The 56,026-nt window shown below is 61.6% G+C and carries 51 protein-coding genes, 5 tRNA genes and 1 pseudogene (1 of these 57 cut by a window edge); 33 read left to right on the top strand and 24 right to left on the bottom strand.

Annotated elements, in window-relative coordinates:
* Positions 1-67: 67 nt before the first annotated feature.
* A complete protein-coding gene (gene ispH / locus ACO77H_RS23815; RefSeq protein ID WP_432754641.1) occupies positions 68-1,015 on the top strand; it encodes a 4-hydroxy-3-methylbut-2-enyl diphosphate reductase in 948 nt (315 codons plus the stop codon).
* Here the strand turns inward: ispH and ACO77H_RS23810 are convergent.
* Positions 969-1,547 carry a GspH/FimT family pseudopilin gene (locus ACO77H_RS23810; protein ID WP_169951051.1) on the bottom strand — a complete coding sequence of 193 codons (579 nt, stop codon included), beginning with the start codon at positions 1,545-1,547 and terminating at the stop codon, positions 969-971. The genes ispH and ACO77H_RS23810 overlap by 47 nt on opposite strands.
* 192 nt (positions 1,548-1,739) lie before the next feature.
* Here ACO77H_RS23810 and pilV point away from each other — a divergent pair, with 192 nt between their 5' ends.
* Genes pilV through thiO form a run of 5 tightly spaced genes read left to right on the top strand, consistent with a single transcriptional unit; the run spans position 1,740 to position 5,023 of the window.
* Positions 1,740-2,225, top strand: a complete 486-nt coding sequence (gene pilV, locus ACO77H_RS23805; RefSeq protein ID WP_432755784.1) for a type IV pilus modification protein PilV — start codon at positions 1,740-1,742, stop codon at positions 2,223-2,225.
* Positions 2,222-2,929, top strand: coding sequence for a pilus assembly protein PilW (locus ACO77H_RS23800; RefSeq protein ID WP_170041710.1), 708 nt, complete (start codon positions 2,222-2,224; stop codon positions 2,927-2,929). The genes pilV and ACO77H_RS23800 overlap by 4 nt, the downstream gene beginning before the upstream one ends.
* Positions 2,930-2,963: 34 nt before the next feature.
* A complete protein-coding gene (locus tag ACO77H_RS23795; protein WP_432754640.1) occupies positions 2,964-3,455 on the top strand; it encodes a pilus assembly PilX family protein in 492 nt (163 codons plus the stop codon).
* A gap of 12 nt (positions 3,456-3,467) precedes the next feature.
* Positions 3,468-3,866, top strand: a complete 399-nt coding sequence (locus ACO77H_RS23790) for a type IV pilin protein (protein ID WP_169951045.1) — start codon at positions 3,468-3,470, stop codon at positions 3,864-3,866.
* A 59-nt stretch (positions 3,867-3,925) separates the two neighbouring features.
* The gene (gene thiO, locus ACO77H_RS23785) at positions 3,926-5,023 is read left to right on the top strand and encodes a glycine oxidase ThiO (RefSeq protein WP_432754639.1); all 1,098 of its coding nucleotides are present in this window, start codon (positions 3,926-3,928) and stop codon (positions 5,021-5,023) included.
* A gap of 27 nt (positions 5,024-5,050) precedes the next feature.
* On the opposite strand, the gene ACO77H_RS23780 is transcribed toward thiO, so the two are convergent.
* Together ACO77H_RS23780 and ACO77H_RS23775 are read right to left on the bottom strand one after the other, a co-directional pair.
* Positions 5,051-5,284 (bottom strand): PP0621 family protein, encoded by a 234-nt coding sequence (locus ACO77H_RS23780; RefSeq protein ID WP_169951040.1) that lies wholly within the window; start codon positions 5,282-5,284, stop codon positions 5,051-5,053.
* Positions 5,285-5,411: 127 nt separating this feature from the next.
* The gene (locus ACO77H_RS23775) at positions 5,412-6,437 is read right to left on the bottom strand and encodes an outer membrane protein assembly factor BamD (protein ID WP_169951038.1); all 1,026 of its coding nucleotides are present in this window, start codon (positions 6,435-6,437) and stop codon (positions 5,412-5,414) included.
* Positions 6,438-6,586: 149 nt separating this feature from the next.
* On the opposite strand from ACO77H_RS23775, the gene rluD reads away from it, so the two are divergent.
* From rluD to ACO77H_RS23740, 7 genes are all read left to right on the top strand, one after another.
* Complete coding sequence (rluD, locus tag ACO77H_RS23770; RefSeq protein ID WP_029292014.1) at positions 6,587-7,549, top strand: 23S rRNA pseudouridine(1911/1915/1917) synthase RluD; 963 nt, start codon at positions 6,587-6,589, stop codon at positions 7,547-7,549.
* A complete protein-coding gene (gene pgeF / locus ACO77H_RS23765; RefSeq protein ID WP_432754638.1) occupies positions 7,546-8,271 on the top strand; it encodes a peptidoglycan editing factor PgeF in 726 nt (241 codons plus the stop codon). Before rluD ends, pgeF begins: the two co-directional genes overlap by 4 nt.
* A 154-nt stretch (positions 8,272-8,425) precedes the next feature.
* Entirely contained in the window at positions 8,426-10,990 is a 2,565-nt protein-coding gene (clpB, locus tag ACO77H_RS23760; protein ID WP_092230488.1) for an ATP-dependent chaperone ClpB, read from the top strand.
* Positions 10,991-11,290: 300 nt separating this feature from the next.
* Positions 11,291-11,366 (top strand) — tRNA-Asn (locus ACO77H_RS23755).
* A gap of 9 nt (positions 11,367-11,375) precedes the next feature.
* A tRNA-Pro gene (locus ACO77H_RS23750) sits at positions 11,376-11,452 on the top strand.
* Positions 11,453-11,457: 5 nt separating this feature from the next.
* A tRNA-Lys gene (locus tag ACO77H_RS23745) sits at positions 11,458-11,533 on the top strand.
* Positions 11,534-11,629: 96 nt separating this feature from the next.
* A tRNA-Pro gene (locus ACO77H_RS23740) sits at positions 11,630-11,706 on the top strand.
* Positions 11,707-11,837: 131 nt separating this feature from the next.
* On the opposite strand, the gene ACO77H_RS23735 is transcribed toward ACO77H_RS23740, so the two are convergent.
* Genes ACO77H_RS23735 through ACO77H_RS23725 form a run of 3 tightly spaced genes read right to left on the bottom strand, consistent with a single transcriptional unit; the run spans position 11,838 to position 14,039 of the window.
* On the bottom strand, positions 11,838-13,136 hold the full coding sequence (locus ACO77H_RS23735) for an NAD(P)/FAD-dependent oxidoreductase (RefSeq protein WP_432754637.1): 1,299 nt from the start codon (positions 13,134-13,136) through the stop codon (positions 11,838-11,840).
* A gap of 60 nt (positions 13,137-13,196) precedes the next feature.
* Positions 13,197-13,370, bottom strand: coding sequence for a DUF3094 family protein (locus ACO77H_RS23730; protein ID WP_169951032.1), 174 nt, complete (start codon positions 13,368-13,370; stop codon positions 13,197-13,199).
* Between the two features lie 39 nt (positions 13,371-13,409).
* Positions 13,410-14,039, bottom strand: a complete 630-nt coding sequence (locus tag ACO77H_RS23725; protein WP_029292005.1) for a DUF1780 domain-containing protein — start codon at positions 14,037-14,039, stop codon at positions 13,410-13,412.
* Positions 14,040-14,141: 102 nt separating this feature from the next.
* Here ACO77H_RS23725 and ACO77H_RS23720 point away from each other — a divergent pair, with 102 nt between their 5' ends.
* The 3 genes from ACO77H_RS23720 (at position 14,142) to ACO77H_RS23710 (ending at position 15,574) form a co-directional block, all read left to right on the top strand.
* Positions 14,142-14,609 carry an FAD/FMN-containing dehydrogenase gene (locus tag ACO77H_RS23720; RefSeq protein ID WP_432754636.1) on the top strand — a complete coding sequence of 156 codons (468 nt, stop codon included), beginning with the start codon at positions 14,142-14,144 and terminating at the stop codon, positions 14,607-14,609.
* Positions 14,606-15,295 carry an energy-coupling factor ABC transporter permease gene (locus ACO77H_RS23715; protein ID WP_169951027.1) on the top strand — a complete coding sequence of 230 codons (690 nt, stop codon included), beginning with the start codon at positions 14,606-14,608 and terminating at the stop codon, positions 15,293-15,295. Before ACO77H_RS23720 ends, ACO77H_RS23715 begins: the two co-directional genes overlap by 4 nt.
* A 63-nt stretch (positions 15,296-15,358) precedes the next feature.
* On the top strand, positions 15,359-15,574 hold the full coding sequence (locus ACO77H_RS23710; protein ID WP_057441062.1) for a hypothetical protein: 216 nt from the start codon (positions 15,359-15,361) through the stop codon (positions 15,572-15,574).
* Here ACO77H_RS23710 and yacG read toward each other — a convergent pair.
* The 4 genes from yacG to ACO77H_RS23690 are packed head-to-tail and all read right to left on the bottom strand — an operon-like array spanning position 15,571 to position 18,486.
* Complete coding sequence (gene yacG / locus ACO77H_RS23705) at positions 15,571-15,774, bottom strand: DNA gyrase inhibitor YacG (RefSeq protein WP_092238375.1); 204 nt, start codon at positions 15,772-15,774, stop codon at positions 15,571-15,573. The genes ACO77H_RS23710 and yacG overlap by 4 nt on opposite strands.
* Complete coding sequence (gene coaE / locus ACO77H_RS23700) at positions 15,771-16,394, bottom strand: dephospho-CoA kinase (protein ID WP_169951024.1); 624 nt, start codon at positions 16,392-16,394, stop codon at positions 15,771-15,773. Before coaE ends, yacG begins: the two co-directional genes overlap by 4 nt.
* Positions 16,391-17,263, bottom strand: coding sequence for a prepilin peptidase (locus tag ACO77H_RS23695; protein ID WP_432755783.1), 873 nt, complete (start codon positions 17,261-17,263; stop codon positions 16,391-16,393). The genes coaE and ACO77H_RS23695 overlap by 4 nt, the downstream gene beginning before the upstream one ends.
* 2 nt (positions 17,264-17,265) lie before the next feature.
* On the bottom strand, positions 17,266-18,486 hold the full coding sequence (locus ACO77H_RS23690) for a type II secretion system F family protein (RefSeq protein WP_172312243.1): 1,221 nt from the start codon (positions 18,484-18,486) through the stop codon (positions 17,266-17,268).
* Positions 18,487-18,689: 203 nt separating this feature from the next.
* Here ACO77H_RS23690 and ACO77H_RS23685 point away from each other — a divergent pair, with 203 nt between their 5' ends.
* The 4 genes from ACO77H_RS23685 (at position 18,690) to ACO77H_RS23670 (ending at position 21,124) form a co-directional block, all read left to right on the top strand.
* Complete coding sequence (locus ACO77H_RS23685) at positions 18,690-19,100, top strand: pilin (protein ID WP_170041950.1); 411 nt, start codon at positions 18,690-18,692, stop codon at positions 19,098-19,100.
* A gap of 63 nt (positions 19,101-19,163) precedes the next feature.
* Positions 19,164-20,570 (top strand): O-antigen ligase family protein, encoded by a 1,407-nt coding sequence (locus tag ACO77H_RS23680; RefSeq protein WP_172312241.1) that lies wholly within the window; start codon positions 19,164-19,166, stop codon positions 20,568-20,570.
* Positions 20,571-20,609: 39 nt separating this feature from the next.
* Positions 20,610-20,682, top strand: a tRNA-Thr gene (locus tag ACO77H_RS23675).
* Between the two features lie 136 nt (positions 20,683-20,818).
* Positions 20,819-21,124: a DUF6388 family protein gene (locus ACO77H_RS23670; protein WP_169951014.1), complete on the top strand. Its 306-nt coding sequence runs from the start codon at positions 20,819-20,821 to the stop codon at positions 21,122-21,124.
* Positions 21,125-21,202: 78 nt separating this feature from the next.
* Here the strand turns inward: ACO77H_RS23670 and nadC are convergent, their stop codons facing one another.
* Positions 21,203-22,051 (bottom strand): carboxylating nicotinate-nucleotide diphosphorylase, encoded by an 849-nt coding sequence (nadC, locus tag ACO77H_RS23665; RefSeq protein ID WP_169951010.1) that lies wholly within the window; start codon positions 22,049-22,051, stop codon positions 21,203-21,205.
* Between the two features lie 269 nt (positions 22,052-22,320).
* Here nadC and ACO77H_RS23660 point away from each other — a divergent pair, with 269 nt between their 5' ends.
* From ACO77H_RS23660 to ACO77H_RS23635, 6 genes and pseudogenes are all read left to right on the top strand, one after another.
* Positions 22,321-24,480, top strand: coding sequence for a DUF1631 domain-containing protein (locus ACO77H_RS23660; RefSeq protein WP_432754635.1), 2,160 nt, complete (start codon positions 22,321-22,323; stop codon positions 24,478-24,480).
* 62 nt (positions 24,481-24,542) lie between these two features.
* Entirely contained in the window at positions 24,543-25,106 is a 564-nt protein-coding gene (gene ampD / locus ACO77H_RS23655; RefSeq protein ID WP_169951005.1) for a 1,6-anhydro-N-acetylmuramyl-L-alanine amidase AmpD, read from the top strand.
* Positions 25,103-25,939 carry a regulatory signaling modulator protein AmpE gene (ampE, locus tag ACO77H_RS23650; RefSeq protein WP_169951001.1) on the top strand — a complete coding sequence of 279 codons (837 nt, stop codon included), beginning with the start codon at positions 25,103-25,105 and terminating at the stop codon, positions 25,937-25,939. Before ampD ends, ampE begins: the two co-directional genes overlap by 4 nt.
* A 332-nt stretch (positions 25,940-26,271) precedes the next feature.
* Positions 26,272-27,363, top strand: a pseudogene (locus ACO77H_RS23645) (methyl-accepting chemotaxis protein); the annotation flags it as partial.
* Positions 27,340-28,269, top strand: coding sequence for a methyl-accepting chemotaxis protein (locus ACO77H_RS23640; RefSeq protein WP_407073403.1), 930 nt, complete (start codon positions 27,340-27,342; stop codon positions 28,267-28,269). The pseudogene ACO77H_RS23645 and the gene ACO77H_RS23640, both read left to right, overlap by 24 nt.
* A gap of 129 nt (positions 28,270-28,398) precedes the next feature.
* Positions 28,399-28,839 carry a hypothetical protein gene (locus tag ACO77H_RS23635; RefSeq protein ID WP_169950995.1) on the top strand — a complete coding sequence of 147 codons (441 nt, stop codon included), beginning with the start codon at positions 28,399-28,401 and terminating at the stop codon, positions 28,837-28,839.
* Here the strand turns inward: ACO77H_RS23635 and ACO77H_RS23630 are convergent.
* The gene (locus ACO77H_RS23630) at positions 28,759-29,562 is read right to left on the bottom strand and encodes a TatD family hydrolase (RefSeq protein WP_172312149.1); all 804 of its coding nucleotides are present in this window, start codon (positions 29,560-29,562) and stop codon (positions 28,759-28,761) included. The two genes, ACO77H_RS23635 and ACO77H_RS23630, sit on opposite strands and share 81 nt — an antisense overlap.
* A gap of 2 nt (positions 29,563-29,564) precedes the next feature.
* Positions 29,565-30,560, bottom strand: a complete 996-nt coding sequence (gene cra / locus ACO77H_RS23625) for a catabolite repressor/activator (RefSeq protein WP_169950992.1) — start codon at positions 30,558-30,560, stop codon at positions 29,565-29,567.
* A 283-nt stretch (positions 30,561-30,843) separates the two neighbouring features.
* Here cra and ptsP point away from each other — a divergent pair, with 283 nt between their 5' ends.
* The 4 genes from ptsP (at position 30,844) to ACO77H_RS23605 (ending at position 37,982) form a co-directional block, all read left to right on the top strand.
* Positions 30,844-33,702 carry a phosphoenolpyruvate--protein phosphotransferase gene (ptsP, locus tag ACO77H_RS23620; protein ID WP_432754634.1) on the top strand — a complete coding sequence of 953 codons (2,859 nt, stop codon included), beginning with the start codon at positions 30,844-30,846 and terminating at the stop codon, positions 33,700-33,702.
* On the top strand, positions 33,703-34,644 hold the full coding sequence (pfkB, locus tag ACO77H_RS23615) for a 1-phosphofructokinase (protein ID WP_170041722.1): 942 nt from the start codon (positions 33,703-33,705) through the stop codon (positions 34,642-34,644).
* Between the two features lie 11 nt (positions 34,645-34,655).
* A complete protein-coding gene (locus ACO77H_RS23610; RefSeq protein WP_432754633.1) occupies positions 34,656-36,362 on the top strand; it encodes a PTS fructose-like transporter subunit IIB in 1,707 nt (568 codons plus the stop codon).
* A 78-nt stretch (positions 36,363-36,440) separates the two neighbouring features.
* Positions 36,441-37,982: an alkaline phosphatase D family protein gene (locus ACO77H_RS23605; RefSeq protein WP_170041724.1), complete on the top strand. Its 1,542-nt coding sequence runs from the start codon at positions 36,441-36,443 to the stop codon at positions 37,980-37,982.
* 103 nt (positions 37,983-38,085) lie between these two features.
* On the opposite strand, the gene ACO77H_RS23600 is transcribed toward ACO77H_RS23605, so the two are convergent.
* Positions 38,086-40,608 carry a PepSY domain-containing protein gene (locus ACO77H_RS23600; protein ID WP_432754632.1) on the bottom strand — a complete coding sequence of 841 codons (2,523 nt, stop codon included), beginning with the start codon at positions 40,606-40,608 and terminating at the stop codon, positions 38,086-38,088.
* A gap of 136 nt (positions 40,609-40,744) precedes the next feature.
* A complete protein-coding gene (locus ACO77H_RS23595) occupies positions 40,745-43,048 on the bottom strand; it encodes a TonB-dependent receptor (RefSeq protein WP_432754631.1) in 2,304 nt (767 codons plus the stop codon).
* Positions 43,049-43,264: 216 nt separating this feature from the next.
* On the opposite strand from ACO77H_RS23595, the gene ACO77H_RS23590 reads away from it, so the two are divergent.
* Together ACO77H_RS23590 and ACO77H_RS23585 are read left to right on the top strand one after the other, a co-directional pair.
* Positions 43,265-43,945 carry a Fe2+-dependent dioxygenase gene (locus ACO77H_RS23590; protein ID WP_169950977.1) on the top strand — a complete coding sequence of 227 codons (681 nt, stop codon included), beginning with the start codon at positions 43,265-43,267 and terminating at the stop codon, positions 43,943-43,945.
* Between the two features lie 2 nt (positions 43,946-43,947).
* Positions 43,948-44,694 (top strand): tetratricopeptide repeat protein, encoded by a 747-nt coding sequence (locus tag ACO77H_RS23585; protein WP_432754630.1) that lies wholly within the window; start codon positions 43,948-43,950, stop codon positions 44,692-44,694.
* 26 nt (positions 44,695-44,720) lie between these two features.
* On the opposite strand, the gene ACO77H_RS23580 is transcribed toward ACO77H_RS23585, so the two are convergent.
* The 5 genes from ACO77H_RS23580 to ACO77H_RS23560 all read right to left on the bottom strand — a co-directional run bounded on the left by ACO77H_RS23580 (position 44,721) and on the right by ACO77H_RS23560 (position 49,797).
* Positions 44,721-45,884 (bottom strand): type III PLP-dependent enzyme, encoded by a 1,164-nt coding sequence (locus ACO77H_RS23580; RefSeq protein WP_032861941.1) that lies wholly within the window; start codon positions 45,882-45,884, stop codon positions 44,721-44,723.
* A gap of 425 nt (positions 45,885-46,309) precedes the next feature.
* Positions 46,310-47,467 (bottom strand): osmoprotectant ABC transporter ATP-binding protein OsmV, encoded by a 1,158-nt coding sequence (locus ACO77H_RS23575; RefSeq protein WP_029291958.1) that lies wholly within the window; start codon positions 47,465-47,467, stop codon positions 46,310-46,312.
* A complete protein-coding gene (locus ACO77H_RS23570) occupies positions 47,464-48,117 on the bottom strand; it encodes an ABC transporter permease (RefSeq protein WP_027604864.1) in 654 nt (217 codons plus the stop codon). The genes ACO77H_RS23575 and ACO77H_RS23570 overlap by 4 nt, the downstream gene beginning before the upstream one ends.
* 13 nt (positions 48,118-48,130) lie before the next feature.
* Complete coding sequence (locus ACO77H_RS23565) at positions 48,131-49,024, bottom strand: glycine betaine ABC transporter substrate-binding protein (protein WP_169950973.1); 894 nt, start codon at positions 49,022-49,024, stop codon at positions 48,131-48,133.
* 20 nt (positions 49,025-49,044) lie between these two features.
* Entirely contained in the window at positions 49,045-49,797 is a 753-nt protein-coding gene (locus ACO77H_RS23560) for an ABC transporter permease (protein ID WP_262381389.1), read from the bottom strand.
* A 295-nt stretch (positions 49,798-50,092) separates the two neighbouring features.
* On the opposite strand from ACO77H_RS23560, the gene ACO77H_RS23555 reads away from it, so the two are divergent.
* A complete protein-coding gene (locus ACO77H_RS23555) occupies positions 50,093-51,676 on the top strand; it encodes a peptide chain release factor 3 (protein ID WP_169950969.1) in 1,584 nt (527 codons plus the stop codon).
* 64 nt (positions 51,677-51,740) lie between these two features.
* On the opposite strand, the gene ACO77H_RS23550 is transcribed toward ACO77H_RS23555, so the two are convergent.
* From ACO77H_RS23550 to ACO77H_RS23535, 4 genes are all read right to left on the bottom strand, one after another.
* Positions 51,741-52,079 carry a hypothetical protein gene (locus ACO77H_RS23550; protein ID WP_432754629.1) on the bottom strand — a complete coding sequence of 113 codons (339 nt, stop codon included), beginning with the start codon at positions 52,077-52,079 and terminating at the stop codon, positions 51,741-51,743.
* Positions 52,080-52,339: 260 nt separating this feature from the next.
* Positions 52,340-54,598 (bottom strand): TonB-dependent siderophore receptor, encoded by a 2,259-nt coding sequence (locus ACO77H_RS23545; protein ID WP_169950965.1) that lies wholly within the window; start codon positions 54,596-54,598, stop codon positions 52,340-52,342.
* Between the two features lie 341 nt (positions 54,599-54,939).
* On the bottom strand, positions 54,940-55,911 hold the full coding sequence (locus ACO77H_RS23540; protein WP_057958423.1) for a peptide ABC transporter ATP-binding protein: 972 nt from the start codon (positions 55,909-55,911) through the stop codon (positions 54,940-54,942).
* Positions 55,911-56,026, bottom strand: the 3' portion of a protein-coding gene (locus tag ACO77H_RS23535; protein WP_169950963.1) for an ABC transporter ATP-binding protein. Its footprint extends 853 nt past the window's final position; the window shows 116 of its 969 coding nt (coding positions 854-969); its start codon lies off the right edge, out of view; it ends in the stop codon at positions 55,911-55,913. Before ACO77H_RS23535 ends, ACO77H_RS23540 begins: the two co-directional genes overlap by 1 nt.

Genomic DNA, 56,026 nt, shown 5'->3' with positions numbered 1-56,026 from the left:
TCTACCCGTTACTCCGAGGCGTTGCCATCGCCAGCAAGCCAGCTCCCACAAAGACACGAGGCACAGCATGCAAATCAAACTCGCCAACCCCCGTGGCTTCTGCGCCGGGGTGGACCGGGCGATCGAAATCGTCAATCGCGCCCTGGAAGTCTTCGGGCCGCCGATCTACGTGCGCCATGAAGTGGTGCACAACAAGTTCGTGGTCGAAGACCTGCGGGCCCGTGGCGCGATTTTTGTCGAAGAACTGGATCAGGTGCCGGATGACGTTATCGTCATCTTCAGCGCCCATGGCGTTTCCCAGGCCGTGCGCACCGAAGCAGCAGGCCGCGGCCTGAAAGTCTTCGACGCAACCTGCCCGCTGGTAACCAAGGTGCATATCGAAGTGGCGCGCTACAGCCGCGACGGCCGTGAGTGCATCCTGATCGGCCATGCCGGCCACCCCGAAGTCGAAGGCACCATGGGCCAGTACGACGCCAGTAACGGCGGCGCGATCTACCTGGTGGAAGACGAAAAAGACGTCGCCGAGTTGCAAGTGCATAACCCTGAGAAGTTGGCATTCGTGACCCAGACTACCTTGTCTATGGATGACACCAGTCGTGTCATCGACGCCCTGCGTACCCGTTTCCCCGCCATTGGTGGGCCACGCAAGGACGATATCTGCTACGCCACGCAAAACCGCCAGGATGCCGTCAAGCAACTGGCCGACGAGTGCGACGTGGTGCTGGTTGTGGGTAGCCCCAACAGTTCCAACTCCAACCGCCTGCGCGAGTTGGCCGAGCGCATGGCCACCCCGGCGTACCTGATCGATGGCGCCGAAGACCTGAAGCGCAGTTGGTTCGACGGTGTAGAGCGCATCGGTATCACGGCGGGCGCCTCGGCGCCGGAAGTCCTGGTGCGCGGCGTGATCCAGCAGTTGCAGGCGTGGGGTGCGACAGGCGCCGACGAGCTGGCAGGACGTGAAGAAAACATCACTTTTTCCATGCCCAAGGAGCTGCGGGTTCGTTCGCTGCTCTGAGCCCCAACTCGTCGTACCCGCGGCACAAGGCCTGCTCGGCCTTGTCGCTGCGCAGGCTGATCCGGCCGGTGGGCGCCAACACTACCTGATGCAGGCTCAGCGGCTGGTCCGTTGAGCACACATGCACAGTGCCGGCGCGAAACCCTCCCGCGGACAGCAGGGGTTCGCCCAATCCGCTGAAACGAATTTGCGTGCGCACCGGGGTATTGCCCACGATCGGGATCCGCCCATTGTCCTGGCGCTCCAGCAGGACCGGATTGTCGTCGTCCAGATGACCGCGCCCATTCATGTCCACCACCACTCTCCAGCCTCGGCTCCAGTCATCATCCAGCGCATGGATGATCACCGTTCGATTACGTGCAATGGCTTGGGTGCGCGCGTAGCGCAGGCCGGACGCTAGCGTTTGTGCGGCGCTCAGTCGCGTTTGTGAGTCCAGCAGGCTCTTGAAGCCGGGTACCGCCAATTGCGCCAGGATGCCGCTGACGATCAAGCCGAGCAGCAGTTCGATCAATGTAAAACCTCGTTGTTTCATACCTCGTCCCTCCATGGACCGTGTGGCTGAACTAGTTATAGCGGCACTGCGGGCAGGGCGGTGATGGCCTTTCTGTCCAAAGTATTTCCCTTTATTCCGAGAGGCAGCGCGGTTACGGGAGCGGCGCTAGTCTTGGGCAACACACGGCTCTCTCGGTCGTTTTGATGACCTTCGACAAGGATGACGATGGCTATGCGAACCTGCCCGGCAACCTCTTGTGCCCCCCCTGCTACCGCCCGACAGGCCGGCATGAGCCTGATCGAAGTGCTCGTCTCGCTGCTGATTCTCGGTGTTGGCCTGCTGGGGGCCGGGCTGATCCAGCTGAATGCGCTCAAATACACCGACAGTTCCAGGATGATCAGCCAGGTGAGTTTCATCGCCTACGACATGCTCGACCGGATCCGCGCCAACGCTGGTGCCGACTATTCCTGGGGAAGCGACGATATCTCGCCTGCCAGCACCTTGGCCGCGAGTGTCCGCGACCAGGACTTGCATGACTTCGAGGCCAATATCAGCCACCTTGCCGGCGATTCCGCCAAAGGTTCGATTGCGATCAATCAGCGTGAGGTGACCATCAGCATCAGTTGGGATGACTCCCGTGCGGCCAAGGCCAGCAATACCCGTGAAACATTTACCCTGACCAGTCGCGTCGCTGTCGATCCGAGGCCTGTGCGATGAGGCGCTCCAGCCTGGGTTTGGGCCTGGTCGAAGCATTGCTGGCGGCGGCCCTGGGGTTGCTCGTGGTCCTGGCGGCCGTCCAGGTAACCCTGGCCGCCCGAAGCAGCGCCGCCAGCCAGCACGCGTCAGCATTGTTGCAGGATGACGGGCGATTCATCCTGGGCAAGATGATCCAGGAGATTCGCCTGGCGGGGATGTTCGGGTGCCTGTCCCTGCCTCTGATAGCTCAGGCGCCTGCTGATTTTTCCAGGCCGGTCAGCGTGGTGGTCAATGGTGCCTCGACCAGCCTGACACTGGTCACCGGCGATGTTGGTGGCCAAGGCAGTCGGCCTGACTGGACTGTGCTCAGCAATTGTGTCGACAACGCCCAGGCTTATTCGGATGTGCCGCCCAAGCCGGGGCCCGGGCAGATCGCCTTTCCCGTGCGCAAACTGACCTACACCTTTGAGTCGGGGCAGCTAAAACTCAGCACGCCAGCAACGCCGGCCAAGGCGGTGCTGGTGGATAACGTAGGGGCGTTCGAGTTGAGTTTCGGGATGGCCAGCCAGCCTGGCTCCAGTGTTGTAAACCGGTATGACAGCCATCCTGGCGACGAATCGCTGATCCGCAGTGTGCGCGTGCTATTGACGCTTCGCGACCCGGCAGGCCGTGTGCGGGACCAGGTCTACAGCGCCGTCGCCGCCGTGCGTAATCGCCTTGAATAGCGGGTGGCGGATCACGGCTCCCAGGCAGCGCGGCGTGGTGCTGTTGATCAGCCTGGTATTGCTGCTGTTGTTGACGGTTCTCGGTCTGTCATCGATGCAGGGCTCTACGTCGCAGGAACAGCTCGCCGGCAGCCTCAGGCATCGCAACCAATCGTTTCAAACCGCCGAAAGTGGGCTCCGGCTCGGTGAGTCGGCAGTGCAAGCACACGGATTTGGTTTGCCGCCCTGCCAGTCCCAAGTTACCTGCGCACCGCCTAACGAGGCATATGCCATCAGCCAGCCGGGCGTCGATCCAATTTCGGCTATCACCTGGGTCGGCATACAGGGAGGCGTCTATGGCATTCAAAACCTGGGGCCCGCTGTCGGGTTGGCACATTTGCCGCCCGATACCCCGGCGACCTTGTATCGGGTCACTGCAGTGGGGATCAGCGGCCAGTTGCGCACGGTTCTGGAGAGCGTCTATGCGCGGGTAGACCCGGAGGCCGATGGGCGATTTCGACGAATTCTCTGGCGACAACTTCAGTAGGTGAACATCACGATGAGCGGCAACTGCAAAGGATTCACCTTGTTAGAGTTACTGATTGCACTGGCGATCATCGGCACATTGGTCGCGGTGACTTATCCGGTGTATACCGCCCAGGTGAAAAAGGCCTATCGCACAGAAATCGTCGGGCTGCTCACGGAGCAAGCTCAGCACCTTGAGCGCTATCACGTGAGAAATGGCACTTTTATTGATGCAAGCGGCGTCAGTACCGGCAATGATCGCTATAGAATCACCGTGATACTGGACCCGCAGGACTTCACCTTGATCGCGACGCCTTTTGCCGGCGCGATGCTGGGTGATCCTTGTGGTGTGTTCAGTTTGACCAGCACGGGCGCGCGGACCAATCCCGGCGCAGTGCCCGGCACTACGCGTCAAGAGTGCTGGGGGCGATGAGGCGGGTGGGCGACGGGGCGCCAGCGGCGCTCCTTTCTTTTTATCGGCTGGATCGAACAATGACTAAGCAGCAAGTCGTGGTTGTGGGTGGTGGTGTTATCGGGTTGTTGACGGCGTTCAACCTGGCAACTCAGGGGGTGGCGGTTGCCGTGCTTGACCGTTCGTCGGTCGGCCAGGAGTCTTCCTGGGCCGGAGGCGGGATTGTTTCGCCGTTATACCCATGGCGCTACAGCCCGGCCGTCACGGCGCTGGCCCATTGGTCCCAGGATTTTTACCCGCAATTGGCCCAGCGCCTGTTTGCGGCCACCGGCGTGGATCCCGAGGTTCATACCACTGGTCTGTATTGGCTGGACCTCGATGATGAGACCGACGCCCTGGCCTGGGCTGCGCGGGAAGGCCGGCCCTTGAGCAAGGTGGATGTGTCGGCCGCCCGTGACGCGGTTCCAGTGTTGGGACCGGGGTTTGCACAGGCTATTTATATGGCAGATGTGGCCAACGTGCGTAATCCACGCCTGGTCAAATCCCTCAAGGCTGCACTGTTGGCGTTGCCTGGCGTGACCCTCCATGAACATTGCGCGGTACAGGGGTTTATCCAGGAGGGCGGCAGCATCGTTGGGGTCAATACGGCGCACGGTGAGGTGCGGGGTGATCAGGTCGTGCTTGCCGCCGGTGCCTGGAGTGGTGAATTGCTGGGTAGCCTGGGGCTGACGCTGCCGGTGGAGCCGGTCAAGGGCCAGATGATTTTGTACAAGTGTGCTTCGGACTTTCTGTCCTGCATGGTCCTGGCGAAGGGGCGCTATGCGATTCCCCGCCGGGACGGACATATCCTGATTGGCAGTACGCTGGAGCATGAAGGCTTCGACAAGACACCGACCAAATCGGCTCTGGACAGCCTCAAAGCCTCGGCTGTGGAACTGATTCCTGCCCTGGTGGATGCCGAGGTGGTGGGGCATTGGGCGGGTTTGCGGCCTGGTTCGCCCGAGGGCATCCCCTATATAGGCAAGGTGCCAGGGTTTGAAGGGTTGTGGCTCAACTGTGGGCATTACCGCAACGGGCTGGTATTGGCGCCTGCGTCTTGCCAGTTGTTTGCTGACTTGCTGCTGGGGCATGAGCCGGTGATCGACCCGGCCCCTTATGCGCCCACTGGTCGAATATAAACCGGGGCTCCTACCGTTCCAGAGTACTCAGCGCTCGATAGATTTCGGTCCCTGCTCCAGGTGCGCCTGGGTGCAGTACCAGTCCTGGCGTTGGCTCAATGCCCGGTCTTGAGGCAGATGCACGCCGCAGTGCGCACAGCGAACCATGGGCGCGGCACTTTGTTCGCCGGGCTGTTGCTGGGTCGAAGCGGGGCGCTTGAATTTGCGCCAGAACCATACCGCAGCAGCAATCAGGGCAATCCAGAACAGTAAACGAACCATGGCAGGCAGCTTCTCGACAGGGAATCCTGCAGTTTAGCCAGGGATGTTAGCGGCGCACAGGGTAATAAAGTCGCGCCATAAAAAAAGGAGCCCCGAGGGGCTCCTTCTTGCGCTGCCAGACTGGTTTTCAGTCAAAGACACCGAACGTCATGTAGCTGAACCACGAGCGATCCTGGTTGTTGCCCAGGGCCTCTGGTGCTTCTTCCTCGATCACGTCGCCGTTCTCGTCGTGCGGCTTGAGCTCGGACGGAATGGCGTCCTTGGCGTCCTGGTACTGCTTGAGGATGTCCTGGTTGGCGCGGGTTTCGCCCGGCGGCAACGGTGGACGGGACTCGATCAGGCCCAGGGTGTACTTGCTCAACCACGAGCGGTTGTCCGCTTCGGCAACCTGCGGCACAAACTGGCCGTCTTGCAGGCTAGGGTGGTCCGGGTAGTTGAGTTTCAGGGTTTCCAGGCTGGTAGCCGCCAGGGTGTCGAGGTGCAGGCGCTGGTAAGCCTCGGTCATCACTGCCAGGCCATCACCCACGGAAGGGGTTTCCTGGAAGTTTTCCACTACATAGCGACCGCGGTTGGCGGCAGCAACATAAGCCTGGCGCGTCAGGTAGTAGTGGGCTACGTGGATTTCGTAGGAAGCCAGCAGGTTGCGCAGGTAGATCATGCGCTGCTTGGCGTCCGGCGCGTAGCGGCTGTTGGGGAAGCGGCTGGTCAGTTGGGCGAACTCGTTATAGGAGTCGCGCGCAGCACCTGGGTCACGCTTGGTCATGTCCAGCGGCAGGAAGCGCGCCAGCAGGCCAACGTCCTGGTCAAACGAGGTCAGGCCCTTGAGGTAGTAGGCGTAGTCCACGTTCGGATGCTGCGGGTGCAGGCGGATAAAACGCTCGGCAGCGGACTTGGCAGCTTCCGGCTCGGCGTTCTTGTAGTTCGCATAGATCAGTTCGAGCTGGGCCTGGTCGGCATAGCGGCCAAACGGATAGCGCGACTCCAAGGCCTTGAGCTTGGCCGTGGCGCTTGTGTAGCTATTGTTGTCCAGGTCGGCCTGAGCCTGCTGGTACAGCTCGACTTCACTGAGGTTTTCGTCGACGACGTCCTTTGTTGACGAGCAAGCAGCAGTCATGGCGAGGATGGCGATCAGCAGCAGGTGTTTCACTTGCATGGCGGCTTGCGTCCCTATGACGGCCGCTGTCTTGGGCGGGGCCGTCCTGTTATGATGAGCGCCCCGATGAAAGCCTCGGGGCAAAAGACGCCGTATTTAACCACAAGCGCGCAGCCGAAACCAAAGGCTGTGCCTCGCCTAGTCTGAGCATGTCCGATAAAATTGAACTTCGCGCAGAGGTGCCGTCCGAATTGGGCGGCCAACGCCTCGATCAAGTCGCCGCACAACTATTCGCTGAGCACTCGCGCTCGCGCCTTTCCGCCTGGATCAAAGACGGCCGCCTGACTGTGGATGGAGCGGTTATCCGCCCGCGAGACATAGTTCATGGCGGTTCGGTTCTTGAGCTGACTGCCGAGCAGGAAGCCCAGGGAGAATGGATCGCCCAGGACATCGAGCTGGATATCGTCTATGAAGACGACGACATCCTCGTGATCAACAAACCCGCAGGCCTGGTGGTTCACCCGGCGGCCGGGCACGCTGATGGCACCTTGCTCAATGCCTTGTTGCACCATGTGCCGGACATCATCAATGTCCCGCGCTGCGGCATCGTCCACCGCCTGGACAAGGACACCACCGGTCTGATGGTAGTGGCCAAGACCATCCAGGCGCAGACGCAGTTGGTCACACAATTGCAGAGTCGCAGTGTCAGCCGCATCTATGAGTGCATCGTGATTGGTGTGGTCGTGGCCGGTGGCAAGATCAACGCGCCTATCGGTCGTCACGGCCAGCAGCGCCAGCGCATGGCGGTGATGGAGGGCGGCAAGCAGGCCGTCAGCCACTATCGCGTGCTGGAGCGCTTCCGTTCACACACCCATGTGCGGGTCAAGCTGGAAACCGGCCGTACCCACCAGATCCGGGTACATATGGCGCATATCAACTTCCCGTTGGTCGGCGATCCGGCCTACGGTGGTCGCTTCCGTATTCCGCCGGCCGCCAGCGTGACCATGGTTGAGTCATTGAAGTCGTTCCCGCGCCAGGCGCTGCATGCACGCTTCCTGGAACTGGATCATCCGACGAGCGGTGAGCGGATGAGCTGGGAATCGCCACTGCCCGACGACTTTGTCTGGTTGCTGTCGTTGCTCAAGCAGGACCGCGAGGCCTTTGTCGGATGAATGACTGGCTGATTCCTGACTGGCCTGCGCCGGCCGGGGTGAAAGCCTGCGTCACCACCCGTGCGGGCGGCGTCAGTCTGGCGCCGTTCGACAGCCTCAACCTAGGTGATCACGTCGAGGACAGCCCTGTAGCTGTGCTTGAAAATCGTCGTCGCCTCACTGCCGCGTTCGATATCCAGCCCGCCTGGCTGCGCCAGGTGCATGGCGTGGTCGTGGTTAAGGCCGACCCGGGACAGATTGCCGAGGCTGATGGCAGTTGGACCGAGACGCCGGGCGTCGCCTGCACGGCGATGACCGCCGATTGCCTGCCGGCCCTGTTTTGCAACAAGGCCGGTACCCGGGTTGCTGCGGCCCATGCCGGCTGGCGTGGCCTGGCGGCGGGTGTACTGGAAGCTGCCGCCGACAGCCTGGGGGCTGTGCCGACCGACGTACTGGTGTGGTTGGGCCCGGCGATTGGCCCCAAGGCCTTTGAAGTCGGCCCTGAAGTGCGTGAAGCGTTTATGCAGCAACACCCGCAAACCGCGCAGGCCTTCGTTCCCAGCCACAACCCCGGCAAGTTCCTGGCCGACATCTACCAGTTGGCGCGCCTGCGCCTGGCTGCGCGTGGAATCACCGCCGTCTACGGTGGCGGCTTGTGCACCGTGACCGATCCGCGCTTCTTTTCTTACCGGCGCAGCCCGCGCACCGGTCGATTTGCCTCCCTGATCTGGCTCGAACGCTAGACTCTGCTGATCCATATCAAGCAGTGCCGGCTTGAATCTTCCAGAATCCACCCCATCTATAGGGGTATCTGGCAGGTTTCTTCATTCAGGATGCGTTAATCGCGGGCAAGCTCGCTCGCACATAGCTCCGGCCTGCTCAAAAGGAAGGTGACTAATGCGTATTGATCGTTTAACCAGCAAATTACAATTGGCGTTATCGGATTCCCAATCCCTGGCGGTTGGCCTCGACCATCCGGCCATCGAGCCCGCGCACTTGATGCAGGCACTCCTCGAACAGCAGGGTGGTTCTATCAAGCCCCTGTTGATGCAGGTGGGCTTCGACGTCAACAGCCTGCGCAAAGAGTTGAGCAAAGAGCTCGACCAACTGCCGAAAATCCAGAATCCGACGGGCGACGTGAATATGTCCCAGGATTTGGCGCGCCTGCTCAACCAGGCAGATCGCCTGGCCCAGCAGAAGGGTGACCAGTTCATCTCCAGCGAACTGGTGTTGCTCGCCGCCATGGATGACAACAGCAAGCTCGGCAAGTTGTTGCTGGGCCAGGGCGTGAGCAAAAAGGCCCTGGAAAATGCCATCAACAACCTGCGCGGCGGCGAGGCGGTGAATGACCCCAATCATGAGGAGTCACGCCAGGCCCTGGACAAATACACCGTCGACCTGACCAAGCGCGCCGAAGACGGCAAGCTGGATCCGGTGATCGGGCGTGATGACGAGATTCGTCGCACCATCCAGGTCCTGCAGCGTCGTACCAAGAACAACCCGGTGCTGATCGGTGAACCTGGGGTGGGTAAAACTGCCATCGCCGAAGGCCTGGCCCAGCGCATCATTAATGGTGAGGTGCCGGACGGCCTCAAGGGCAAGCGCTTGCTGTCCCTGGACATGGGGGCGTTGATCGCCGGTGCCAAGTTCCGTGGCGAGTTCGAAGAACGCCTCAAATCCCTGCTTAACGAGCTGTCGAAGCAGGAAGGGCAGATCATTCTGTTTATCGACGAACTGCACACCATGGTCGGCGCTGGTAAAGGCGAAGGCTCGATGGACGCAGGCAACATGCTCAAGCCAGCACTGGCCCGGGGTGAGTTGCATTGTGTGGGGGCGACCACGCTCAACGAATACCGCCAGTACATTGAAAAGGACGCGGCCCTTGAGCGTCGCTTCCAGAAAGTCCTGGTGGAAGAACCGAGCGAAGAAGACACCATCGCGATCCTGCGTGGCCTGAAAGAGCGTTATGAGGTCCACCACCGCGTGGCAATCACTGACGGTGCGATCATCGCGGCGGCCAAGTTGAGCCATCGCTATATCACTGATCGTCAGCTGCCGGACAAGGCCATTGACCTGATCGACGAAGCGGCCAGCCGGATTCGCATGGAGATCGACTCCAAGCCTGAGGTGCTGGACCGCTTGGAGCGCCGCCTGATTCAACTGAAAGTGGAATCCCAGGCGCTGAAAAAAGAGGACGATGACGCGGCGAAGAAACGCCTGGAAAAACTCCAGGAAGAAATCGTCCGCCTGGAGCGCGAGTATTCGGACCTGGAAGAAATCTGGACCTCGGAAAAAGCCGAAGTACAGGGTTCCGCACAGATCCAGCAAAAAATAGAGCAGTCGCGCCAGGAACTGGAAGCTGCCCGCCGTAAAGGCGACCTGAACCGCATGGCCGAGTTGCAGTACGGGGTGATCCCGGATCTGGAACGCAGCCTGCAAATGGTCGACCAGCATGGCCACAGCGAAAACCAGTTGCTGCGCAGCAAGGTGACCGAGGAAGAAATTGCCGAGGTTGTGTCCAAGTGGACCGGCATTCCGGTGTCGAAGATGCTGGAAGGCGAGCGTGACAAACTGTTGCGTATGGAAAGCCTGTTGCACCAGCGCGTGATTGGCCAGGAAGAGGCCGTGGTGGCAGTGTCCAATGCGGTGCGGCGTTCACGGGCCGGTTTGTCCGACCCGAATCGCCCGAGTGGCTCGTTCATGTTCCTCGGCCCGACCGGTGTGGGCAAGACCGAGCTGTGCAAGGCCCTGGCCGAGTTCCTCTTTGATACTGAAGAGGCGATGGTGCGTATTGATATGTCCGAGTTCATGGAGAAACACTCCGTGGCTCGTTTGATCGGAGCGCCACCAGGCTATGTGGGCTACGAGGAAGGCGGCTACCTGACCGAAGCGGTACGGCGCAAGCCTTACTCGGTGATCCTTCTGGATGAGGTCGAGAAGGCCCACCCGGATGTGTTCAACGTGTTGCTGCAAGTGCTGGAAGATGGCCGGCTGACAGACAGCCACGGGCGTACCGTGGACTTCCGTAATACGGTGATCGTGATGACCTCCAACCTGGGCTCGGTACAGATCCAGGAGATGGTCGGGGATCGTGAAGGCCAGCGTGCTGCGGTAATGGACGCGCTGACCAGCCACTTCCGCCCGGAATTTATCAACCGGGTCGACGAAGTGGTGATCTTCGAGCCTTTGGCGCGGGATCAGATCGCTGGCATTACCGAGATCCAACTGGGTCGCCTGCGCAGCCGTCTGGCAGAGCGCGAGCTGATGCTGGAACTGAGCAGCGAGGCCTTGGACAAGTTGATCGCGGTTGGCTACGACCCGGTGTATGGCGCACGGCCTTTGAAACGTGCGATCCAGCGCTGGATCGAGAACCCGCTGGCGCAACTGATCCTCTCGGGCAGCTTTATGCCGGGGACCAGCGTCAAGGCCACCGTGGAAAACGACGAAATCGTCTTCCACTAAGCCTGCAACTGGTGGTTATAAGCAGAGGCCCCGCATTGCGGGGCCTTTTTTTTCGATAGGGCGTTGAACTGTAAGGCAAAGGCTTGTAAAGTGCGCCCCGCAGCAACGTCAGCCCACGGGTTTCTTCTCCCCAAGGAGAAATCAGAAAGAAGCGCAAATCATTGTCTTAAAAGCAATTTAAAGGGTTGACAGGGGTTTTTAAGATTGTAGAATAGCGCGCCTCAGACACACGAACGTAGCGATACGGACGGGTCGAAGAGAAGGTAGTAAGCAGCATCGTAGTACTTTGAAATATGTAGTTCCGTGATAGCTCAGTCGGTAGAGCAAATGACTGTTAATCATTGGGTCCCAGGTTCGAGTCCTGGTCACGGAGCCAATTTCAAACCGGGGTATAGCGCAGTCCGGTAGCGCGCCTGCTTTGGGAGCAGGATGTCAGGAGTTCGAATCCCCTTACCCCGACCATTTTTGGGTCGTTAGCTCAGTTGGTAGAGCAGTTGGCTTTTAACCAATTGGTCGTAGGTTCGAATCCCACACGACCCACCATTTTTGAGACCAGTTAACGCTGGAATCGAATCTTAAGATCAGAGGCCAAAAGTCCTGATCGAAGAAGGCGACTTGAAAAGGTCGCCTTTTTTTTACCGGGGTATAGCGCAGTCCGGTAGCGCGCCTGCTTTGGGAGCAGGATGTCAGGAGTTCGAATCCCCTTACCCCGACCATATTAAAAATCCTCGTATCGAAAGATACGGGGATTTTTTTTTGCCTGTGCAAAAGCTGAAGTTACCTCGATCAAATGTGGGAAGAGGCAAGCCCCCTCCCACATTGAGCAGCCCCACACTGGGCCGTGTTGTTAGTGGAGCTTGAGCCGCGGCTCGGTGCCTCGGCCAATCTTGCTGCCCAGCATCAACATCATCGTGCGGAAGAACCCGTACAACGCCATCTGGTGCATGCGGTACAGCGACACATAAAACATCCGCGCCAGCCAGCCTTCGAGCATCACACTGCCGGTCAGGTTGCCCATCAAGTTACCCACAGCCGAAAAACGCGACAGCGAGATCAGGGAGCCATAGTCGGTGTACTTGTAGCTGGGCAGTGCCTTGCCTTCGATGCGCAATTTCAGGGACTTGGCCAGCAGTGACGCCTGCTGGTGGGCTGCTTGCGCCCGTGGTGGAACGTTGCGGTCGGTGCCTGGCTGCGGGCAGGCGGCGCAGTCACCGAAGGCGAAGATATTCTCGTCACGGGTGGTCTGCAGGGTTGGCAGCACCTGCAATTGGTTGATGCGGTTGGTCTCCAGGCCGTCGATGTCCTTGAGGAACCCTGGCGCGCGAATCCCGGCGGCCCACACCTTGAGGCTGGCGGGGATCACTTGGCCGCTGCTGGTAATCAGGCTGTCGGCAGTGACTTCGCTCACGGCCGAGTTGGTCATGACCGTCACGCCAAGCTTTTCCAGGGTTTTATGCACAGGCCCGCTAATCCGCTCTGGCAGGGCTGGCAATACCCGAGGGCCGGCTTCGATCAGGGTGATGTGCATGTTTTCCGGCTTGATCCGGTCCAGGCCATAGGCCGCCAGTTCATGGGCGGCGTTGTGCAGTTCGGCGGCCAGTTCGACGCCGGTAGCGCCAGCGCCAACGATTGCCACGCTGATTTGTTCCACCACATCGGTTTGCCCGGCATGGGCGCGCAGGTAGTGGTTGAGCAATTGCTGATGGAAACGTTCGGCCTGCTTGCGGGTATCGAGGAACAGGCAGTGCTGTGCCGCGCCTTCGGTGCCGAAGTCATTGGTGGTGCTGCCGACGGCAATCACCAGGGTGTCATACCCCAGCACGCGTGCAGGCACCAGCTCGCGGCCTTCTTCATCAAGGGTTGCGGCCAGTTGGATTTTCTTCTGTTCACGATCGAGCCCGCTCATGCGCCCTAGCTGGAACTCGAAGTGGTTCCATTTTGCCTGGGCAACATAATTGAGTTCGTCTTCAGAAGAGTTCAGCGAGCCGGCCGCCACCTCGTGCAGCAGGGGCTTCCAGATATGGGTCAGGTTGGTATCGACCAGCGTAATGCTGGCGGTACCGCGCTTGCCCAGAGTCTTACCCAGGCGGGTAGCCAACTCCAGGCCGCCGGCGCCGCCGCCGACGATAATAATACGATGGGTCATGGGGGTATCTCGCAAGGCTAAAAGAAATCGGTGCAGTTACCCGAGCGAGCGCCAGGCAGCTCATAGCGTCAGGTAACTCAAAAGACGGCTCAGAATGCCCAGGCCAATCACCACAACCAGTACCACCCCAAGGAGCAGCCACGGCCGGAAAGGCTTGCGCTCAACCTGGTGCTGGGACAGTTGCAGGTACTCTTCGACATGTTGTTGGTCGTCAGGGTTCAGGCGGCTGGTCATAAAGGCCTCGTCAGGTAGATGTTGCAGAAGGGCACCACGTTACAGGCTGATACCCACATCGAACACTATGCTGCGCCCCAGGTTGTTGCGCAAGAAATCCGGCGCGTCCGGATGGGCGAACAGCACCCGCGCAAAGGTCGGACCGACCAATGACAGCGAGCGCCAGCCCTGGCGCAGGTACTCGGTGGGCGGCGGGAAATGGCTGTTGAGGTCCAGCACTTCGCGCTTGAGGCTGGCGAAGGCGATGATATCCAGCTCGCCCAGGTCCATGCCGCGCTCTTTGTAGTTATGGGCTTTCTTGCGCAGGGTCGGCGCCAGGCGCAGGAGGAATTCATGGGCGGGAATGCGCCTGGGCTTGGCCTCGCGCCGCACCAATTGGCTCAGGGAAAAGGCACTGCGCCGGCGCAGCAGTTCGTCGCGCCATTCGTCATTCAGGCGCCGGCCTTCGTCGAGGACAAAAAACACCTCGAAACTGGCATCGCGAAACAGCACATCGGGCGGTTCTTGACCCGCGGCATGAAACTCTTCGGCGCGGTAGGGCACATTCAGGCCTTGCAGCAGGCGCTGGCAGACCCAACGCTCACGCTCCCATTTGCGGGCATTGGACAGGAACGCGTTGGCTTGTTCGGCCGCTATGGTGAGCAGGCGCAAATAATCTGAGTCATCCATGGTTCCAGCTTAGCGTTCAAATGATGACCGCAGGAAGTCCCGTGTGAAAAGGCTCGGTGTAGACTGGCGGTTCGGTTGACGGTTTTGCACAAGGAGTTTGCGGTGAGGTTTTTGCTTGCGGTATTTCTGAGCGTTCTGCCCCTGTGGGCCCAGGCGGTTGAACTCGGGGAGCGGTTGGCGCCGTGGACCCTGCTCGATCAATTCGACCAGGCCTACACCCTGGATAACCAGGCGCAGGTCCTACTGGTGGCGCGCAGCATGGACGCGGCCAAACTGGTGGATACGGCATTGCAGGGCCAGCCCAAGGGGTATCTGGAGGCGCGCCATGGGGTGTTTGTCGCCGATATCCAGCGCATGCCGAGGCTGATCGCCAAGCTCTTTGCGGTCCCGGCGATGCAGGCCTACAACTACCGGGTGATGCTCGATCGTGATGCGCGGATCGCTCCGCGCTATCCGGCACCTGTGGATAAAGTGCTGTGGCTGCAACTGGAAGACGGCAAGCTGGTGGCGCGCCATGAGTACGCCTCTGCCGCCGAACTGCGCCACGCCCTGGAGCAGGTGCAGCCGTGATCAGCGCCGCCGTGCTGGCACCGCACACCCTGTGGCTGGGCTGGCTGCTGTATGCGCCGGTGATTGTATGGGCGATCCTGCGCTCGTCCTGGGTCGAACTGTTTGCCGACCGGCGGCGTCAGCACCTGTTATTTGGCACGGTGTTCGCGCTGTTCATGCTGTGGTTGGTGCGCCGGGACTTCGACACCGGGGTGTCCTACCACTTTATCGGCATGACCGCCGTGACCCTGCTGCTCGACTGGCCATTGGCAATCGTCGGCGGGCTCGCGGCGCAACTGGGCCTGGTGCTGCTCGGGCGCCAGGACTTGGCGGCAGTCGGGGTCAACGGCGCGCTGCTGGTCCTCTTGCCGGTATTGGTGACTGAGACGTGCGCGTTGCTGGTGGAACGGGCGCAGCCGCGCAATCCCTTCGTGTATATCTTCTGTTCCGGCTTTTTTGCCGCCGCATTGTCGGCGTTGCTGTGCCTGTTGGCCGGCCTGGGCCTGTTGTGGCTGGACGGGCGCTTTGCCATGCCCGAGTGGATCGAGGACTTCATCGGTTACCTGTGGCTGATCATCTTTCCCGAAGCGTTTATCAACGGCATGGTGATCAGTGCGCTGGTGGTGTTTTGCCCGGAATGGCTTGAGACTTTCAACCGCACGCGCTACCTCTCGGCGCCCTGGAAAGATGACAATTCACGCCCTTGATCCAAATCAAAGGCGTGACGCAAAAGTGGTCGCATGCTCTGCGAAACTTCCAGGAGCACGATCATGAGTGTGTACGAGTGGGCACGGCAGGAGTTGCGCAGAAGCCAGGATGCGGCACAGGAAATCGGTTTTGACCCGGGCTTGAGCCTGCGCGCCTTGCTCAGTGCAGTGGTGCAGCAGAGCAAGGGCGTGCGTAGTGCCGAAGACCTGGCCGACGAGTTGCAGTTTTTAGCGGAAAACCTCGACGACCAACAGGACTACGGCTTTATGCGGCCTTAGTGGGCGCGCGGTGGCAGGTCTTCGGAGAACAGTTCGTCTTCGGCGTCCGGGCTGACCGGAATCTTGTGTTCCTCTGAGGCCCAGGCACCCAGGTCGATCAGTTTGCAGCGATCCGAGCAGAATGGCCGGTTGAGGTTGGTCGCTTTCCATTCCACGGGGGCGCCGCAGGTTGGGCATTCGACGGTCAAGGGTTGGCTCATGTTCGGCCTCCACGCAAAGTAAGGTAAAAGTGGTGCAGTCGCTCGACCTCGGCCTGTAGCCAGGCCAGGTCCTGGTCATTGACCAGTACATCGTCGGCATGGCGCAGGCGATCTTCCCGTGAGGCCTGGGCCTTGAGAATTGCCTGCACCTGTCCTTCGCTGATGCCATCGCGCAGCAGGGTACGCTGAATCTGTGTTGATTGCGGCACATCGATCACCAGGATGCGCTGGGTCATGGTGTGCTGGCCCGACTCGATCAACAACGGCGACACCAGGATCGCATAGGGCGAGCGGGCGCGGGCCAGATGGCTGCGGATCTCGTCGGCAATCAGTGGGTGCAGCAGGGCCTCAAGCCACAGGCGTTCTTGCGGCGCCTCGAAAATACGCTTGCGCAAGGCAGCGCGATCCAACTGGCCATCGGGCAGCAGGATTGCGCTGCCAAAGTGCTCGGCAATCTTTGCCAACGCCGGCCGACCGGGCTCCACCACCCAGCGCGAGGCATGGTCGGCGTCGATAAGGTCTACGCCAAGGTCGATAAAGTGCTGGGCGGCAGCGCTTTTGCCGCTGCCGATACCGCCCGTCAAGCCAAGAATCCAGGGTGTTGCGACAGAAGTGGTCATCTGAAACCGACAGACTGCAAATAGAAGTCGGTTATTTGACCACCCCAGAGCAATGCAATCCAGCCGGCAATCGCCAGATAGGGACCAAACGGTAGGGGCACCGATGTCTGCGCGTTACGCATGCGCAACAGAATCACCCCTGCTATCGCGCCCACCAGCGATGCCAGCAGCAGCGTCAGCGGCAGGATCTGCCAGCCACCCCAGGCGCCGAGCAGGGCCAGTAGCTTGAAGTCGCCATAGCCCATGCCGTCCTTGCCAGTGCACAGCTTGAACAGCCAGAACACCGACCACAGGCTCAAGTAACCGGCAACCGCGCCCAACAGGGCATCGGGCAGGGTCACGTACAACTCGAAATAATTGAGGATCAACCCCAGCCACAGCAGTGGCAGCACCAGCACATCCGGCAGCAGTTGGTGATCGGCGTCGATAAGGCTCATAGCCAGCAGGCCCCAACTCAAGAACAGCACTCCCGCGGCCGGCCAGCCGAAGCCGTAGTGCCAGGCAATAAATGCCGAGAGCAGCCCGCAGGCCAGTTCGGTCAGCGGGTAGCGTGGGTTGATGCAGGCGTGGCATTGCGCGCAACGTCCCCTGAGCAGCAGATAACTGAGCACCGGAACATTTTCCCACGGGCGAATCGGCTGGGAGCAGTGTGGGCAGCACGAGTTGGGGTGCAGCAGGTTATAGGTCGGGCCGCTGGGCTCCGGGGGCAGGCCGAGTATTTCATGGGCCTGGGCGCGCCAGTCCCGCTCGAGCATTTTCGGCAGGCGCCAGACCAGCACGTTGAGGAAGCTGCCAACGATCAGTCCCAGCACCAGTGCAGCCCAGACGAACAGCCAGGGGTGGAGGATCAGGAGTTGCTCCAGGGAAATGTTCAAAACGCCGTGCCAAGCTGGAAGATCGGTAGGTACATGGCGATCACCAGCGCCCCGACAATGCTGCCGAGCACCACCATGATCAGCGGCTCCATCAGGCTGGTCAGGTTGTCCACCAGGTTGTCGACGTCCGTTTCATAATGCTCGGCGACCTTCTCCAGCATGCTGTCCAGCGTGCCCGACTCTTCGCCGATGGCTGTCATCTGGATCGCCATGCCAGGGAACAGGCCGCTGGCGCTCATGGATTGATTCAATTGCATTCCTATTGCCACGTCCTGGCGCATGCGCGTGATTGCCTGGGTGAACCGCTCGTTGCCGGTGGCTGCGGCCACTGAATCCAACGCCTGTGCCAGCGGCACGCCGGCGGCGAAGGTAGTGGCGAGTGTGCGAGCGTAGCGGGCGACAGCGGTTTTTTTCAGCAGTGTGCCTGCCAACGGCAGTTTCAACAAACCAGTGTCCAGCCACAGGCGCAAGCCGTTGTGTCGACGGTAGCCACGGCGTATCCCCCAGGCAGTCGCGGCCACGGCCAGCAACAGCATCCACCATGCGCTCTGCATGAATTCGGACAGCAGGATAACCAGTTGGGTAAAGCGCGGCAGCGGTGTGTCGATGCCGGCGAACAGGCTTTCGAATTGGGGTACGACGTGGATCAGCAAGATGCTGCTGACCAGCGCCGCCACGAGCAGGACCACCAGTGGATAGGTCATGGCCTTCCTGATCCGGGCCTTGAGGCGTTGGCTCTTTTCCAGGTGGGTGGCTACTCGTTCCAGAAGGGTTTCCAGGGTGCCAGCCTGTTCGCCGGCCGCGATCAGGCTGCAATACAGTGGGGTGAAACACTGCGGCTGTTTCAATAATGCGCCGGTCAGGCTGTTGCCTGCGGCAATCTCCTGCTTCAATCCCTGGACCATCGTGCGCATGGCGCGGCTGTCAAAGCCTTCGCCAATCATGTCGAAGGCTTGCAGCAGGGGGATTCCCGCCCTCAGCAGAGTGGCCAGTTGGCGAGTGAACAGCGCAATATCGGCCGGGGTGATGGGGTTGCCCAGGCCCGAAAGGAGGCTGGAGCGCATCTGTACCCGAAGCGGGTTGATACCTTGCCGGCGTAATTGGGCCTTGATCACGGCGGGGCTATGACCACGGGTTTCGCCAGAGACCTTGCGGCCATTGCGCAACGTGCCTTCCCAGGCGTAGGTGGTGGCGGGGTTCGCGGTGACATCATTCATTGGCGGCGACAGCTCATCGGCAGGTGACGATCTACAGCTTAGTCAGGCCTCTGTGTCCGTCAGGCTATTGGACAAGGGGAAAATGTCAGATTGTGCGTCTTGTGAGGGCCTTGCCCGGCGCGGATGAGTACACTGGCGCGGTTGTTGAGGGCAGGGCGCAGGACGTGCCTTGCGATGGGGTTTTATTCTGGAGAGTGAGTGTGATGCGTCAGAACGGCTTTACTTTGATCGAGTTGTTGATCGTCGTGGCGATCATCGGCATCTTGGCCACCATTGGCCTGCCCATGTACACCAAGCACCAGGCCAAGGCCAAGTTCACGGCTGGGCTGGCGGAAATCTCGGCGTTGAAGGCGGGCTTCGAAGACACCTTCAACCAAGGCACGGTGCCCACGCTGGCGCTGATCGGTGGCACCAGCCCGACCGCCAACTGCGTGATCAGCGTGGTGGGTGATGTGGCTGCGGGGACGGGCTCGATTGCCTGCGAAATCCTTGATGCGCCTGCGCCGATCCAGGGCAAGCTCATTACCCTGGCGCGCAGTGCCAGTGAGGGTTGGAAGTGCACCACCAGCGCTGACGAGCAGTACGTTGCAAAGGGGTGTGCGGCTGGCAACTGAGGCCGGGCTGCCTTAATCAGTGATAGGAGCCCGGCGTGACGGGCTCCCAAGTAAAGGTTGCCCATGACGTTATCCGTGCAACAGCGAGGAAGCGTGTTCCTGGTGCTGGCGCTGAGCCTTTTGCTACTGGGTATTACCCTGTCCTTCAGTGGCCATGACTGGCAGCGTGTCATGCAGGTCGGCGTGGGTGTCTGTGCGTTGCTCTATTGCCTGGTGACTCCCGCCATGCGCCTGGTCGACAAGCCCACCGCTATCGGCCTGGCGCTGGTATTCGGCCTGGGCCTGATCTCTTCGTCGTTGGCCCACCAGCCACTCTGGGCGCTGACCGAGTGGGCGCTGATGATCACCTGCGGGGTGATTGCCGCAGCTTTTGCCCGGTTGCGGCGCAATGGCGATCCAACCCTGGATCAGGTGCTGATCCTGTTTGTGTTGTTGCTGTGCCTGATCAAGGTTGTGCAATACGGGTACGCGGGCGTGCTGGCGTTTACCAGTGGCGCACCGACACTGGACACTGACCTCCTGCTTTCCGGGTTCTCCAACAAGCGCTTCTACGGCCAGTTCCAGACATTTACCTTGCCTTTGCTGGCATTGCCGCTGTTGCTCGCGAGCACCTCGCGGTTGGCGCGTGGGCTGGTATTTGCCCTGTTGTGTGCCTGGTGGTTGATTGCAATCAGTGGCGGCACCCGTGGCACCTGGCTGGGCATCGGCGTGGCTGCAATCGTCGTGGCTTTCCTGGGGGCTGCGGGGCGCCGCTGGTTGACCTGGCAGTTGGCTGCACTGTGTGGCGGGCTGTTTTTGTACTGGTTGTTGTTCACGGTCCTGGCGCGTTACCTGGGGCTGGAAATTGCCAGTCTTTCCAATGACCGGCTCACCACCAGCCTTTCGGGCCGTGAAGTGATCTGGTGGCAAGCCTGGGACATGATCCGCGAACGGCCGTGGCTGGGTTTCGGGCCGATGCACTTTGCCGATATCCCTAACCCGATTGCCGCCCACCCGCACCAGGCGATCCTGCAATGGGCCAGTGAGTGGGGCGTGCCATCGGCCTTGTGTGTGGCGCTGCTGGCGTTGCGCGGCGGCTGGGCCACGTTGGTGGTCATTCATCGGCAAGGGGCGGCAGGGTCCGCGCAAGACCTGCTGCGCCTGTGCCTATTTGCCGCGCTGCTGGGCGCGACGGTGCAGGCCATGGTCGATGGGGTGATTGTGATGCCCTATTCGCAACTCTGGTTGGCGCTGGTGGTGGGTTGGCTGATGGCCTTGCATCCGTGGCGCACGCCGGTTGTCGCGCCGATGCCGCTGTTGTACCGGGCCTGGCAAGCGTCGGCAGTGCTCGCGGTGGTGTGGCTGGTATTTGTCGTGTATCGCGACTTGCCTGGTGCCACTGAGCGCAGCCAACACTACATTGACGTTGCCAAAAGCCATCTGCAGCCACGGTTCTGGGTCCAGGGAGTCATTGCGCCGCACATTCGGTAAGTTGCCGGGCGCCCAATGCAGTGCTAGCTTTAGCCCACCGCCCGTGTAGCTCAGTTGGTAGAGCAGCGCACTCGTAACGCGAAGGTCGCAGGTTCGACTCCTGTCTCGGGCAAAAAGGCACCACAGTTTTCAGATGATCCCAGAATGGTTCTGAAGGCCAGATGAACCGGTATTCGTGCCCGTTCTTTTGTATCTGCGCAACCTTGATGACCCAGATGCATCCCCATTCCTCGATCTAAGAGAACGACATGACCACGACAGCAATGACCCAGGAAGTGCGGCACGCAGAAGCCCTCAAGAAATATCTCGAGGAATCGCCGCAGCTTAAGGAAGAGATCAAGGAACTGAACGCTGATGACCAGCGCGACCAGATCCAGTGGGCATTCGAGGACGAGGCCGAGAGCCAGGGCTTCCAGCCTTGGGAACTGACCCTCAAGTACACGACCACAGCGGAAGAATTCGAAGCGGCGCGCCTGGCCTTGCACAAAGAGGCGGCCGAGGTGCTGGGTGTCGAGTGGGAAGAGTACTGCGAGATGAACAATCTGGTGGTTTAAACGCTATTATCGCCGGCAAGCCGGTTCCTACAGGTGTCGCACAATTGTGTAGGAGCCGGCTTGCTGGCGATGACGGTGTCAGATACTGAGCCGCATCGACAAATCCACTGCCTTCACATCCTTGGTCATCGCCCCGATGGAGATGTAGTCCACGCCGGTCTCGGCAATGGGCAGCAAGGTGCTTTCATTGATCCCGCCGCTGGCTTCCAGCTTGGCCTTGCCGCCGTTCAAGCGTACGGCTTCGCGCATGTCGTCCAGGCTCAACTCATCCAGCATGATGATATCGGCGCCCGCCGCCAGGGCTTCGCGTAACTCTTCCAGGCTTTCCACTTCGACTTCCACCGGCTTGCCCGGGGCGATCTTGTGGGCGGCAGCTATGGCCTGGGCAATGCCACCGCAGGCGGCGATATGGTTTTCCTTGATCAGGAACGCGTCATACAGGCCGATGCGATGATTGTGGCAACCGCCGCAGGTCACTGCGTATTTTTGCGCCAGACGCAGGCCCGGCAGGGTCTTGCGGGTGTCCAGCAGCTTGACCTGGGTGCTGGCGACAAAGTCCGCCAGGTACTGCGCGCGCGTGGCCACGCCCGACAACAGTTGCAGGAAATTCAGCGCACTGCGCTCACCGGTCAGCAATGAGCGGGCGGGGCCTTCGAGGTGGAACAGCGCCTGATTGGGGCTGACGCGTTCACCGTCGCGCACCTGCCAATGCACGGCAACCCGCGGGTCTAACTGGCGGAACACGGCATCGACCCAGGCGGTGCCACTGATCACGGCAGCATCCCGGGTGATGATCGTGGCCTTGGCCAGCCGTTCGGCCGGGATCAATTGCGCGGTGATATCGCCGCTGCCGATGTCTTCCAGCAGTGCGCGGCGCACGTTGGCTTCGATTTCGGCGGTGAGGTCGGCGAGGCGTAGATTCGGCATAGCGGGCTCCACATACAAAGTGCCCCGATTATAGGGGCATGGCAGCGCCGAACCCAAGGTATGCCGGCATAACCTGCCTGATTACAAAGCACCTACAGAGTTTGCTGGCGCTACAGGGGCTATTTGCAAGATAATCTCGCGCCTTGCAATTGGCGTCATAGCTTTGACGTCTCGGTGATCTACAGATAATCGCGCTCCCGCCGGTATTCCATTGGCGGTTGCCGCGCGAGCGCTCACAAAACCGAACCCCGTCGTTCCAGGAGGCCAGCATGCACAATGACGCAAAGGTGGTGCCGATCAACAAGATCGCCGCACAAGCGATGCCGTCGCCGCTCGCCCGCCTGCCTGTGATCGTGCTCCAGGTGCGTGACAAGGCCACCCAGCAACTCGACCGGGGTTTGCAGGAACTGTTCGATAACGCCGACGACACCCTGTTCGAAATGGCCGACAAGGCCCGCAACAACGCCGACCACAATATTTTCTTTGAAGCCATGCGCGACCTGCGCCTCAAGCGCAAGAACTTCGAGCGCGTGTTCATGGAGCAATTCTTCGACGCATTCGCCAACCTGGGGCAGGCCGGGCAAGGCGAGTTGCTGTTGCCGACGGTCTCCTACGAAGCAGTGCCCGGCGCGTGCGCCGATGACCTGGAAAAAGCCGTGGCCCTGGAGGCCATGCTCGACAAGGTCATGCACCGTGATGGCCTGGCCCTTGGGCAACTGACCGCCCGCCTCGGTGCGCTGCTGGGCAAGCGCCTCGACGATCGGGAAAACCCCCTTGGCCCGTCGATGCTCTGCGAGTACTTCCTGCGGGCCGGGCGCAGCCTGGGGGTGGAGATCCGGGTCAAGCTGATCATTTTGAAACTGTTTGAAAAGTACGTGCTCAGCGATGCCGACCTGCTCTACGGCGAGGCCAATCAGTTGCTGGTCGCCACCGGCGTGCTGCCCGAACTCAAGGCCGTCCCTTCGCGGCGTGCCGGCGAGCGCGCCAGCAGGGCCCGCCCGCCGGTCGAAGCGGCCCCTGCTGCCGACCCGCAGGCCGATGAGGCCGAGCAACAAGTCTTCGCGGCTCTGCAAGAACTGCTGCTGACCGTGCGCGGCAGTGTGGCCCCGACCCTGGAGGCCAGCGCCCAGGCCCAGCCGATTTCTACCCGTGACCTGCTGCGCCTGCTGTCTCATCTGCAGCAGTATGTGCCGGAACCTGCGGTCGAGGACGATTTCGACCTGCGCCGCCAATTGGAAGAATTGCTCACCCGGGTCAGCGTCAAGAGTGGCAAGTCGCGGGTAGTGGAAGATGCCGACGAGGATGTGATCAACCTGATCGCCATGTTGTTCGAATTCATCCTCGACGACCGCACCCTGCCCGATTCCCTCAAGGCGTTGATCGCGCGCCTACAGATTCCGATGTTGAAAGTGGCCGTGCTGGACAAGAGTTTTTTCAGCCGTGGCAGCCACCCGGCGCGGCGCTTGCTCAATGAAATCGGGACCGCCGCCATGGGCTGGGGCAAGCGTGACGACTATCAGCGTGACAGCCTGTACGTGCGCATCGAGCAGGTGGTGCAGTGCCTGTTGAATGATTTTGTCGACGACCCGGCGATTTTCTCCGTGCTGCTGCAGGAATTCACCGCTTACACCCAGGACGAGCGCCGCCGCAGTGAGTTGCTCGAACAGCGCACCCGCGACGCCGAAGAAGGGCGCGCCCGCACCGAGCAGGCCCGGCAACGGGTCGCCGATGCGGTTAGCCAACGCTTGCTGGGCAAGGTCTTGCCGCAGTTCGTGGTGCAGTTCCTGCAACAGGCGTGGAGCCAGGTCTTGTTGCTCGAATGCCTCAAGCACGGGCAACACTCGCCGCAATGGCAGGCGCGGTTGCGGGCCATGGACGAATTGATCTGGAGTGTCGGCCTGAGTGAAGACACCGAGGCTGGCCACCGCCTGCTGGAACAGTTGCCCGCGTTGCTCAAGGCCCTGCGTGAAGGGTTGAGCAAGGCGGCGTTTGATTCGTTTGTCACCCGGGAGTTTTTTGTCCAGTTGCAGGCCCTGCATACCCAGGCGTTCCAGGGGGCGGCGCTGCCCGGCGTGACACTGGTCCAAGTGCGCGAGGACGCGGCGGCTGGGGCGCCAGGGCAGACGGTCAGCCTGGCGGAGGACGATCCCGATCTGCTCAAGGTCCGACAACTGCGCATCGGCAGTTGGGTCGAATTTCGCGAAGATGAGGAAAACACCCTGCGCTGCAAGCTGACAGCGATTATCGCGCCCGCCAACAGCTATATATTTGTCAATCGCACAGGCCTCAAGGTGCTGGAGAAAACCTGCACTGAACTGGCCTTGGAGTTCAAGCGTGGCGGGGTGCGTACCCTCGATGATGCACTGCTGTTCGACCGCGCGCTGGCGTCGGTGATTGGCAATCTGCGGCAACTCAATCGCGCCAAGTGATCGCAACCACCCGGCGGATCACGGCATACTGGACGCTCCCACGTCTTGCGCAAGGAACCTGTATGCAGTTGGACCCCACCAGCGGTTGGTGCCAGGGCATTGCCCATTGCCCGTCGCCCAACTTCAATGAACGCCCGGGCGGCGAGATTTCCCTGTTGGTGGTGCATAACATCAGCTTGCCACCGGCCCAGTTCGCCACGGGCAAAGTGCAGGAGTTCTTCCAGAATCGCCTGGATGTCACGGAACATCCCTACTTTGCAGGTATTGCCGACCTACGGGTTTCTGCGCACTTTCTGATTGAGCGCGACGGCGCCGTGACGCAGTTTGTCTCCTGCCAGGACCGTGCCTGGCATGCCGGCGTCTCCTGTTTCGAGGGGCGCGAGACCTGCAACGACTTTTCCCTGGGGATCGAGCTTGAAGGGACCGACGACCAGCCCTTTACCGACGCCCAGTACCAATCCTTGATCGAACTGAGTCGCCAATTGCTGGCCGCCTACCCGGGCATCACGCTCCAGCGCATTTGCGGTCATAGTGACATCGCCCCAGGACGCAAGACCGATCCTGGACCGGCTTTTGATTGGGCGCGTTTTCGCGGCGCCTTGCAGGAAGGAGGACATGCACAATGAGTTTCCTGGTGTTGGTGCTGGCGGTATGGATCGAGAAGTTCTCGGCCTTGCGTTCGCGGGTACAACGCGATGGCCTTTGGCTGCGCGAACTGGCCCGGCTTGAGTCGAGCGCGCGGCTGGGCAAGCAACCCTGGCTGATCCTGGTGTTGCTGGTATTGCTGCCAGTCGCGCTGCTGGGGCTGTTGCTGCTGGTCCTGGAGCCGGTGGCCTATGGTTTGCTGGCACTGCCGGTGCACCTGCTGGTGGTGATCTACAGCCTGGGCCGTGGTGACCTGCTGGGCCAGTTGGGGCCGTTTCGTGATGCCTGGCGCCGGGGTGACCTGCAAGCGGCTGAACACGTTGCCGAGCGCGACCTGGCCATTGGCGCCGACAGCGGCGAGCAACTGCTGGAGCGGGTCCAGGGCCATTTGCTGTGGCAGGCCTACCAGAGCTTTTTCGCGGTGATTTTCTGGTACTTCCTCCTTGGCCCGGTGGTCGTCCTGGCCTACCGCTTGCTGGCACTGGCTACCGAACACGGGCAAAACCCGCTGGTGGTCGAGCGCGCCGGGCAATTGCGCCATGCCTTCGACTGGTTGCCGGTGCGGTTGCTGGCGGCAAGTTTTGCCCTGGTCGGCAACTTTGTCGCGGTCAGCCGGGTGATGCTGCATGAGCTGCTGAGCTGGGATATCAGCGCAGCGCAACTGGTGGAAAAGGTCGGCCTGGTGGCCGGCGAAATTCCTGCGCCGGTGGTCGGTGCCGAAGGTATCAACAGCCTGGACCGGTTGTGGGAACTGCTGCTGCGCGCTGCCGTGTTGTGGTACGCCGGGTTTGCGATCTGGACCGTCTTGCCCTGAAAAATACCTTGTGGGAGCGGGCTTGTGTGGGAGCGGGCTTGCTCGCGATGCGGTGTAGCCGTCAAAAAATCCGGTACTGACACACCGCTATCGCGGGCAAGCCCGCTCCCACACAAGCCCTCCCACATAGAGTCTGTTGTGGCTTCAAAAATCGGCCCGCCGCCAAGCCCCACTGATCGCGTTAACCTTAAGTTACAAAACTCCCCGCCGATTTAAGCTATACAGACAGCGCGCCCAATAGTGGCTTTCTGCCGCTGCCCTGCGCCTTCAATAAAAATAAAAGAAAAGGGAGTTCATCTGTGAAGAGCTTGCTCTATCCCGCCATTGCGTTGATGAATCGCCTGAGCTTCGGCATGAAGTTCAGCCTGATCAGCGTGCTGTTTTTCCTGCCGATGCTGGTAACCAACTATTACCTGGTGCGCGACTCCTGGCGTGAGTTCCAGGGCACGCAGGTGGAGTTGCAGAGCCTGGACCTGCTGGGCAGCAGCCTGATCCTGCGCCGCGACCTGGAAACCCTGAACAATCAGGTACAGATCAACGCCACCCTCGGCCAGGCAGGCAAGGCGGGGGATATCGAAAGCCGCATCACGGCATTGGAGCAGCGCGTACTTGAACGCCTGCAAGGCTTCCAGGCGATGACGGCCGATCCGGAGCAGGTCGCAGTGTTCGAAAGCAAGCGCGATGAAATGATTGCGGCGTTCAAGGGCCAGCAAACCGAGTCTTCACTGTTGAGCAAAAGTGCGTTGATCGGCAAGTTGCTCAACAAGGCACAGATGTTCAGCCAGATCATTGCCAGCCAGTCGGGGTTGAGCCGTGATGCGCAGAGCGATGTGCGCCAACTCAGCGACCTGGTGACCAGCGTCACCCCGCAAGTCACCCAGGCCCTGGGCGAGGGCCGGGCCATGGGCGCGTACTCCCTGGGCCAGGGTTTTCTCAACTCGTCGTCCAGTACGCGCTTTGACGAACTGCTGCAGCAATTGGAAAAGCTCCAGGCTGAATACGGCTTGAAAGTGCAGGACGCCCTCGGCTCCAGCAAGGCCGCCCATGGCTCCCTGGATGCCTTGGCCCAAGCCAGCCAGGCCAGCCTCAAGCAGGGCAGCGAACTGTTTGAAGAGCAGGTGGTGATGGCCGAAACCCTGGAGGCGCCATGGCAGACCTTCTATGACGACGTGACGGCCTTGATGGCCAAGACCTATCAATTGGACGACGCGACCCTGTCCTTCCTCGACCAGCAGCTGCAACAGCGCCTGGCCCAGAACCGCACGCACATGGTGCTGCTGGTCGCGGCGCTGGCGGCGGTGTTCCTGTTGATTTTCTATCTGTACGGCGGCTTCTACGCCTCGACGCGCACCACCCTGCGCCGCCTGGGCGCGATGATGGATAAGGTCGCTGCCGGGGACATGACCGTCAGCTTCAAGTCCCAGAGCCGCGATGAACTGGGGGAGTTGGGCGAAGTGTTCAACGGCACCGTGGCGAAAATCCACGACCTGATCGAACGGGTAGGGCAGACCGTCCATGAAGTCGAGCATCAGGCCGGGCAAGTGGAATCGGTGTCGGCGCGCAGCAACCAGGCGGTGTCGGGCCAGCGCAGCCAGATCGAGCAGGTGGCGACGGCCATGAACCAGATGTCGGCAACCGCCCACGAAGTGGCACGCAGTGCGGCAGCGGCTGTCAGCAGTGCCCACAGCGTCAACGATGAGACCCTCAGCGGGCGTGGCCTGGTGCAATCCCAGCAAGGCAGCATCGCGCTGCTGGCATCGGAGATCGATCAGTCAGTGCTGGTGATCAATCAACTGGCCATCGACAGCCAATCCATCAGCAGCGTGCTGGAAGTGATCAAGAGCATTGCCGAGCAAACCAACCTGCTGGCCTTGAACGCGGCCATCGAGGCGGCACGGGCCGGTGAGCAGGGGCGCGGGTTTGCGGTGGTGGCCGACGAGGTCCGCACCCTGGCCCGACGCACCCAGCACTCCACCGAAGAAATCGAGCAGATGATCGCCAAGCTGCACCAGGGCGTCAGCGCAGCGGTGAAGGCCATGGGCAGCAGCCATAAAATGGCCAGTGGTACGGTTGGTCAGTCGGAAAAAGTCCAGTTGGCCCTGGAAAACATCCTCGGTGCGGTAGGCATGATCGTCGATCAGAACCAGCAAATCGCGGCGGCGGTGGAGCAGCAGACGGCGGTGGCCCACGACATCGACCAGAACATCGTCGAGATCAATCGGGCTGGCGAGCACGCAGCCCAAGGCGCGCACCAGACCGAAGAGGCCAGCCGGCAATTGTCCCTGCAGGTGATTGAGCTGAAAAAGCTGATCGGCGCATTTCGCGTGTGAGTTATGTCTGTAGGTATTGTTTGTTGGTGATGTAGTGCATGTCCTGTTTTCCCGTATGAGCTTTTTTTGTAGTGCAATTGGGTGAGAATTTGTTTCACACCCCATCCAGCGCTTCCGGGAGGCAGGGCCATGACCGCGACAACCCCAGGCGTGAAAGGGCATTGCGCCCATTGCGACATCACCTTCGGCCTCAAGCCCTGGCAGCTCAATGCCATTGCTCTCAACGAGCCCTTTGATTGTCCGTATTGTCACAAAGTCCTACAGCTCAATTGCCCCAGGCAACTGCGCCAGTTGAAGTCTCTGGACAACCTGGCCTTGCTGCGCCCGAGCATGCTGGTGCTGACCAGCGTGGCCTTGTTGGTGGCCCTGGTGGTGGAGTGGGTCGGCTTGATCAGCAAGGTCGGGCAATTGAACGTGTCGCTGGTGGCGATCCTGATTCACTTCTTGACCCTGCGTCATGCTCGCCACCGGCATCGCATGACCCTGACGCTACAGGCGGTCAACCCCGCTATCGAGCGGCCAGTTGAACAGTTCGCAAGCGTTGCGGGTGCTCGCTTCGGCCAACGCTGAAGGGCTGATGCCCATCAGTTCGGCCAGGGCGCCGCAGATTGCCGGCAGGTGCTGCGGGCTATTGCGTTGGCCGGGGTACATGGCGGGGGCCATGTCTGGCGAGTCGGTTTCCAGCACCACCGAATCCAGCGGCAGTTGGGCGATGACCTTGTGCATGCGCAAGGCCTGGGGCCAGGTCGGCGCGCCGCCCAGGCCCAGCTTGAACCCCAGCTTGATGTATTCGCGGGCTTCTTCGCGGCTGCCGGCGAAGGCATGGATGATCCCGCCCCGGGCCAGGCGGATGCGCTTGAGGGTGGCGATCACGGCCGCGTGGCTGCGGCGCACATGCAGCAGCGCCGGCAGTTGGAAGTCCACGGCCAACTGCAATTGCGTTTCAAACAATATTTGCTGACGCTCGCGGTCCAGGTGCTCGAGAAAGTAATCGAGACCGATTTCCCCCACGGCGCACACCTGGCGATGGCCCTTGAGGCGGCTCAGCCAGTCGCCCAATTCGATCAGGTCTGCGGGACGATGTTCATCCAGATACACCGGGTGCAGGCCGAAGGCCCCATGCAGGTCCGGGTCCTGTTGCACCAGGTCCCACAACCGCTGCCAATTGCGCTGGTACACCCCCAGCACCACCATGCGCCGCACGCCGAGCTGGCGGCTGTGCCTGAGCACCTCGTCGCGATCAGCGTCGAAGTCCTCGAAGTCGAGGTGGGTGTGGCTGTCGATCAGCTCCACGCCTACGCCTCGTGAATCCGCTGCTTGAAGGTCCGGCCAATGGCATGCACGCCCGGCTGGTAGTGCTGTTCTTCAATCGCCGCCAGCGCCAGGCGCAGGGCCGTCTGCGCGATCAGCGCGTGCTGCTGGGCCATGGCGTTGACCGGCAGCGGCAGGAAGTCCAGCAACTGAGTGTCACCAAAGGTGCCCAGGCGCAGTGGCCGGGACTTGAGCGGGAAGTCATGCAGCGCGTCAAACACCCCTTGTAGCAATACGTAGGAAGTGGTCACCAGCGCGTCGGGTAAATGCCCCAGGCGTTGCAGGAGTTCTTCCATCAACTTGCGGCCACAATCACGGCTGAAGGCTTCGCCGTGCTCGATCAGCACTTCGCCCTTGAAGCCGTGCAACGCTTGCTGGAAACCCGCCGCGCGTTCCTGGCTGATGCTCAGCTCGGGGCGCGCGCCGATCAACACGATCTGCCGGGGCAGCGGTTGCAGCAGGCTGCTGGTCAACTGCTGGCAGGCCTGGCGGTCATCGCTGACCACCGAGCAGAACTGCTCGGCCTCCATCACCCGGTCGATGGCGATCACTGGCAGGCCCTTGGCTTGCAGCTCGCGATAACTGTCATCGCTGGCAGGCAGGCAACTGGCGACGAACAGCGCATCACAACGCCGCGCACGGAACAGTTGCAGTAACTGGCGCTCGCTATTGGCATCGTCGTCGGAACTGGCGATCAGCAATTGATAGCCACGGGCCCGCGCGCCTTGTTCCAACAGCTTGGCGATCCGTGCGTAACTGGGGTTTTCCAGGTCCGGCAGGATAAAGCCCAAGGTGCGGGTATGTCGGCTGCGCAGCCCTGCGGCCTGGGGGTTGGGAGTGAAGCCATGCTCCTCGACCACCGCCCGCACCCGTTCCACGGTGGCGGTGCTGATCCGTTGCTGTTGGGCCTTGCCATTGATGACGTAGCTGGCGGTGGTCACGGACACACCGGCTAGACGTGCAATATCACTGAGTTTCAAACCGGGATTTCCTTGTTTTTTAGAGCTTGCCCCGACATTTTGTCCAATCGTAACCGATTCCTGCACGCGACCATTGTCGCAACTCAAGCGCCGAGTGGTGCTTCAACGATGCAAAATTACCCAGTAATCTGCCATAAATTCTAGATTAAACGTTTCAGCAAGCGTATTTTTACGATGTTCGCCGCTGAGTGCCTACTGCCAATTGACCGCTCAGTCAGATATTTTTGCACGGTTTAATCAAAACAATACCTAGTGCGCACCCCGCACTAACTAGGAGAAAGGCATGCTTGAGCTCACCGTAGAGCAGATATCCATGGGCCAGTTGGCTGTGGATAAGTCTGCTGCCTTGCAACTGCTCGCCGAAAAACTGGTAGCCGATGGCCTGGTCGCCGAGGGTTACCTGAGCGGCCTGCAAGCCCGTGAAGCGCAAGGCTCGACCTTCCTCGGCCAGGGTATTGCGATCCCCCATGGCACCCCCGAAACCCGCGACCAGGTGTTCGCCACCGGCGTGCGCCTGCTGCAATTTCCCCACGGTGTGGATTGGGGCGATGGCCAGATCGTCTACCTGGCGATTGGCATTGCCGCCAAGTCCGATGAGCACCTGCGCCTGCTGCAACTGCTGACCCGCGCCCTTGGTGAAACCGACCTGGGCCAGGCGCTGTGCCGCGCCACCTCGGCCGACGCCTTGCTCAAGCTGCTGCAAGGCGCGCCCCAGGAGCTGGCGCTGGATGCCCAAATGATCGGCCTGGGCGTGTCTGCCGACGATTTCGAAGAACTGGTGTGGCGCGGCGCCCGCCTGTTGCGCCAGGCCGATTGCGTGAGCAATGGCTTTGCCGCGGTGTTGCAGCAAGTCGATGCATTGCCCCTGGGCGATGGCCTGTGGTGGCTGCACAGCGAACAAACGGTCAAGCGCCCGGGCCTGGCCTTTGTCACACCGGACAAACCCATGCGCTACCTGGGCCAGCCATTGAGCGGCCTGTTTTGCCTGGCCAGCCTCGGCGAGGCCCACCAGGCATTGCTTGAGCGCCTGTGCGCCTTGCTGATTGAAGGGCGCGGCCAGGAACTGGGGCGCGCCACCAGCAGCCGAGCGGTCCTCGAAGTGTTGGGTGGCGAACTGCCCGCCGATTGGCCCAGCGCCCGTATCGCCCTGGCCAATGCCCACGGCCTGCATGCGCGGCCGGCCAAGGCCCTGGCCCAACTGGCGAAAGGCTTCGACGGCGAGATCCGCGTGCGGATCGTCGACGGGCAGGGCGGTGCGGTGTCGGTCAAGAGCTTGAGCAAACTGCTCAGCCTCGGCGCCCGGCGTGGCCAGGTGCTGGAATTTGTCGCCGAACCCGGCATTGCCGACGATGCGCTGCCGGCGCTGCTGGCGGCTGTGCAAGAGGGGCTGGGTGAAGACGTCGAGCCGCTGCCGGCCGTCAGTGCACGGGTTGAGACCCTTGAGGTCGAACCACTGATCAGCGCGCCGCGCTCCGGCAGCCTGATTCAGGCAATCCCTGCGGCACCGGGGATCGCCATCGGCCCGGCCCATATCCAGGTGTTGCAGCCGTTCGACTATCCGTTGCGCGGCGAGTCGGCCAACGCCGAGCGCGAGCGGTTATCCGCAGCATTGCGCGATGTGCGCCACGATATCCAGGGCTTGATCGAGCGCAGCACGTCCAAGGCGATCCGCGAGATTTTCATCACCCACCAGGAAATGCTCGACGACCCGGAGCTGACCGACGAAGTCGACACCCGCCTCAAACAAGGCGAAAGCGCCGAAGCCGCGTGGATGAGCGTGATCGAAGCGGCGGCCAAACAGCAGGAGTCCTTGCAGGACGCACTGCTCGCCGAACGCGCCGCCGACCTGCGGGACATCGGCCGGCGGGTGCTGGCGCAACTGTGTGGCATCGATACCCCGCAGGAGCCCGACGAGCCCTACATTCTGGTGATGGATGAGGTCGGCCCGTCGGATGTGGCGCGCCTCGACCCGACGCGCGTGGCCGGGATTCTCACCGCACGCGGTGGTGCCACCGCCCACAGCGCCATCGTCGCCCGCGCCCTGGGGATTCCCGCGCTGGTCGGCGCCGGGCCGGCGGTCTTGCTGCTGGCCTCGGGCACGCCATTGTTGCTCGATGGCCAGCGCGGGCGCCTGCATGTGGATGCCGATGCCGACACCTTGCAGCGTGCTACCCAGGAGCGCGACACCCGCGAGCAACGCTTGCAGGCCGCCGCCGCGCAACGCCATGAACCGGCCTTGACCCGCGATGGGCATGCGGTGGAAGTGTTCGCCAATATCGGCGAAAGCGCCGGTGTGGCCGCTGCGGTCGAGCAGGGCGCCGAAGGCATTGGCCTGCTGCGCACCGAACTGATTTTCATGGCCCATTCCCAGGCCCCGGACGAAGCCACCCAGGAAGCCGAGTACCGTCGTGTGCTCGACGGCCTGGCTGGGCGGCCGCTGGTGGTGCGCACCCTGGATGTGGGTGGTGACAAGCCGCTGCCGTACTGGCCGATTGCCAAGGAAGAAAACCCGTTCCTTGGCGTGCGCGGCATCCGCCTGACCCTGCAACGCCCGCAGATCATGGAAACCCAACTGCGTGCGCTGTTGCGCTCGGCGGATGGCCGCCCACTGCGCATCATGTTCCCCATGGTCGGTAGCGTTGATGAGTGGCGCCAGGCCCGGGACATGACCGAGCGCCTGCGCGCGCAGATCCCGGTGGCGGACCTGCAACTGGGGATCATGATCGAAGTCCCCTCGGCGGCCCTGCTGGCGCCGGTTTTGGCCCGGGAAGTGGACTTTTTCAGTATCGGCACCAATGACCTGACCCAGTACACCCTGGCCATCGACCGTGGTCATCCAACCTTGTCGGCCCAGGCTGACGGCCTGCACCCGGCCGTGCTGCAACTGATCGACATCACCGTGCGCGCCGCCCATGCCCATGGCAAGTGGGTCGGGGTGTGTGGTGAGCTGGCGGCCGACCCGCTGGCAGTGCCGGTGCTGGTGGGCCTGGGGGTCGATGAGTTGAGCGTCTCGGCGCGCAGCATTCCCGAGGTCAAGGCCCGGGTACGTGAATTCACCCTGGGCGAGGCCCAGGCCCTCGCACAAAACGCCTTGGCCGTGGGCTCTCCCGCGCAAGTGCGTGCCCTTGTGGAGGCTGTGTAAATGGCAAGGATTCTAAGCCTGACGCTGAACCCGGCGTTGGACCTGACCGTACAACTGACACGCCTGGAGCCGGGAGCGGTCAATCGCAGCCTGGCCATGCTGACCCATGCGGCGGGCAAAGGGGTGAACGTCGCCCAGGTGTTGGCAGACCTTGGCCATCACGTGACGGTTGGCGGTTTTCTGGGGGCAGACAATCCCCAGGCATTTGAAGCGTTGATTGCCCGTCGGGGTTTTGTCGATGCGTTTATTCGTGTGCCGGGGGAAACCCGCAGCAATATCAAGGTGGCCGAGCTGGACGGCCGGGTGACTGATATCAACGCGCCGGGGCCGGTGGTCAGCGCGCAGGCGCAACAGGCTCTGCTCGACCAGTTGACGCAGATTGCCCCGGGCCATGATGTGGTGGTGGTCGCCGGCAGCCTGCCCCAGGGTGTCAGCCCGCAGTGGTTGCAGGGCCTGTTGTTGCACCTGAAAAACCTCGGGTTGAAAGTCGCCCTGGACACCAGCGGCGAAGCCCTGCGCGCCGGGTTGCAGGCCGGCCCCTGGCTGGTCAAACCCAACACCGAAGAGCTGGCCGACGCCCTCGATTGCCCGACCGCTACCGTCGCGCAACAGGCCCAGGCCGCCCAGCGCCTGCACCTGCAAGGTGTCGAGCATGTGGTGGTGTCCCACGGCGCCGATGGGGTCAATTGGTTCGGTCCCGACGCTGCCCTGCAGGCCACGCCGCCCCGCGTCACCGTCGCCAGTACCGTAGGCGCGGGCGACTCGTTGTTGGCCGGCATGCTGCACGGTTTGCTGGCGATCGAGGCACCGCGGCAAACCCTGGCGCGGGCCACGGCCATCGCCGCGATGGCCGTCACGCAGATCGGTTTTGGCATCAGCGACGACGCGCAGCTGGCGCGCCTCGAAAGCGGCGTGCACGTACGCCCGCTGACAGAACAATAAGAGGGATTGTCATGAAATTAGCCATTGTTACTGCCTGCCCCAACGGCATGGTCACCAGTGTGCTGTGCGCCCGCTTGCTGGACGCCGCCGCCCAGCGCCAGGGCTGGAGCACCAGCGTGGAGGTGGTGGACGTGAACCACCCCGAGCGCGCACTTTCCCAGGCCACCCTCGATGCGGCCGAATGGGTGTTGCTGGTCGCCAGCACGCCGGTGGACATGCAGCGTTTTGTCGGCAAGCGCGTGTACCAGAGCACTCCGGCCCAGGCGTTGCAGGACGTTGAAGCGGTGCTGCAACGGGGCGCGCAAGAGGCCCAGTTGTACGTTGCCAGCACCACAGTGCCGACGGTAAAAAATGTGCCGCGCATTGTCGCCATCACCGCCTGCCCCACCGGCGTGGCTCACACCTTTATGGCCGCCGAAGCCTTGCAGCAGGCCGCTAAGGCCAAGGGTTATGACCTACAGGTGGAAACCCAGGGCTCGGTGGGCGCACGCACGCCCCTGAGCGAACAAGCCATTCGCGACGCGGATGTGGTGCTGCTGGCCGCCGACATCGAAGTGGCCACCGAGCGCTTTGCCGGCAAGAAAATCTACCGTTGCGGCACCGGCATTGCGCTCAAGCAGTCCGCCGCAATCCTCGACAAAGCACTGGCCGAAGGCCAACAGGAAAGCGCGGCCAGTGGCGCGGTGGCCAAGGCGGAGAAAACCGGGGTCTACAAGCACCTGCTGACCGGCGTGTCGTTCATGTTGCCGATGGTGGTGGCGGGGGGCTTGTTGATTGCCCTGTCCTACGTCTTCGGGATCCACGCCTACGAAGAACCTGGCACCCTGGCCGCAGCCCTCAGAGCGGTCGGCGACCACGCCTTCACCCTGATGGTGCCGTTGCTCGCCGGCTACATCGCCTACTCGATTGCCGACCGTCCGGGCCTCGCGCCGGGGATGATCGGCGGCCTGCTGGCCAGTACCCTGGGCGCGGGTTTTATCGGCGGGATCTTCGCCGGATTCCTCGCCGGCTACAGCGTCAAGCTGATTACCCGCGCGGTGCCATTGCCGCAGAGCCTGGAGTCGCTCAAGCCGATCCTGATCATCCCGTTGCTGGCGAGCCTGGTCACCGGCCTGGCGATGATCTACCTGATCGGCCCGCCCGTGGCGCAGATGCTGGCGGGCCTTACGGACTTTCTCAGCACCATGGGCACCACCAATGCGGTGCTGCTGGGCATCCTGTTGGGGGGGATGATGTGCGCCGACCTCGGCGGGCCGATCAACAAGGCGGCCTACGCCTTCTCCGTCGGCCTGCTGGCCTCCCAGAGCGGCGCGCCGATGGCCGCCACCATGGCCGCGGGCATGGTGCCGCCGATTGGCATGGCTATCGCTACGTTCCTGGCCCGGCGCAAGTTCGCCCAGACCGAGCGCGAAGCCGGCAAGGCCGCGTTGATCCTGGGCATGTGCTTTATCTCCGAAGGCGCCATCCCGTTCGCCGCCAAGGACCCGCTGCGCGTGATCCCCGCCAGCATCGCCGGCGGCGCGTTGACCGGCGCCTTGTCGATGTACTTCGGCTGCAAGTTGATGGCACCCCATGGCGGGCTGTTTGTGATGCTGATCCCGAACACCATCAACCATGCGCTGCTGTACCTGTTGGCGATCGTTGCCGGCAGCGTACTCACAGGGCTGGTGTACGCCGTGATCAAGCGCCCGGAGGCCGTCGAACTGGCCGTTGCCTGAGTGTAGGTAGCGACACCTGTCATCTATGCTTCATCCGGCCATGCTTTAGTTTTCCTTTTGCTGTGCAGAGGCAAACCCATGAGCCACTTCAATCCCGGCCGTCGTCGGGTGATCCAGGGCGTCGGCGCCGGCCTGTTGCTGCCGGGGCTGGCGCCGGCGGTAATTGCTTCAGTCAAGGACCGGCCGCAGTTGACCGATGGCGTGCAGTCTGGCGACTTGCTGGGCGACCGCGCCATGATCTGGAGCCGCTGCGACCGCCCGGCACGGATGGTGGTCGAGTGGGATACCCGCAGCCTGTTCGGCAACCCGCGCCGTTTCATCTCGCCTTTGGCCGACAGCCGCAGCGACTTCACCGCCCGCGTCGAGCTGACCGGGCTGCCCGCCGACCAGGCGATTTTCTACCGTGTGCAATTTGAGGATGCGCAGACCGGCGTGGCCAGCGAGCCCTGGTTCGGCCACCTGCGCAGCGTGCCGCAACAACGGCGCGATATCCGCTTTGTGTGGAGCGGCGACACCGTCGGCCAGGGCTTTGGGATTAACCCGGATATTGGCGGCATGCGCATCTACGAAGCCATGCGCCTGCGCCTGCCGGACTTTTTTATCCACAGCGGCGACACCATCTACGCCGACGGCCCGGTACCGGCGCAATTGACCACCGAAGGCGGGCGCATCTGGCGCAACCTTACTACCGAGGCCAAGAGCAAAGTCGCGCAAACCCTGGATGAGTACCGTGGCAACTACCGCTACAACCTGATGGACGAAAACGTGCGCCGCTTCAATGCCCAGGTGCCGCAGATCTGGCAATGGGACGATCACGAAGTGGTCAACAATTGGTCGCCCGGCAAGCAACTGGACGAGCGTTACCAGACCAAGGACATCACCACCCTGGTGGGCCGCGCACGCCAGGCCTGGCTGGAATATGCGCCGATGCGCTTGCAGGGCGCCGACCAGGGTGGGCGCATCTACCGCAAGCTCAGCTACGGGCCGTTACTCGATGTGTTTGTGCTGGATATGCGCAGCTATCGCGGGGCCAACGATGACAACCTGGGCGGGACCAAACCGTTTCTGGGGCGGGCGCAACTGGACTGGCTCAAGGGCGGACTCAAGGCGTCGAAGGCGCAGTGGAAGGTGATCGCCGCCGACATGCCCATCGGCCTCGGCGTGCCCGACGGCGAAGTCAGCCCCGGCGTGCCGCGCTGGGAGGCGGTGGCCAACGGCGACCCGGGCGCGGCCCAGGGCCGTGAGCTGGAAATTGCCGAATTGCTGGGCTTCCTGCGCGCGCAACAGGTGCGTAACCATGTGTGGCTGACCGCTGATGTGCACTACTGCGCGGCGCACCACTACCACCCGGACCGGGCGGCGTTCCAGGATTTCGAGCCGTTCTGGGAATTCGTCGCGGGGCCGCTGAACGCCGGGAGCTTCGGGCCCAATCCTTTGGATAAGACCTTTGGCCCGCAGGTGGTATTTGAAAAGGCCCCGGCGGTGCAAAACACATCGCCGTTTGCGGGGTTCCAGTTTTTTGGCGAGGTGCAGATTGATGGGCAGACGGCGGAGTTGACGGTCACACTACGCGACCTCGATGGCGTGTCGGTATTCGAACAAAAACTCCAACCCGCCTGACCTGAAATGCGCCCAAACCTGTGGGAGCGGGCAAGCCCGCTCCCACATTTGGATGTGTGCATGTCCAGAGATCGTAGACATCCCACATTTTGATGGGTGTACGTCAGTACACATCCCGGCGGTAGCGGCCCTGTTCGATAAGGCGTTCCACCGCCTCGCTTCCCAGGACGTCCACCAACACCTGGTCCACCCCGCCCGCCATGCCCTGCAAACTGCCACAGACATAAATCGCCGCGCCCTCGGCCAGCCATTTACGCAGTACATCGGCGGATTCGCGCAGGCGGTCCTGGACGTAGATCTTCTCTTCTTGATCCCGCGAAAACGCCAGGTCCAGCAACGCCAGGTCGCCACTGGCCAGCCAGCCTTGCAGCTCGTCCTGGCAGTGGTAGTCGTGGGCGATGTTGCGTTCGCCGAACAGCAACCAGTTGCGCTGCTGGCCGTCGGCGATGCGCGCCTTGAGCAAGCTGCGCAAGCCGGCAAGGCCGGTGCCGTTGCCCAGCAGGATCAGCGGTACCGGGTCAGTCGGCAGGTGGAAGCCGCTGTTGCGCCGCAACCGCAGGCTGATTGCCGCGCCCAGCGGCGCGTGTTCGGTCAGCCAGCCTGAACCCAGGCCCAGGCTGCCGTCGGCGTGGCGTTCCTGGCGCACGATCAGTTCCAGTACGCCATCGCTGGCAATCGAGGCGATGGAGTATTCGCGCATGCCCACCGGCACCAGCGCCTCTACCAGGGCCTGGGCGTGCAGGCCGACCAGGTGGGAGCGGTTGTCCGGCAACTGGCGGCTGGCAAGCACCTGTTCCAGGGGCCGCGCCAGGCCATCGATCAGCACTTCGTCCGTGCCGGCGATGCCCAGGCCGTCGAGGAAATGTTCGACGGCCCACGGGCAATTGCGTGGCAGGATTTCCACCAGGTCGCCGGCCAGCCAGTTCCGTGGGGCGGGCGGGGTGAGCCCCAGCAGGTAGACGCCCGAGCCGCTGCTGTCTGGGTTGAGCAGGGTGCGCCGGTCCAAGGTCCAGCTTTCGTAGCTGGCGCTGGCCCAGGCGGCCGGTGCGTGGCCGGTGATCTGCCCCAGTTGCTGTTGCCAGTGCAACAGGGCCTCCTGGTCGCCGCTGTCGACTTCCACCGGGGCGAACAACGGGTTGCCGCCCTGGTTGGTCAGCCAGAAGTGCAGGCGCCGGGCAAAGCCGCAAAAGTGCTGGTATTGACGATCGCCCAGAGCCAGCACCGAGTAGTTCAGGCCCTGGAGGGCAAGGTCTTGGCCCAGCACGCTGCGTTCGAAGCCGCGCGCGCTGTCCGGGGCTTCGCCGTCGCCGAAGGTGCTGACCACAAACAGCGCATGTTCCGACTGGCGCAAGTCGTCTTCACTGACACTGCCCAGGGGCTGCACCTTCACCGGCAACCCGGCCGCCTGCAACTGGCCGGCGGTCTGCCAGGCCAGTTGCTCGGCAAAGCCGCTCTGGCTGGCGAAACCGATCAGCCAGGCCGGTGCATTGCCAGGGTTTTCGCCCAGACCTTTGCGTGCATCGCGCACCTGGCGCTTTTTGCGGCGGCGGTCCAGGTACAGCAACCAGCCGGTAATAAAGAACAGCGGCATGCACAGCGAAGTGACGGTAAGGATAATCCGCCCAACCAGGCCGAAATAACTGCCCACATGCAGCGCATAGATGCTGGTCAGCAATTGCGCCTTGAGGCTTTTATCGCCATAGCGTTGAACACTTTTGACCACGCCAGTGGCCGGGTCCAGGTTGATCTGGTTCAGCGCGCGGTCATGGGGAGAGTTCTGCAACAGGTAGTAGATCGTGGCCGGTTGCCCGGCGACGGCTGGCATACGGATGTTGTAGGCACTCAGGCCCGGGCCGGCGGTGCTGTAGATGCTGCTCCAGATCGCCTCGTAGTTGGCCACGGGTGCCGGGCCCGCCGGCGCCGGGCCGCGATTGCGCACCCGCTCGTTTTGCGGGGCATCGGACAGCAACTTGGTCAGGCCCTTGTTGTACCACTCGTAGGACCACGACAAACCGGTGAGCGCGGCCAACAGGTAGAACAGCAGGCACCAGGTGCCGAACACCGAGTGCAGGTCCCAGTTGAAACTGCGGCCTTTCTTGCGCCAGTCCAGGGTCAGCCAGGCACGCCAGTTCGCCACCTGGCGCGGCCAGCGCAGGTACAGGCCGGAGAGGCAGAAGAAAATCAGGATCAGCGTACAGGCACCGGTGATTTGCCGGCCGGTATCGCCCATGGCGAGGAAGCGGTGCAGTTGCAGCATCAGGCCGAAAAAGTCCTGGCCGACGGCGTCGCCCAGGTAGTCGCCGGTGTACGGGTCGAAGTAGCGCATCTGCCCTCGGCGTTCGCCCGGTGGCGGCGTAAAGAAGACCCGGGCGGCGTTGCCACTTTCGCTTTCCACCCACAGCATGGACACGGCCTTGCCTTCGGTGGCTTCGAGTTTGCGCACCAGTTCAGCGGGTGGCAGCACTCCGGCGGGTTGCTGGTACACGGTCAGTACCGTGGGGTTGAGCGCCCGCAGGATTTCATCCTGGAACGAGTACGCGGCCCCGGTAATCCCCATCAATGCCAACACCAGCCCGGCGGTAATGCCGAAAAACCAGTGCAACTGGAATAGGGTCTTCTTCAACACGTCGGACGGCCTCGCTGAGCTGGATAGGAATTTTACGGCGCGCATTATGCCGTGAGTTGTCGAGAAAGATTCTTTTTTACATACGAAAGCCCCGAGCATCCGATGCGCGGGGCTTTTGCATGAAACCTACAGCGTCTTAGAAGTGGAAGCTGGTGGTCAACAGGGCCGTACGACCGGCTGCCTGGTTGGCGAAGTGTGCGCCGTAGGCCTTGTCGTAGTAGGTCTTGTCGGTCAGGTTCTGCACGTTCAATTGCAGGTCGACGTTCTTGGTTAGCTTGTAGCTGGCCATGGCGTCGTAGCGGGTGTAGGACGGTACGTAGACGGTGTTGGCCGGGTCGCCGTAGACGTCGTCGACATAGAACGCGCCGCCGCCGACGGTCAGTTTCGAGGTGATGTCATAGGTGGTCCACAGGCTGAAGGAGTGCTTCGGCGTGTTGGGCATTTCGTTGCCTTTGTTGGAGCCGGCGGTGACGACACCCAAACGGTTGCCGTTTTTGCCTGGGTCCACCAACTCGCTTTTCAGGTAGCTGTAGCCGGCGAATACCTGCCACTGCTCGGTGAGTTTGCCGCTGGCGGAAAGCTCCAGGCCATCGACCCGGGACTCACCGGCGTTTTCATAGGTGTTGGAGTTGACCAGAACCCGCGCGTTTTTCTTCTCGGTGCGGAACACGGCAGCGGTCAGGGACAGGCGGTCGTGGAACAAATCCCACTTGGTGCCCAGCTCGTAGTTGACGGTTTCTTCCGGTTTCATGTCGCTGGTGTTGATGCCGGTTGGGATGGCGTTGGAGTCGACACCTTCACCCACCAGGCCGCCAGCAGGCGAGGCCGAAGTGGCATAGGAGGTGTAGATGCTGCCGTTTTCCATCGGCTTCCAGACCAGGCCGGCCTGCCAGTTGAAGAACTGGCTGTCGTCCTTGAGCTTGGTGCGGGCTTTTACCGTGGCGGAGGGTACCGCGTTGGTGTTGGCCTCGGTGTCGAACGTGTCGTAGCGCAGGCCGACGTTCAGCAGCCACTGCGGGTCGAGTTCGATGGTGTCGAACACGTACGCGGCGCGGCTGGTGGCCTTGGTGTTGGTGCCCATGTAGTTGCGGGCGACGCTGCCGGTCCAGGCATCGTTGGGGTTCGGGTCGCTCAACGAAGTGCACTGGCCGCCCTTGCCGCCGCCGGCCACGGTGCAGCTCGGGTTGCTGTTGGGGCTGACGGTGTAACCGCTGACACGGGTTTCTTCACCGGTAAATTCCAGCCCCGTGGAGTAGCTGTGCTTGAAGCCCAGGGCCTGGAAGCTGCCAAACAGATCGGTCTGGTTGGTGGTGGTCGTGGTGGTGGACACGCGGCTGTTGGCCCGGCGCCAGACGGTACCGAACTGGTTGACGTTGTGCTGGCTGTCGTCCGGTTGGGTGAGTACGTAGTCCTGGCCGGTGCTGCCGTGGCGCAGGGTGTTCTTGAGCGTCATGTTGTCGTTCAGGTCGTGTTCGATGGAGAACGTACTGATATCGGCGCGGGTCTTGCGGAAGTCGCGATCCTTCAAACCATAGAAGTTGCTGCTGTCGCCACCGTCGGTGGGTTTGTCATGCACATGCACAGCCGTCGCGGAACTGTTGCTGTAGCCGTAGGGAATGCCCGAATCCGGCAGGTCGTTGCTTTCCATGTGGTAGTAGCTGAGGTTGACGCGGGTCGGGGTGCCCAGGCCAAAGGTCAGCGACGGTGCCACGCCCCAACGGTCGTAATTGACTGCGTCGCGGCCGGCCACGTTCTGTTCGTGGCTCATCAGGTTCAGGCGGAACGCGGCGTTGTCGAGGAACTGGCGGTTGACGTCGAGGGCATAGCGCCGGGTCTGGTCGGAGCCGTAGGTAAAGCCGCCGTTGAGGAAGTCCCGTGCTTGTGGGGTCTTGCTCACCAGGTTGAGGCTGCCACCGGCCGAGCCACGGCCACCGAACGAGGAGTTGGGGCCCTTGCTGACTTCGATGGACTCGATATCGAAAATTTCCCGGCTCTGGCCGCCGGTATCACGCACGCCGTCCAGGTAGGTGTCGCCCTGGGCATCGAAGCCACGGATAAACGGACGGTCGCCCTGGGGGTTGCCGCCTTCACCGGCACCAAAGGTAATCCCCGGCACGGTACGCAGAGCGTCCTGCAGCGAGGTGGCGGCGGTGTCCTTGAGCACCTGCGCTGGCACCACGGTGACGGAGCGCGGGGTGTCGACCAGGGGCGCGGTGTATTTCTGCGAAGAGGATTTTTCGGTCTGGTAGGAGGTTGCGTCCTGTTCCTGGCCGGTGATGCTGGTGGCCCCCAGGGAAATGCTGTTGCGCTCGCCTTTTTGTTCGGTCTCTTCGGCCGCTTGCGCCATATGGGCGACAGAGCTGGCGCTGATGGCCACGCCAATGGCCGAGGCCAGCAAGCGCGGTGAACTGTTTGGTGTTTTTGTAATGTGGCGCGACATGAAATTCCCTACCCCAAGGATGTTAGGGCGCGAAATATATTGTAAACAATTATGCATAGCAATTGAGAGATATTGCTATTTGCGCTCTATTTACAAAATTTACACTTCGGGAGTTACGGTTTTTGCGGGCTCATACGTCTGCCCGTCGGATCAGGGTTTTACAGCGTCAATAGTAATCAATACCATTGGCGCCCCTCTGCCCTCAGGTAACGTCTCATGCTGCTGCATATTCCCGGCCTGTTCTCCCGCGAAGAAGTCCTGCGCATCCGCGAAGCCCTGGAGCAGGCGGACTGGGCAGACGGCAAGATCACCGCCGGGCACCAGTCGGCCAAGGCCAAGCACAACCTGCAATTGCCCGAAGGCCACCCACTGGCCAAGGAAATCGGCGCGGCCATGCTCGAGCGCCTATGGCAAAACCCGCAATTCATGTCGGCGGCGCTGCCACACAAAGTCTTCCCGCCATTGCTCAATTGCTACACCGCGGGGGGCAGCTTTGACTTTCATATCGATAACGCCGTGCGCCAGCCCAAGGGCAGCCCCGAGCGGGTGCGCACCGACCTGTCTGCCACGCTGTTTTTCAGCGACCCGGATGAGTACGACGGCGGCGAACTGCAGATCCAGGACACTTTCGGCCAGCAGCAGGTCAAGCTGCCCGCCGGCGACATGGTGCTGTACCCCGGCTCCAGCCTGCACAAAGTCAACGCCGTGACCCGTGGCGCGCGGTATGCCGCGTTTTTCTGGACCCAAAGCCTGGTGCGTGAAGACAGCCAGCGCACGTTGCTGTTCGAAATGGACGGTGCGATCCAGCAACTGAGCCGTGACGTACCGGACCACCCGGCCCTGATCCAGCTCACCGGCACCTATCACAACCTGTTGCGTCGCTGGGTCGAGGTCTGAGCATGGCTTTTCACTTGCGCCGCGAAGAACGCCTCGACGGCGAACAACTGCGCGCCATGCTCGACGAATCACCGGCCCGCGCGGCCCAGGCGATCCTGATGGCGGCGAAGGAGGGCGTGCTCGATGCCCAGGCGCTACTGGGGCAAATTCTCCTGGAAGGGCGCGGGATCGAGCGCGATGAAGCACTGGCCCTGCGCTGGTTCCGGATTGCGGCACAGGGCGGGCACCTGATGGCACGCAATATGGCGGGGCGCTGCCTGGAACACGGCTGGGGTTGCGCCGCCGATGAGCGGGCGGCGGCCGTCGAGTATCGCCAGGCAGCAGAGGCAGGGCTGGATTGGGGGTTGTACAACTACGCCAACTTGCTGGCCACCGGGCGCGGTGTGACGCCAGACCAGCAACAGGCGCTGGCCTGTTATCGCCAGGCTGCCGAACGGGGGCATGCCAAGTCGATGAACCTGTTGGGGCGATACCTGGAAGAAGGGCAATTTTGCGCGCAAGACCTGCCCGCAGCGCGCGATTGGTATCGTCGCTCGGCCGAAGGTGGGGATTTTCGCGGGCAGTTCAGTTATGCAGCGGTGCTGGCGGATCAAGGCCAGGTCGAGGCGGCGCTGGAGTGGCTGCACCGGGCGCTGGAAGGCGGGAATCTGAAGTTTTTGCAGGTGGCGCACAAAGCGCTGGCGGCGGCGAATGATCCGCAGATTCGCGCCATGGCTGCTGCCTACCAGCAACGCGCAGAAGAGTTGTAGGAGCCGGCAAGCCGGCTCCTACGGGGTCAGACGTAGAAGGATTTCAGCGGTGGGAAACCGTTGAATTCAACGGCGCTGTAGCTGGTGGTGTACGCACCGGTGGACAGCCAGTACAGGCGGTCACCAATGGCCAGGTTCAGCGGCAGGCCGTACTTGTAGTTTTCGTACATGATATCGGCGCTGTCGCAGGTAGGACCGGCGATCACCACTTCTTCCATCTCGCCTTTTTTCTCGGTCCAGATCGGGAACTTGATGGCTTCGTCCATGGTTTCGATCAGGCCGGAGAACTTGCCCACATCCGTGTACACCCAGCGCTCGACGGCGGTACGGGATTTACGTGCAACCAATACCACTTCGCTGACCAGGATCCCGGCGTTGGCGATCAACGAACGGCCCGGCTCCAGGATGATTTCCGGCAGCTCGTCACCGAAGTCTTCCTTGAGGAAGCGGATGATTTCCTCGGCGTAGGTTTCCAGGCTGTTGGTGCGGGTGATGTAGTTGGCCGGGAAGCCACCGCCCATGTTGATCAGCTTGAGGTGGATGCCGTCTTCTTCTTTCAAGCGCTCGAAGATCACCTTGACCTTGGCGATGGCTGCGTCCCACACGCTGATATCACGCTGCTGCGAACCCACGTGGAACGAGATGCCGTAAGGCACCAGGCCCAGGTCGCGGGCGAGGATCAGCAGGTCCATGGCCATGTCGGTCTGGCAGCCGAATTTGCGCGACAAAGGCCAGTCAGCCGTAGTCGAGCCTTCGGTAAGGATACGCACATAGACTTTGGAGCCCGGCGCGGCCTTGGCGATGTTGCGCAGGTCGGCTTCGGAGTCGGTGGAGAACAGGCGCACGCCTTTCTCGTAGAAGTAGCGGATGTCCTTGGATTTCTTGATGGTGTTGCCGTAGCTGATACGGTCGGCGCTGACGCCGCGGTCCATGACCTTGTCCAGCTCGTAGATCGAGGCGATGTCGAAGCTCGAACCCTTGTCTTTCAACAGGTCGATGATCTCGACGGCAGGGTTGGCCTTGACGGCGTAGTACACCTTGGCGAATTCGAAACCGGCGCGCAGGTCATCGTAGGCCTGGCTGATCATCGCGGTGTCGATCACCACGAACGGGGTTTCTTGCTTGTCGGCGAACGCCTTCATTTTGTCAAAGGTGGCGCGCGCGAAATAGTCTTCGACGTTGATCGACATGCTGGGAACTCCTAAGGGCAAACTAAATTGATCAATGGGTGCAAATGAACGTCCTCCGTATCCCCACTTTGGTTCGCCTACTTCCCAAGGCATGTCGCCGAAAGCAAAAAGGCCACGGGATAAGCTTCCCTTGGCCTTGCTGTCTCGTCGTCAGTACTTGAGCCGGATGGATCGTTTCCAGCATGGACGTTCGGCGCGAACTTTAGGGCGTGAGGAGCTTGAGATCAACTAAAAATGTCGCGTTTTTGCACGCGTTCGTCGCGCGATCCCGTGCAGCTACTTATGTAACCGACCGGTGTGACGGATTGATGTTCCCCGGATGGGGCTGATCAGATGGATTTGCGGTGTATTCATCGCAGGCAAGCCAGCTCCTACAGGGATTGCATTCCAACTGTGGGAGCTGGCTTGTCTGTGATAGCGGTCTATCAGGCCAAGGCAGTCTCGGCAGGCGACACGATACTGGTCTTGCCCCCACGGGACTTACCGGAGCTCAGGTACTCGGCAATCGATTCCTGGGTCACTTCACCCAAAAACACCCGCTCGGCATCCATCACCGGCAGCCACGAGCGGTTGAACTCGTACATGCGCGACAACAGGATGCGCAAGTGCTCGTCAAACGCCGCCGTGGCGTTGAACTCGCGCAGGTATTGGGCGCAGGTACCCGTCTGACGATGCAGGTCGCGACGTCGTACATAACCCAGGGCCTTGTTCTCGGCGCAGGTGACCACCACATAGCGCCGGTCATGCTCGTCCATCAGCTCCAGGGCATCGGCCACCGGCGTTTCCGGGCTGACCGACGGGGCGTTGTCCGCCGCGTCTTCGGCCTTGACCAGCAGCAGGCGCTTGAGGGTGCTGTCCTGGCCGACAAAGTTGCTGACAAACTCGTCGGCAGGATGGGCCAGCAGGGTGTCCGGGTGGTCGATCTGCAACAGCTTGCCGGCGCGGAAGATGGCGATTTTGTCGCCCAGCTTGATCGCCTCGTCGATGTCATGGCTGACCATGATCACCGTCTTGTTCAATGCGCGCTGCATCTCGAAGAACTCGTTCTGGATCATCTCGCGGTTGATCGGGTCGACCGCGCCGAATGGCTCATCCATCAGCAGCAATGGCGCGTCGGCCGCCAGGGCGCGGATCACGCCGATCCGCTGTTGCTGGCCACCGGACAATTCACGGGGGTAGCGGTGCAGATACTGCTTGGGTTCGAGCTTGATCATGCTCATCAACTCGCGGGCGCGGTCGTGGCACTTCTGCTTGTCCCAGCCCAGCAGCTTGGGCACCACCACGATGTTTTCCTCGATGGTCATGTTGGGGAACAGGCCGATCTGCTGGATCACGTAGCCGATGTTGCGGCGCAGGGTCACTTCGTCGAGGTCGGTGGTGTCTTCGCCGTTGATCAGGATCTTGCCCGAGGTGGGCTTGATCAGGCGGTTGATCATTTTCAGCGTGGTGCTCTTGCCGCAACCCGAGGGGCCGAGGAATACGCAAATCTCGCCTTCATTGACAGTCAGGCTCACGTCGTTAACGGCAGTGACAGTCTTGCCGTTGCTTTGGAAGGTCTTGGACAGGTTTTGAAGTTCGATCATTTGAGCAATCCTTTTGGAGTCAGCGAGCGTTGCAGCCATTGCAGAAGCAGGTCGGCGAAGATGGCCAGGAGACTGACCAGCACGGCGCCAACGATCAGCATCGACATGTCGCTGCGGCTGATGGAAGCCAGAATAAGTACACCCAGGCCACCGGCGCCGATGGTGGCGGCAATGGTCATTACACCGATGTTCATCACCACCGCGGTGCGCACGCCGGCGAGGATCACCGGCACGGCGATGGGCAGCTCGACCATGCGCAGGCGCTGGCCGAAGGTCATGCCGATGCCTTTGGCGGCTTCGCGGATGCCCGGCTCGACACCGGTCAGGGCCAGGTAGGTGTTACGCATGATCGGCAGCAGGGAGTAGAGGAACACGGCGGTGATCGCCGGCATCGGCCCCAGGCCCTGGCCGAACTTGGAGTAGAACGGCAGTAGCAGGCCGAACAGGGCAATCGACGGGACGGTCAGCAGCACCGTGGCGCTGGCCTGCAACGGGCCGGCCAGGGTCGGGAAGCGGGTCATCAGCACGCCCAGGGGCACGCCGACGACAATCGCGAGGATCACGGCGATCCCGACCAGGGTGATGTGCTGCCAGGTCAGGTGTAGGACTTGGGCCCAATCAAGATGGGAAAAGGCGTTCAGAAATTCCATGTCTTCTCCTCTTTTAGTTGAGTGGGTGCTGGCGCAGGAAATCAGCGGCAACGGCCGATGGGCTTTCATGGTCGACGTCGACCCGCGCGTTCAGCTGGCGCATGGTTTCATCGTCGAACAGCGCCGCCAGTGGCTTGAGGTCGGCGGCCAATTGCGGGTGGGCATCCAGATAAACCTGGCGTACCACCGGGGCTGCGGTGTAGTCCGGGAAGTAGTGCAGGTCATCTTCCAGCAGCTTCAACTTGAAGGCGTTGAGGCGGCCATCGGTGGTGTACACCAGGCCGGCAAACACCTGGCCATTACGCAGGGCGGTGTAGACCAGGCCTGCGTCCATCTGCCGGGTGTTCTTGCGGGTGAGGTTCATGCCGTACAGCTTGACCATGCCGGCCATGCCGTCGGAACGGTTGGCGAACTCGGTATCCAGGGCCACCAGGCGGTTTTCACGGGTTGGCTCGGCCAGGGCCTTGGTCAGGTCGCTGATGGTGTTGATCTGCGGATACTCCTTGGCCACGTTTTCCGGCAGGGACAGGGCGTAGGTGTTGCTGAACTTCGACGGCGACAGCCAGACCAGGCCTTTTTTTGCGTCGAGTTCTTTCACCCGTGCGTAGGACTGTTCGCTGTCGAGCTTCTCGTCCACATGGTTGTAGGCCACCAGGGACACGCCGGTGTACTCCCAGATCAGGTCCAGTTGCCCGCTCTCCTGGGCACTGCGCGCCAGGTTGCTGCCCAGGCCGCCGGTCACGCGGGTGTCGTAGCCCTTGGTGCGCAGGTACTGGGAGGTAATTTCGGCGAGCAGGGTCTGCTCGGTGAAGACCCGGGCGCCGATACGGATCACCGGTTTTTCAGCGGCTTGCGCAATACCTGCAAACAGCAGGACGCAGCTCAATATCAAAGTCAGTTTTTTCATGTCGATTCCTTTACCCAGCCTTAAGACGGACGCAACCCGCGTTCCAGCCAGAGGCGGCTGGCCATGGTCACCAGACCGTCAAGCAGCAACGCCAGCAACGCGGTACACGCGGCGCCGAGTAGCAATTGCGGCTGATTGTTCAGGGCAATGCCGGGGAAGATCAGGCTGCCCAGGCTGTTGGCGCCAATCAGGAACGCCAGCGGTGCGGTGCCGACGTTGATCGCCAGGGCCACACGTACGCCACCGATGATGATCGGCACGGCGTTGGGCAGTTCGACGCGAAACAGCACCTGGCGCGGGGTCATGCCGATGCCGACGGCGGCTTCCTTCAAGGAGCCCTGCACGTTTTTCAGGCCTTCGTAGGTATTGCGCACGATGGGCAGCAAGGAGGCGAGGAACAGGGCGAAGATGGCCGGGCCGCTGCCGATGCCGAGGACGCCGAGGGCGATGGCCAGTACGGCCAGGGGAGGGACGGTGTTGCCGATGTTGAAGATCTGCATGAAACGTTCTGCGCGCCCGACCATATTCGGTCGGCTGAGCAGGATACCGGCGGGGATCCCTACGATCAGGGCAGCCAGCATGGAGACAAGTACAAGAATCAGGTGAGCTTGCAGGTAAAACAACAAATCGTCGCGGTACATCTCGATCGTGTTGATGCCGATCCAGTGGACCAGCAGGGCCAGGAGAGCGACGACAACCGCTCCTCCTATCAGCCCTTTGCCATAGCGAATAGCCACAGGCGGACTCCTTTTTTCTTTTGTCGGCGAACACATTTCCGAGCGGCAATGCCATTCCTGGCTGTCGGCGAATATGTTCGCGAAAAGCAGCTCGCCGATACCGGCAATGCGGTATGCGATCAAGCCATGAGCGCAGCCTCGTCAGGCTAACTTGCTGATTTTTCAGCCCCTGTTACGAGTGCGGTAGCAGGGGAGTGGACGTCTCTACCTTTTAAAAGGTTCCATACTTGGCAGCATTTAGCCACCCCCAATCGGGTGAACGGTGGTCCGGCTCCCTGGGTTTGCGCTATACTCGCCGCCCTTTTTTGACTCACCTGCCAGGCGATTTCCCATGACCCACCAGGCCGCCGAAGTCGCGAAACGCCGCACTTTCGCCATTATTTCCCACCCCGATGCCGGTAAAACCACCATCACCGAAAAGCTCCTGCTGATGGGCAAGGCGATCGCAGTGGCCGGCACGGTGAAATCCCGCAAGTCTGATCGCCATGCCACCTCCGACTGGATGGAGATGGAGAAGCAACGGGGTATTTCCATTACCACGTCGGTCATGCAGTTCCCCTATCGCGACCACATGATCAACCTGCTCGACACCCCGGGCCACGAAGACTTCTCCGAAGACACCTACCGCACCCTGACGGCGGTGGACTCGGCGCTGATGGTCCTCGACGGCGGTAAAGGCGTCGAGCCACGTACCATTGCGCTGATGGACGTGTGCCGTCTGCGTGACACGCCCATCGTCAGCTTCATCAACAAACTCGATCGCGACATCCGCGACCCGATCGAACTGCTGGATGAAATCGAAGCCGTCCTGAAGATCAAGGCCGCGCCGATCACCTGGCCGATTGGTTGCTACCGCGACTTCAAGGGCGTGTACCACCTGGCCGACGACTACATCATTGTCTACACCGCCGGCCACGGTCATGAACGCACCGATGTGAAGATCATCGAGAAACTCGACTCCGATGAGGCCCGCGCCCACCTGGGTGACGAGTACGACCGCTTCGTCGACCAACTAGAGCTGGTGCAGGGCGCCTGCCATGAGTTCAACCAGCAGGAATTCCTCGACGGGCAACTGACCCCGGTGTTCTTCGGTACCGCCCTGGGCAACTTCGGCGTCGACCACGTACTGGATGCGGTAGTCAACTGGGCACCGAAACCACTGGCGCGGGTTGCCAACGAACGGACCGTGGAGCCGGTTGAAGAGAAATTCAGCGGTTTCGTGTTCAAGATCCAGGCGAACATGGACCCCAAGCACCGCGACCGTATCGCCTTTATGCGTATCTGCTCCGGCAAATACGAAAAAGGCATGAAGATGCGCCACGTACGCACCGGCAAGGACGTGCGTATCGGCGACGCCCTGACGTTCTTCTCCTCGGAGCGTGAGCAGTTGGAAGAGGCGTTTGCCGGCGACATCATCGGCCTGCACAACCACGGCACCATCCAGATCGGCGACACCTTCACCGAAGGCGAAGCGCTGGGCTTCACCGGCATCCCGCACTTCGCCCCGGAACTGTTCCGCCGCGTACGCCTGCGCGACCCGCTCAAGTCCAAGCAACTGCGCCAGGGCTTGCAGCAGTTGGCGGAGGAGGGCGCCACCCAGGTGTTCTTCCCCGAGCGCAGCAACGACATCATCCTCGGCGCCGTGGGTGTGCTGCAGTTCGATGTGGTGGCCAGCCGCTTGAAAGAGGAATACAAGGTCGAATGCTCCTACGAGCCGATCACCGTGTACTCCGCGCGCTGGATTGATTGCAGCGACAAGAAGAAGCTCGAAGAGTTTTCCAACAAGGCCGTGGAAAACCTCGCCATCGATGGCGGCGGCCACCTGACCTACCTGGCGCCGACGCGGGTCAACCTGGCGCTGATGGAAGAGCGCTGGCCGGATGTGAAATTCCGGGCGACGCGCGAGCATCACTAAGGGTTAGCGGTACGAAAAAAGGCGAAGCTGTGATGGCTTCGCCTTTTTATTCGGCGGTAGATTATTAGGTATTGGGCCCAACTTTAAGTTGTTTAAGACTTAGATCAGCCCCCGCCCTTAGGGTTTCAACTTGTGCGGCTATTGCATCTTTGGCAATTGCTTCGCCCACGTCAGTGATTTCCTGATTCTTTATATAGTTCACACTCAAGAACAATAGGTGCATGGCAACATCCATCGCACTTTGAAAAGACAGCAGTGTATTGTTATTCCCCAGTTCATCGACCACTCTTTCCCAGCGCCGGTCAGACTCGACCTGCAAGGCCTTGAACTCCGCCAGCGACACGTCGCCGTCCTCGTAGATATCAGACAGCAGCTTTTCCAGGGATTTTGAAATGTCTCGCATGACAGCCCTCGCAAAGAATATAAGAAGTTGCAGCGGGCGGACTTTATTCTTTGCGCGTGGCGTTGCGCAATTGCGGAAACATAGAGGTTACAAGTTACAGAAAGTTAGTCTGTGAGGCGGGGATTGGTGCTGTTTTTAATGTCGGACTTGTCGTTGGTTCTATCGCGAATAGGCGGTAATGACGTGCGCCAGAATGACCATTAAAAAAGCTCCGCCAGGCATGCCGGGCGGAGCAGAGATACAGGCGCAGGTAACTGGCCTTAGAACGAAGCCGTCACCGACGCAAAATACGCCCGACCCGGTTCGTTGTACGTCTGGGCGCCCGCATCATCAGCATTGCCTTTGCGATACAGGCGCTTGTCCAGCAGGTTTTCGATGCCCACGCGTACGCTCAGGTTCTTGTTGAACTCGTAGCCGCTGCTCAAGCCCATCAAGCCGTACGGGTCCACGTCCTGCTGGGCGCTGCGATCATAGTTGCTGGCGCTGCGCGAGTTGAGGGTTGGCGACTCCTGCTTGCCGTAGTAGGTGCCGCTGACCTGGAACGACAGCTTGTCGGTGGCCTGCCAGTCCAGCGTGGTGTTGACCGTGTACTTGGGAATGACGCTCAGCGGCTCGCCGGTGTCCTTGTCCTTGGAGTCGATCATGTAGGTCAGGTTGGTGTTCCAGTCCAGGTCGTCGCGCAAGCTCATGAACAGGTTGCCTTCGACCCCCTGCACCAGCGCGGCGCCGCTGTTTTCCCATTCCAGCACACGGCGCCCGCCGTCCAGGCGGTAGGCGGCGGTGTTGCTGGCGTTGATTTTGTTCTTGTAGTCATTACGGAAGTAAGTCGCGCTGGTGCGCCAGGTGCCTTTGTCATAGGCCAGGCCAATTTCCTTGTTGACGCTGATTTCCGGTTTCAGGTCCGGGTTGCCCACCAGGTAGCAGCCACCGGAGTTGGTTTCGCCGGCGTTGCAGCCGTTGCCACGGCTGTACAGCAAGTAGTTGGGGTTGGACTGGTACAGGTTGGGCGTCTTGTAGGCCCGGGCAATCCCGCCCTTGAGGCTCAGTTCATCGGTCAACTGGTGCGAGGCGTTGAGGCTCGGGCTCCAGTTGCCGCCGTATTCTTCATGATCGTCGTAGCGCAGGCCGGGAGTGATGATGGTCTTGCTGCCGACTTCGATGTTGTCCTCGGCGAACAGCGCGTAGCTCGAGGCCGTGGTCTTGGTGCTGCTGCGGCTCATCCCCGGAATGCTCGGCACGCCGCCGGTGCCTGGGTCGTAGCTTTGTGGGCGCAGCGAGCCTGGGTCGTTCATCGACTCGTAGAGGTATTCGCTGCCCAGGGTCAGCACCTGCTCGGTGCCGAAACTCAGGGGCAGGTTGACCTCGGCGGTGGCCCGGGTGTTGCGCAAGCGCGATTCGAAACGGCCAGCGGTGGCGGAGGGTGCGCCCTCGCCGGAGCCGGCCAGGCCTTCGTTGAGGCGTGCGTTGCGGGTCAGGTCGTGGCTCAGGGAGGCCAGGGTCGAGCCCCAGTCGAACTCGCCACGGTGGGTGGCGGAGAAACTGCTGCGCTGGATCACGCTGGTTTCTTTGCCGACCAGGCTGTTAACGAACACGCCGCCGCCGTTAAGCATGGTGTCGCCGGCGAAGATATTGCCCTGGCGGCTGTAGCTGGCTTCCAGGTCCAGGGTTTGCTCAGGGGTGAATTGCCAACTGAGCAAGCCGTTGACGTCTTTGTTGCGCACACCCTCGCGGCCGGCAACCAGCGAGTCGGCGGTGGCCTGTTCAGCCTGGTTGATGGTGGAGTCGTCGGCATCGGTCTTGTTCAAGCCGCCATACACCCGGAACGCCAGGGTATCGCTCAGCGGCCCGCTGAGGTTGAAGTTGGTGCGCTTGCTCATGCCTTCGGCATCGTCTTCGGGCAGCGACACGTAAGTGGTCAGCGAGCCGTGCAACTGGTCGGTGGGGCGCTTGGTGATGATGTTGATCACCCCGCCCATGGCCCCGGAGCCGTAGCGCGCGGCGGCCGGGCCGCGCAGGATTTCAATGCGTTCGACTTCCTCGGCCGGTACCCAGTTGGTTTCGCCACGGGTATCACGGTCGCCGCTCCAGCCGTAGCGCACGGCATTGCGCGAGGTCGACGGCTTGCCATCGATCAGGATCAGGGTGTTTTCCGGGCCCATGCCGCGCAGGTCGATCTGGCGGTTGTTGCCACGGCTGCCGCTGGAACTGTTGCCGCTCAGGTTGACGCCGGGTTCACGGCGGATGATGTCCGACAGATCGTTGGTGGGTGGGCGTTTCTTGATATCTTCGGCGGTGATGATCGACACGCCGGGGGCCTGCTTGAGCTCTTCGGCGGCGGTGCCCAGGATGCGCGTTTCGCTCAGCTCCAGGGCCTGGGAGGTGCCATCGACGGGCAGGTCGCTAGCTTCTACCGGCACTTTGTCGCGCTCTCTTTCCAGGGTGTCCGCCAGCAGCGCAGGGGATGAAAGGGCGGCGATAAACGCCAGGGAGAAGTGGCTGAGCCTGAATCGAGGTGACATGTCCGCAAAATCCTTTATGAAAGGTGGCAACTGAGCGAGATGCACCAGAATTGCCTTCCAGCAGGATTCGGCGCGCTCTACGCGCCGGAATGCTAGTCATTATCAAATACAAGTAAATATCATTTACAATTTTTACACTTAGCTAAAAACAAAAAAGCCCCTCCCGCCAGACTGATGCGCAATCTGGCGGGAGAGGCTGTACAACGCTGTATTGCCCTGTGGCAGCGGGCTTGTGTGGGAGCGGGCTTGCCCGCGATGCAGGCACCTTGCACTGTCAGTTAAACCGCGCTGATGCTATCGCGGGCAAGCCCGCTCCCACACAAGCCCACCCCTCCAGGGGGTTAGGCGACGAACTGCTCCGCGTGATGGCAAGCCACCTGGCGGTTGTCCAGTTCGCGCAGCAGCGGTTCTTCACTGCTGCAGCGCTCGGTCGCATACGGGCAGCGCTTGTGGAAGGCGCAGCCGGAAGGCGGGTTCAGCGGGTTGGGCAACTCGCCGACGATCTTGATCTTCGGCTTGTTCGGGTCCGGGTGAATGGTCGGAGTGGCCGACAGCAACGCCTGGGTATAAGGGTGCAGCGGGCGCTCGTAGATGTCGTTCTTCGCGCCCATTTCCACCGGGCGGCCGAGGTACATCACCATCACGTGGTCGGCAACGTGTTGCACCACCGCCAGGTTGTGGGAGATGAACACATACGCCGTGTTGTACTGCTGCTGCAGGTCCATGAACAGGTTGAGCACCTGGGCCTGGATCGACACGTCCAGCGCCGAGGTTGGTTCATCCGCCACCAGCACCTTGGGTTGCAGCATCATCGCGCGGGCCAGGGCGATCCGCTGGCGCTGGCCCCCGGAGAACATGTGCGGGTAGCGCTGATAATGCTCAGGGCGCAGGCCCACCTGCTTCATCATCGCCTGGACCTTTTCACGGCGCTCGGCGGCGGACAGATTGGTGTTGATCAGCAGCGGCTCGCCCAGTTGATCGCCGACTTTCTGCCGTGGGTTCAACGAGGCGTAGGGGCTCTGGAACACCATCTGCACGTCTTTGCGCAGTTGCTTGCGCTGGGCCTTGTCGGCGCCGGCGACTTCCTGGCCGGCGATTTTCAAGGAGCCGGACGACGGCTCTTCAATCAGCGTCAGCGCGCGGGCCAGGGTGGATTTGCCGCACCCGGACTCACCCACCACGGCGAGGGTCTTGCCGGCTTCCAGTTCGAACGACACGCCATTGAGGGCGCGCACGGTGGCGTGGCCCTTGAACAGGCCACGGGACACTTCGTAGTGACGGGTCAGGTCGCGGGCGGTAAGAACGACGGCCATTACGCCACCTCCTGGTTCAAGGGGTAGAAGCAGCGCACAAGGCTGTGGGCTTGCGGGTCCAGGGTCGGACGGGTCTGGCGGCAGCTGTCTTGCACATACGGGCAGCGTGGCGACA

This window comes from Pseudomonas sp. WMBT8, from assembly GCF_050916005.1.
GTDB lineage: Bacteria > Pseudomonadota > Gammaproteobacteria > Pseudomonadales > Pseudomonadaceae > Aquipseudomonas.
The sequence above is the reverse complement of the archived record's forward strand: the minus strand, read 5'-3'. Positions and strand labels throughout refer to the sequence as shown.

Coding starts and splice junctions, on each gene's coding strand:
- ACO77H_RS23575 (WP_029291958.1), bottom strand. CDS start 47,467: ATGATCGAACTTCAAAACCTGTCCAAGACCTTCCAAAGCAACGGCAAG.
- ACO77H_RS23680 (WP_172312241.1), top strand. CDS start 19,164: ATGACGTTATCCGTGCAACAGCGAGGAAGCGTGTTCCTGGTGCTGGCG.
- ACO77H_RS23560 (WP_262381389.1), bottom strand. CDS start 49,797: ATGTGTTCGCCGACAAAAGAAAAAAGGAGTCCGCCTGTGGCTATTCGC.
- ACO77H_RS23660 (WP_432754635.1), top strand. CDS start 22,321: ATGCACAATGACGCAAAGGTGGTGCCGATCAACAAGATCGCCGCACAA.
- ACO77H_RS23800 (WP_170041710.1), top strand. CDS start 2,222: ATGAGGCGCTCCAGCCTGGGTTTGGGCCTGGTCGAAGCATTGCTGGCG.
- pgeF (WP_432754638.1), top strand. CDS start 7,546: ATGAATGACTGGCTGATTCCTGACTGGCCTGCGCCGGCCGGGGTGAAA.
- ACO77H_RS23670 (WP_169951014.1), top strand. CDS start 20,819: ATGACCACGACAGCAATGACCCAGGAAGTGCGGCACGCAGAAGCCCTC.
- ACO77H_RS23605 (WP_170041724.1), top strand. CDS start 36,441: ATGAGCCACTTCAATCCCGGCCGTCGTCGGGTGATCCAGGGCGTCGGC.
- yacG (WP_092238375.1), bottom strand. CDS start 15,774: ATGAGCCAACCCTTGACCGTCGAATGCCCAACCTGCGGCGCCCCCGTG.
- pilV (WP_432755784.1), top strand. CDS start 1,740: ATGCGAACCTGCCCGGCAACCTCTTGTGCCCCCCCTGCTACCGCCCGA.
- ACO77H_RS23595 (WP_432754631.1), bottom strand. CDS start 43,048: ATGTCGCGCCACATTACAAAAACACCAAACAGTTCACCGCGCTTGCTG.
- ACO77H_RS23565 (WP_169950973.1), bottom strand. CDS start 49,024: ATGAAAAAACTGACTTTGATATTGAGCTGCGTCCTGCTGTTTGCAGGT.
- rluD (WP_029292014.1), top strand. CDS start 6,587: ATGTCCGATAAAATTGAACTTCGCGCAGAGGTGCCGTCCGAATTGGGC.
- ampD (WP_169951005.1), top strand. CDS start 24,543: ATGCAGTTGGACCCCACCAGCGGTTGGTGCCAGGGCATTGCCCATTGC.
- thiO (WP_432754639.1), top strand. CDS start 3,926: ATGACTAAGCAGCAAGTCGTGGTTGTGGGTGGTGGTGTTATCGGGTTG.
- ACO77H_RS23555 (WP_169950969.1), top strand. CDS start 50,093: ATGACCCACCAGGCCGCCGAAGTCGCGAAACGCCGCACTTTCGCCATT.
- ACO77H_RS23590 (WP_169950977.1), top strand. CDS start 43,265: ATGCTGCTGCATATTCCCGGCCTGTTCTCCCGCGAAGAAGTCCTGCGC.
- ACO77H_RS23725 (WP_029292005.1), bottom strand. CDS start 14,039: ATGGATGACTCAGATTATTTGCGCCTGCTCACCATAGCGGCCGAACAA.
- ACO77H_RS23550 (WP_432754629.1), bottom strand. CDS start 52,079: ATGCGAGACATTTCAAAATCCCTGGAAAAGCTGCTGTCTGATATCTAC.
- ACO77H_RS23730 (WP_169951032.1), bottom strand. CDS start 13,370: ATGACCAGCCGCCTGAACCCTGACGACCAACAACATGTCGAAGAGTAC.
- nadC (WP_169951010.1), bottom strand. CDS start 22,051: ATGCCGAATCTACGCCTCGCCGACCTCACCGCCGAAATCGAAGCCAAC.
- ACO77H_RS23690 (WP_172312243.1), bottom strand. CDS start 18,486: ATGAATGATGTCACCGCGAACCCCGCCACCACCTACGCCTGGGAAGGC.
- ACO77H_RS23580 (WP_032861941.1), bottom strand. CDS start 45,884: ATGTCGATCAACGTCGAAGACTATTTCGCGCGCGCCACCTTTGACAAA.
- ispH (WP_432754641.1), top strand. CDS start 68: ATGCAAATCAAACTCGCCAACCCCCGTGGCTTCTGCGCCGGGGTGGAC.
- pfkB (WP_170041722.1), top strand. CDS start 33,703: ATGGCAAGGATTCTAAGCCTGACGCTGAACCCGGCGTTGGACCTGACC.
- ACO77H_RS23610 (WP_432754633.1), top strand. CDS start 34,656: ATGAAATTAGCCATTGTTACTGCCTGCCCCAACGGCATGGTCACCAGT.
- ACO77H_RS23810 (WP_169951051.1), bottom strand. CDS start 1,547: ATGAAACAACGAGGTTTTACATTGATCGAACTGCTGCTCGGCTTGATC.
- ampE (WP_169951001.1), top strand. CDS start 25,103: ATGAGTTTCCTGGTGTTGGTGCTGGCGGTATGGATCGAGAAGTTCTCG.
- ACO77H_RS23540 (WP_057958423.1), bottom strand. CDS start 55,911: ATGGCCGTCGTTCTTACCGCCCGCGACCTGACCCGTCACTACGAAGTG.
- ACO77H_RS23790 (WP_169951045.1), top strand. CDS start 3,468: ATGAGCGGCAACTGCAAAGGATTCACCTTGTTAGAGTTACTGATTGCA.
- ACO77H_RS23780 (WP_169951040.1), bottom strand. CDS start 5,284: ATGGTTCGTTTACTGTTCTGGATTGCCCTGATTGCTGCTGCGGTATGG.
- ACO77H_RS23735 (WP_432754637.1), bottom strand. CDS start 13,136: ATGACCCATCGTATTATTATCGTCGGCGGCGGCGCCGGCGGCCTGGAG.
- coaE (WP_169951024.1), bottom strand. CDS start 16,394: ATGACCACTTCTGTCGCAACACCCTGGATTCTTGGCTTGACGGGCGGT.
- ACO77H_RS23685 (WP_170041950.1), top strand. CDS start 18,690: ATGCGTCAGAACGGCTTTACTTTGATCGAGTTGTTGATCGTCGTGGCG.
- ACO77H_RS23545 (WP_169950965.1), bottom strand. CDS start 54,598: ATGTCACCTCGATTCAGGCTCAGCCACTTCTCCCTGGCGTTTATCGCC.
- ACO77H_RS23775 (WP_169951038.1), bottom strand. CDS start 6,437: ATGCAAGTGAAACACCTGCTGCTGATCGCCATCCTCGCCATGACTGCT.
- ACO77H_RS23635 (WP_169950995.1), top strand. CDS start 28,399: ATGACCGCGACAACCCCAGGCGTGAAAGGGCATTGCGCCCATTGCGAC.
- ACO77H_RS23585 (WP_432754630.1), top strand. CDS start 43,948: ATGGCTTTTCACTTGCGCCGCGAAGAACGCCTCGACGGCGAACAACTG.
- ACO77H_RS23710 (WP_057441062.1), top strand. CDS start 15,359: ATGAGTGTGTACGAGTGGGCACGGCAGGAGTTGCGCAGAAGCCAGGAT.
- ACO77H_RS23570 (WP_027604864.1), bottom strand. CDS start 48,117: ATGGAATTTCTGAACGCCTTTTCCCATCTTGATTGGGCCCAAGTCCTA.
- ACO77H_RS23640 (WP_407073403.1), top strand. CDS start 27,340: ATGACCGTCAGCTTCAAGTCCCAGAGCCGCGATGAACTGGGGGAGTTG.
- ptsP (WP_432754634.1), top strand. CDS start 30,844: ATGCTTGAGCTCACCGTAGAGCAGATATCCATGGGCCAGTTGGCTGTG.
- clpB (WP_092230488.1), top strand. CDS start 8,426: ATGCGTATTGATCGTTTAACCAGCAAATTACAATTGGCGTTATCGGAT.